Genomic DNA, 55,068 nt, shown 5'->3' on the forward strand with positions numbered 1-55,068 from the left:
TGGGCCTACGCCCGGCCCTACCGGTCAGAACAGGAACGACGCGACGCCTTCCCGAGCTGGCTGCACTCCTACAATCACCACCGCGGACACACCGCGCTCGCAGGCAAACCACCCGCCAGCCGCGTCCCCAACCTCACTGGGCAATACACCTAGGGGTCAGTCGAGGATGACGGCGATGCCCTGGCGGCGCAGTTCGGCCAGCCCTTCCCGCATGGCCCGGATCCTCTGCGGCGAGTGCCCGCACCAGCCCTCCAGCTCGGACAGGACGCGTACGGGCTGACGGGTGCGGTAGGAACGGGTGGGGTTGCCCGGGAACTTCTTGTCGGTGACGTTGGGGTCGTCCTCCAGGTCACCGGTCGGTTCCACCACGTAGATCCGTTCCCGTCCGTCTCCGGCGGCAAGCTCCGCGCCCCAGGCGGCGGCGTCCAGGGTCTCGGAGACGTAGACGTGACGGGACACACGCCCTTCCTCGAAGTTGGACGCGTAACCCGGACTCAACAGGTCGCCCGGCATCAGGCACGCCTTCGTCCCGTGCAGGTAGGTTCCCGCCTCGTACACCTGAAAAGGTACGGGTTCACTGGTCATGGGCCCTCCGGGTGTTTCAGGCAGCCCTCGTGGGGCCGGATGTCACTGGGGGATTTTGCCAGTCCCGGCTCAGGAGAAAAGCGGCTTTCCCCTGCTCGGTCCTCGGGGCAGGCTGTACGCATGAACGAGTTGCGTGGTTCGGTCGTCGTCCTGCGTCCCTCCGGCCCCGGGGACGTTCCGGCCCTGGCGGCCGTCCGCGCCACCCCCGAGGTCCGGGCACGGTGGCGCGGCGGGGACGACATGACGGCGGAGGTGACCTCCGAGCTGGAGGACTCCGCCACCCACTGCCTGACGATCCTTCACCACGGCCGGATCGTCGGAATGATCCAGTGGTACTCCGAGGAGGAACCGGACTACCGGCACGCCGGGATCGACCTCTTCCTCGACCCTTCCGTGCACGGCAAGGGCCTCGGCACCGACGCCGTCCGGACCCTCGCCCGCCACCTGATCGACGACCTCGGCCATCACCGGCTCGTCATCGACCCGGCGGCCGACAACGGCGCGGCGATCCGCTGCTACGAGAAGGTGGGGTTCCGGCGCGTCGGCGTGATGCGGCAGTACGAGCGGGGCGAGGACGGCACCTGGCACGACGGGCTGCTCATGGATCTGCTGGCGTCCGAGCTGGTGGAGTGATCCCCGCCCGTACGCCTCCGTGGCCCGGCCCGGCCCGGTGCCAGGGCCGGGCCGGTCCCCCTCGCGTCAGCGGTCACCCGCCGGACGGGCACGTCCGACCGGCGGCCGCCGGTCGGCGAGCAGCGTCTCCGCCGTCGACACCGGATCCCACTCGGGGTCGAGGCCGGTCAGCCGCTCGGCGACCCTCTGCCAGGCCGCCGGGTCCGTGCCGAGTCCGGAGCGCACCAGGCCGGCGAGGACGGTGCGGGCCTCGGCGGCCCCGGGGGGCGCGTCCGTGCGGCGGGCGGCGGCGCCCAGGTAGGCGAGCAGCCGTGCGGCCGGGGCCGCGAGGCGTACCAGGTCCGCGCCGTCGAGGAGCCCCGCCGCGAGCAGCCCGTCCAGCTGGGTGGTCGGTGCGCAGTGGAACAGGCCTCCCAGACCGTGCCGGGCCCGTTCCCGGGTGAGTCGCGCGCTGCCGGGTATGCCGTCGGGGCCCGGCTCGGGCAGGAGCGCCGCGTGCCGCAGTCGTACGTCCTCCGGGACGCCGTCCAGGCGGACGATGTCCCGCCAGTACGGGAGCGGTTCCTGGGCGTGGGCGGCTTCGAGGGCGGTCCAGTCCACGGGCTCGCCCGGCGGGAGGGAGTCGACGAGGTCACGCGCGTGCGGGGCGTGGGGGGCGCGTCGCAGCTTCCGGACGAGCTTCTCCGGCGCCAGTTCGCGGTCGAGCCGGGCCCGGAGGACGGCGGCGGGATCGGCGGACGCGAGGGCCTTCGCGCACAGGGTCGTGGCGGAGCGCCCCAGCACGTCCCGCCCCGCGAGCCGCGCCAGCCGGTCGGCACCGCCGTGTTCGAACAGCCTGAGGCAGCCGAGCAGTTGGTGGCCGAGGCCGAGCCGCGCGCCGTGCTTCTCCAGCAATTCCTCCACGAGGTCCGGTTCGGCGGAGCACAGCCACGCCATGCCGCCGGCCGGCCAAGCGGAGCCCCTGGTACGCCAGTCGGCCAGCACCCGGGCTCCGAGGGACGGCCGCCCGGTGCCGGAACGCGAACGGGTCACGATCCGGTGGACGACCGGCCGGGGGTTCCAGTGCCGCAGCAGGGTGAGGTCCACCTCGGGGTCTTCGAGGTCGACGAGGCGCTCCACCGCGCCGCTCCGCTCCATCCAGCGGGCCTCGGCGGCGAGGACCCGCAGGGCGGCGGGGTCGCGGTCCGCGAGCAGCCGGTCGAGGACGGCGCGCGGCGTGCGCTCGTGGCGCAGCAGGTACGCGGCGAGCAGCCACGGCCCGTCGGGACCGAGCCGGGGCAGTACGGCGTCGACGACCTGTGCGTCGGCGAGGCAGAGCAGGGTGCCCGTCGGCCAGGCCCACAGATGGTCGCCGTGCGCCAGCAGCCCGATCGCCTCGTCGGGCGTGCCCGGCCCGGCCCTGCCGATGGGCTTCTCGGCACCGGCCGCCGGGGCGGCGCCGGACTGCGCGCGCTCCAGCAACTCCGCCCAGGTCAGCCCCTCCGAGGCCGCTTCGGACGCCGTCGCGGTCGCGGCCAGACGGAGCCAGGCGTCCGGGTCGGTGCCGAGTTCGGCGCGCAGGCGGCGGGCGAGCGCGGCCCGCCAGGCGTCGGCGAACGCGAGCCGCTGCCAGTCGTAGGGCAGCAGGAGCAGGCGTCGTGCGGGCAGCAGGGCGAGGAGTTCCTCGGCGGGCAACACGCCCTGCGCGTAGGCCTGTTCGATGTGCTGCGCGCCGGATCCGTACGTCTCGGGTTGCCGTGCGCGCACCTGCCGGGGGCTGGGTGCCTCATACGCGAAGCCGCTCTCGGAGGCGGGGATGCCGTGGGCCGCGCAGGCGGCGGTGAACCACTGCGGGGTGGCGAGCCCGGGGGCGGTCGCCTGCTCGTGGACGGCCAGCGCCCGCAGCACCTCGGGATCCTTCGGGCGGGGCGCGTCGTCCGGGGCGAGGGAGTACAGCAGGTCGAGCGCGGCGAGTGCGTGCAGGCGCTCGCTCCGGGGGAGGGTGTGCCGGGGTGCGGGTTCCGCGGCCGACGGCTGGGGGTCGGTGTGCTGTTCGGGGTCGGTGTGCGGTTCGGGCCGGGCAGCGCCCTCCTTCGGCGATTCGGGCCGAGCAGGGGGATCGGTCGACGGTCCGGGCTCCGCGGTGTCCTCGTCCGGGGTCTTACCCGCCTCGACGATCAGCTCCGCGAGCGTGCCTCCGTGTTCGGGCAGGAGGGCGTCGAGCGCCTCCCAGGCTCGCCACCGCTCCCCCAGGTTCGTCTCCGTCGACGCGCGCAGCCGGGCGACCGCCGCCGGGCCCAGCAGGCCCCGTTCGGCGAGGCGGGCGAGCGCCGCCAGGGCGTGGACGGCGGGGCGCGCGGTGCCGATCAGGTCGACCGGGTCGAGGAGCCCCGCCACCGCCATGTTCTCCGCCCAGACGGCGGCGCCGTCGTCCAGTTCCTCCTCCGCGAGGCGCCGCGCGGGCGGGGTGGTGTTCCCCGCGCGACGGCCCCCGGCGCGCCACGGCTCGTTGAGGACGCTCAGCCGGAAGGCGTGGCGCTGCGCATCGCTCGCCGCCTCGTGGCGGGCCAGTTCTTCGCAGGCCTTGGGCATGAACGGGGTCGCGGCATGGGCCGCCGCGAGGGCGTCGAGGTCATGGGCGTACGGCTCGGACAGCAGGTCGCGCAGGGTGCTGGTGCCCCGGGCCTCGGCGAGCAGCGCGGGCAGCCGGGTCGGGTCCTCGTACGCCTCGCCCTGTGCGCGCAGTCGGCGCGGGCCCTCGCCGTCCGGGGCGGCCAGGGCCTCGGTGACCGTGTCCACGACGGCTCGGTGCAGCCAGGCGGCCGCGGCGGGGTCGGCGAGCAGGCTGCGCACGGCGTCCGGACCGGTCCGCTCCCAGACCCTCACCAGCGCGTACTGCTGGGCGACCTGGCGCACGCCCCACCGGAGCGCCGGCACCACGAGCTGCGGATCGCCCGTGGCGAGCAGCGGGGCGAGCCAGGTGCGGGGGACCCGGCCGTGCGGGCCCGTCAGCTCGGCGCGTAGGCCGTCGTCGAGCGGAACGGTGTCGAACCGCTCCGCGACGGTGCGGCGCAGGGACTGGGTGGTGCGCGGGTTGCGGTAGACGGCCGCGGCGACCCGGGCGTCGCCGACCGCGACCAGCCGGGCCAGGATCCGCGTGTCGAGGCGGGGATGACGGGCCAGGGCCGTCCGGGTGCGGGCGTCTCCGTGGTCGACGACCGCGGCGACGAGGGCGGGCGCCGGCGGAGTCCCGCCGGCGAGCAGCTCCGTCGTCACCCGCTCCGGCAGGGCGGCGAGCGCGGCCGCGGCGTGCTGCGGCTCCGCGTGTTCGAGGAGCAGGCCGAGCGTGCGGTGGACGCTGCGGGGCACGGGCGGGCGGAGCGTGTCGTCGGACACCGACGGAACCGGCAGCGCGGCGACCAGCTCGGGCAGACCGCCGCGGTAGTCGGCCAGCGTGTCGTGCAGTCCGCGCCAACGGGCCACGTCCGCACCGAGGTGGCGTGCCGTCAACTCCGTGAGGAAGGCAGCCGCCTCGTCGTCGGTTCCCCCCGCGGCGGCGACCTTGGACGCCACCGAGCGCGCGGGCCGCGCTCGCTCCACCGCCCGCAGCGCGCCGCCATGCGGCGCGCCCGCGTCCTCCGCGTTCCGACCGTCCCCGATCACCTCGCGCAGCAGCCGCCCGACCGCTCCCACCTGCGTCTTCATCATGAGTCGCCATGCTAGAGGCGGCCACTGACACTCGCGGTCGGCGACGGTCGAAGGCGTGCGGCGCTTCTGCGCTTCTGCGTTTTCTCCCGCCCAGCGAAGACCGCGCTCGCCCAGCGAAGGCCGCGCTCGCCCAGCGAAGGCCGCGCTCGCTCAGCGAAGGCCGCGCTCGCTCAGCGAAGGCCGCGCTTCTCGCGTTCGGCTTCGATCAGTTCCTCCATGAGTTCCTCGGGGTCCACCCCGTACGCGGTGTCGTCAAGGGCGTCGTACTCCTGGGTGCCGAGGGGCAGGCCGAGCTCGGCGAGGTCGGCGGCCAGTCGCGTGAACGCGGTTCGCTCGTCGGACTCGTCCTGGCGCCTTGCCTGCTCGGCGGCGACCCCCTCGGTCAGGGTGCGGCCGAGCAGGGTCCAGAAGGTGAACTCGGTGTCCAGCTCCATGGGGCGCCAGGCGCGGTCCGCGGGTTCGTCGGGGTGCAGCCAGTATCCGATCCACCCCTTTCCGCCCTTGGCCACGAGCTTGACGTACTCGGCCATCTCCGCGGCTCCGGCGTTGACGGCCTGCATCTCCGGGTCCGCGAGTTCCTCTTCGCTCAGATAGCTGGTGTCCAGGAGCGGGTGGACCTCTCCCGGCTCGAAGAAGACGAGGTCGAGGAGACGGGTGAAGTCGGTGCGGCCCTCCCACTGCGCCACCAGCAGCACGCGCAGGTCGTCGGGCACCGGACGGCCGTCCAGTCGCTCGCGGGAGAACGCGGCGAGCCGCTCGTCGTACATACGCCCTCTCCAGAGGTCGGAACCCGGTGTCGGAACCAGGTGCAGAAACCAGGTGCAGGAACCAGCGATCGAAGCAAGATCCTCGCGTCAACGTAACAGCGGGGTCCGACAAGAGGTCAGGCCGTGCCGGCGGCTCCCGACCACTTCCGTGATCCGGCCTCAGAGCCGGCCCCGGACCTCCTGGTCGACCGCCGTGCGGATCACCGCCGCCACGTCGGCGGCGGTGGTGGCGGCGGGACCGCCGGTCAGGAGACTGTGGGTGAAGGCGAAGGACAGGCCGCGGCGGTGGTCGGCGAAGGCGATGCTGCCGCCGCTGCCGTTGTGGCCGAAGGCCGGCTCGCCGCCCATCGCCGGCAGGTCGAGGAAGTAGCCCATGCCCTTGGCGACCGGCGCGCCGAGGACGCGGTCCGGCTCCGACGTCTGGAGCTCGTACAGGCGGGGCAGCGCCTCCGCCGGAAGCAGTCGTACGCCGTCCACCTCGCCGAGCAGGGCCGCGTACATCCGGGCCGCCGCCCGGGCGGACACGGTCGCGGCGGCGGGGAGGTCCGCGCGCAGGTAGTCGGGGCGGTTGGCGTTGTCGGCGGCGGGCCACACACCTCGGTTGGGCAGGGCCAGGAAGAAGGGCGCCTCGGCCGGGATCTTGGCGAGGCCCCTCTCCCAGGAGCCCGCCACCAGCGGGACCACGCGGTCCGCGTGCTCCTCGGGGACGCCGTAGAGGAGCGAGTCGGCGATCCCCAGCGGCTCGGCGACGTGGGTCCGCAGGGCCTGCGCGACGGAGAGGCCGGTGACGCGGCGCACGAGCTCGCCGAGGATCCAGCCGAAGGTCCAGCCGTGGTAGCCGGTGGCGGTTCCGGGCTCCCACAGCGGCTCCTGACCGGCGACGAGCGCGGCCATGCCGTCGAAGTCGCACAGCTCCTCGATGGTGATGGCGGGCGGCAGGTGCGGCACGCCCGTGCGGTGCGCCAGCGCGTCGCGGACGGTGGCGCGGTCCTTGCCGTGGACGCCGAACTCGGGCCAGTACGCGGCGATCGGGGCGTCGTGGTCGAGCAGGCCGCGCTCCACGAGGACGTGGACGAGGGTCGCCGTCACCCCCTTGCCCGTGGAGAAGCTGTGGAAGAGGGAGTCGGGGCCGACGCCGTCGCCCGCGTGGGCGTCGACGATCAGCTCTCCGTGCAGGTACGCGGCGACCTGCGCGCCCGCCTCGCGGCCGGAGTCGACCAGCGACCGGAGGATGTTCTCGACCTGTGCCTGTATGTCCGCCACCGGGGCTCCCCTTCATCCGTAAGCCGTTGCCCGTGAGCCGTCCCGAACACCGCTCAGGTCGAACAGCGCTCAAGCCAATCTGAGCACTGTTCAAGCGTCAAGCGCTCAGGGAAGCGGAGAGGCGGACCCTGCCGGTACGCCGGGCCGACGTGATCGACGCGGTCATGGAACTGCTCGCCGGACTCGCGGACAGGGTCGTCGGCTCCCGCCTGGACGGGGTCCCCGTCCCGGACGGAAGAGCGGAGCCGCCCGCAAGCCCGGCCGCACGGCTGGCGGCCGCTGCCCACGCCGTACGGGACGCGGTGCCCGCCCACCCGGACGGCGCCGTCCTCGTCGCCGGAGTCGACCTCCTCGCCACCGCCGTCACGAGCCGGGCCCGGTCCCGTCGGTCCCCCCGATGACGACACACAGTCCCCGGGGCTTGTCCACCCGCAGGGTTGTCGACACGGCCGCCGCCACCCCACGGGCCGATGCGGAGGACAGGTCCGGGCTAGGGCGTCCCGAACACCGGAGCGAGGGCCGCCAGGAGACGGGCTCCGAGCTCCCGTCGGATCGCCACGGTGTCCGGGTGGGCGTGGTCGAAGCCCGTCCAGTCGACCTCGCGGACGGCGTTCTCGAACATTCGGAGGTTCAGCGGCTCGTCCGGCCTGCCCGGCCACTCGTCCGCCTCGCGCAGCACCGACTCCAGGAGGGCGAGCGGCAGGTCGCAGCTCTCGGCGAGGAGCACCGCGTCGTACAGGTCCTTGGCCTGGGGGTACATGTCGCAGCTCAGCCACATGAGCTTCCAGGCCAGGGACGACTCCCGGTCCGCCGCCATCAGGTGCGCGCCCGCGACCCGGGCCGGGCGGGGCGGGGTCGGGAGGCGTTCCTGGAAGACGAAGTCGAGCTGGACCTGGCCGCCGGGCAGTCCGGGGGCCGTCCAGGGCAGGACCAGACGGTGACCGGGCACCCGCTCGTACGTCCAGATGTACTCGGAGACGGCGCCCGCCGCCGAGATCGACAGGTCCGTGCCCCCCTTCTCCCCGGCAAGCCGCTCCGCGGCCCCGGCGATGCCGTCGAGCATGGCGCGGGTACGCGGCTCCTCGATGTGCCAGGTCTCGGGGACGACCACGAAGTCGATGTCCTTGGGGGCGCGGGCGGCCTCCCCGAACCAGGCGGACATCAGCATGCTGCCGCGCAGCACGAGGGAGTCGGCCCACGGCGAGGCGGCGACGGCCGCGAGGACGAGCTCCAGGGCCGCGCGCCGGGCCGTCTGCCAGCGGGCCCGCAGCTCCGGGTCCTCGACGACGCCGTCACCGGCCCGGTAGGCCCCGTCGAAGTGCTTGAGGGCCGGGTCGAAGACCCGGTGCCGGACGGCCGCGTCACCGATGCCGGCGGTCAGCGTGCGCGGAAGCTCGGCCTTGCGGCGCACGTGGTCGGCGCGGGGCTCCGTGCCGGTCCCCGGGCCGTCCGGGATCTGCGGGGTCCACGGCTTGTCGTTCATACGGCCTCCTCCAGCCAGCCCTCGTCCAGCGACAGGTCGCTGTCGGAGAGGACGAACTCCCTTTCCTGCGCGACCGGTTCGTGACCGGCGGCGAGCAGCGCGGCGACGAGCGCGTCGCAGGCGCGTCCCGCCGCGTCCGCGGGCCCCGGGTGCCGCTGGGTCACGAAACGTTCGTGCCGGCCGCCCGGACCCGGCAGGACCCGGCGGGCGTTCCACGAGACGTGGGCGCCGTGCGGCACGACGAGGGCCTCCAGCGCGGCCCGGTCGTACGCGGCGGGCAGCGCCAGCTTGAGGTGGTGCTCGTAGTAGCCCCCACCGGGACCCGCGGGCTCGGCGCTCCACGGCACCGTCTCGACCTTGACCCGCACCGGCTCGAAACCGGCCTCCCGCAGCCCGGCCACGACCGCCGGGTGACCGGTCCGGTCGGGCAGGGTCAGCATCGGCTGGACCGGCGTCCGGCCCCGGGCGAGGACGATGGTGGTGACCTTCAACCCCCGCTCCGCCGCCCAGACGTCGAGTCGGGCCCGTTCCCCCTCGGTCCGGCACCGGACCGTCACATGCGTCTCGTAGACGGCGTCGACCTCGTACATCTCAAACCCTTCGTACACTGCGGCGAGTCTGGCAGACAGGAGGTCGGGGGCTCATCCGGGTTTCGGACCGGGCGCCCGTAGGCTCGCAGCCGACGACGACGGGAGATCGGCATGTGGAAGCGGGCCCTCGACCGGGCCGGGGTCAGGGAGCCACGGCTGCGGCGGGACTACACGGAGCAGCAGCGGGCGGCGCGGAGGTACCGGACGGCCGAGTACGCGGCCGCGCGGCTGCTGCTCCCCGCCGCGCTGCTGCCGCACGTCGTGGCCGCCGTCGCGTTCATGCACGACACCGACGACCGGATCGACCGCGGGACCCCGGACGAGCGTGCGGCCGCGCTCGCGGAGTGGGACCGGCTCGTACGGAAGGCCTTCGCCGAAGGCGACTCCGGACTGCCCGTGCTGCGTTGTCTGGTGCGCACCTCCGAGCGCCACCCGGACGTGCGCACCTACGTGGAGGAGTTCCTGCGGGGCTGCGCACGCGAGGTCGCGTGGCGGACCATCGCGGACGACGAGGAGCTGGAGCGGTACGTACGGGAGTACTCCCTGCCCGCCCTGATGCTCACGGCCTGCCTGTTCGCCCCCGACGACGGTGCGGCGCGGGCGGCGTTCACGGACGGCTGCCACCGGCTCATCCGTGCCATGCAGCGCATCGACTTCCTGGAGGACCTGCCCGAGGACGTGCGCGCGGGCCGGGCGGGCGTCCCCGCCGACGCGGTGGCACGCCACGGGGCGGACCTCACCCGGCCCGGCCCGGCGCTGGGCCGGCTCGTGGAGGAACAGGCGGACCGGGCCGCCGCCGACCTGGCCTCCGTCTCCCTCACGGGCCTGGTGGCTCCTTCGTACCGGCCCTTCGTGCGGGCCCTCGTCGGTGTCCAGCACCTCCGTCTCGGCGCGGTGCGCCGCGCGGGCGCGTCCCTGGCGACGCGGACCTCCGGTCCGCCGGCGCCGGCGGCCGCCGCACTGCTGCTGCGGGAGACGGCGGCACGGGTCCGGCGGGCCCCAGGGGTCGGCCCCTGGAGGGTGTCCGGAAAGTAGCGGCGTCAGCCGGGCGGAGACGCTTCGAGGGGGCGGGTTTCAGGGGCCCTGGGGCCGGGGCGTGGCTGAGGGGACGGATCCGCTTGCGGGGTTCCTGCGCGGTACAGGCTGCGCGGCGGGGGATGCGCGGTACGGGGTGGGTAGTACGGGCCGCGTGTTACGGGGCAGTCGGGCGGGGTTCGTCCGCCCCGCTCGTGCCGCTCCGGGTTCAGTCGGCGACCTCGATCGCGAAGGCGTCCCGCATCCCGTTCCTGCCCGCGTCGGTGAGATGGACGACGCGCGGCGAGACGCCGTGCCGCAGCCAGTCCAGGCCGAAGAACCTGGCGGCCAGTGCGGCGCCCAGCGCACCGGCGAGGTGATGGCTCCGCTCGCTCCAGTCGACGCAGTAGCGCACCACGGGGCGCCGCCCTCGGAGCAGTACGTCCACGTCGACGCCGAACCCGGTGAAGCGCTCGGTGCCTTGAGGAGTGAGGCGGTACGCCGCCTGCCTGCCGTAGGAGGCGGGCCGGTCGAGGGGCCGGGCGGACGCGGGGTCGTCCTCCTCCCGCCGCAGCAGCCCCTGGTCGAGGAAGCCTTCCATGAGCGCCACGCCCAGGGACCCCGCGAGGTGGTCGTAACAGGTGCGCGACCGCCGCAGCGCGTTGTGCCGGCTGTGGGCGCGCAGTGTGGTCACCGGGGTGGGGTCGGGCGGCGCGATGACCGCCAGCGCCTCCAGGGCGGTGACGACGTCGGGGCCGGCCAGGCGGAAGTACCGGTGGCGCCCCGAGTGTTCGGCCCGTACGAACCCCGCCTCGGCCAACTGCGTCAGGTGCACGCTCGCCGTCGGCACGCTCACCCCGGCCTCGGCCGCCAGGACCGTGACGGTCAGCGGCCGGCCGTCGCACAGCGCCTTGAGCATCCGGGCCCGGGAAGCGCCGGCCAGCAGGCGAGCGGCACGCGCCAGCTCCGGCTCCGGCTCCGACTTCCTTCTGTCCGTGGCCCGGTCCGCTGCCCGGTCCGCGGCTTCGTCCATGGGCGCCGTACAAGCACAGTTTGACGAACGGCTAAGTGTCGGGAGTCGAGGATCACCGGTATGAGCACGACGACCGGAACAGCGGCAGCGAACGAGACACCTGTCTCCACCACCGGGCGGGTGTCGTGGCCCCCGCTCATCGCCCTAAGCCTGGGCTACTTCCTGGTGATGCTGGACGTCACCGTCGTCACCGTGGCCGTCCCCGTCATCCGTGACTCGGTCGGTGCCGGTGCCTCGGCGACGGCCTGGATCGTCGACGGCTACAGCGCCGTCTTCGGCGGCCTGCTGCTCATGGGCGGTGGCTTCGGCGACCGGCTCGGGCACCGGAAGGTGTTCCTCACCGGTCTCGGCGTCTTCGCCCTCGCCTCGGCGGGCTGCGCCCTGGCCACCACCCCGGCGGCGCTCATCGCCGGGCGCCTCGCGCAGGGCGCCGGCGCCGCCCTGCTGGTGCCCACCTCCCTGGCCCTGCTGACCACGGCCCACCCGACGGCGGCCGTGCGGGCCAAGGCGCTCGGCGTCTGGGCGGGCGTCTCCGGCGTCGCATTCGCGGCGGGCCCTCTCGTGGGCGGCCTGCTGGTGGCGGGCCTGAGCTGGCGTGCCGCCTTCTGGATCAACGTTCCCGTCGCGCTGCTGGCCGTCTGGCTGACCCGCGGCCACGTCCCCTCGCCCGCCGGGCGGGGCGGGGCACGCGGCCTGGACCCGCTCGGCCAGGTCCTGGGCGTCGTCGGCGTGCTGGCGCCGGCCGGCATGCTCAACGAGGCCGGCACGCAGGGCTGGACCTCGCCGGTGGTACTGGGCACCGGTGCCCTCGGTGCGGCCGCGCTCATCCTCTTCGTCCTGGTCGAGCGACGGACGGAGGCACGCGGCCTCGCCGAGAAGCCGCCGCTGCTGCCCCTGTCGCTCTTCCGGACCCCCGGCTTCTCCCCCACCATCGCGGTGGGCGTCCTGCTCAACCTCGGCTACTACGGCATGCTCTACCTCTCCACGCTCTATCTGCAGAACGAGCGCGGTTACGGCGCGCTGGGCACCGGCCTCGCCCTGCTCCCGACGGTGTGCATGGCCGTCGTCGCAGCCCCGCTCACCGGCCGTCTGACCGCCCGCCACGGCCCGTACCCACCCATGACGGGGGCCCTGCTGCTCGGCGCGGCCGGGTTCACCGGCTGGCTGCTCGTCGGTCCCGACACCCCGTACTGGGCGCTGCTGCCCGCCTTCGTCGCGACCGGTCTCGCCACTCCGAGCACGGTTCTGGCGGCCACCGCCGCCATCGTGCAGACCGCCCCGGCCGAGAACGCCGGTGTGGCGTCAGCGGTGTTCAACGTGGCCCGTCAGATCGGCAACTCGCTCGGCGTCGCTCTCTTCGCGTCCCTCGTCGCGGGCCGGGACCTGGTCTCGGGCCTGCACATCTCGGCCCTCGTCGCGTCGGCGTCCTTCTTCACCGCGGCACTGCTCGCCCTGTCCTGCCGGCGCAGGGCAGAGGCGCACACCGCGTCCTGATCTCCGCACCGGCCACGGGCATCGGCCTCCTGCCGTCCGGCTGCGCGCCCCGCGCCGCGATGAACTCCGCCGACGCGCAGGGAGGCGGCGTGACGGCTCGGGCAGTCGGCGCGGCGACCCGTGCACGTGCGTGCGAATCCGGATGCGCCGAGCCGCGGAGCAGTCGCATACTCACCGCATGGCTTCACCCACCGACCGGTTCCGGGATCCGCGCAGCACCGAGTACGACTTCATCAGCTCGATCATGGTGCGTTGCCCCGGCTGCGCGAAGGCCGCTCGCGTCGTTCCGGCGCCCGGGGAAGGCTCCGCGCCCGGGGGCCGGGTGCTGTTCAGGCCGCGGCGGCTGGTCTGCCGTGGCTGCGGACTGTCACGGGCGTGGAGCGGCCGTCCTGTCACGCTCCCCCGCGGTACGGCCCGCCCCGCGACGGATCCGTACTTCGGCCTGCCGCTGTGGCTCCAGGTGGAGACCCGGCACGGCTGGCTGTGGGCGTACAACCTCGAACACCTCGGCCTGATCCGCCGTTTCGTCCAGGCGTCGCTGCGGGAGCGAGCGCCCTGGTACGACACCGGAGGGAGGATGACTCTGGTGGCCCGCCTTCCGCTCTGGGTCAAGCGAGCGAAGAACCGGGACGAGATCCTGCGTGCCGTCAGCCGGATCCACGCTTCGACGGCTGCCGCCTGAGCCGTTCACCGGCGCTTGAACGGGCCGGCGCTTGAACGGCGGCGGACCGCCCCGATCCGCGTGGTGGGGCGGATGGGGCCGCTCATGGCGGACCGGGGGTGCCTCCGGCCGATCCCGTCCGCCGGGCAGAGCGAGAGTGCCGACCGACTTGCGCGGCGTGCGGGCCTTGACCGACGGCCTGGAGGGCTGATCCCGCGATCACCCGAATGCCGCATTCCCTTTTTCGGCGCAGATCGTTGGTCGGGGTGCGACAGGAATGGACCTGTTTCATTTTGAATTTGACGACTTTCTGAGACCCCATCCGAGCACCCGACCCGGTGCGGCCCGGGGCAGGGCGACGTACGGAACGAGGAGAAGATGTACGAAGGAAGCATTCCGCTCAAGGACTTCCTCCACACCATGGACGCACTGCAGGCCGATTTCGAGCAGCGCCTCAAGGGGATCGAACGCACGGCTCCCCTGAAGTACTCGGTGGAGCAGAAACGTTCCAGCTCTCCCGCCGCGCAAGTGCACGAGGAAACGTATCCTCCCCTCGAGCTCGAAGCGATCTGGACCGCTCCTCGTCGATCCTCGGATCAGCGGATGCGCGATGACGATGAGCCGTTCTCCTTCCACCGTCAAAGCACCTTCAGTGAAACCATCGAAGAAGAAACGTTCATTTCAAGCCGCTCGGGCATGTTGGGGACGTGAGTTCGTTCCCTCGTCCCGCGCCGGGATGATCCCGGCGCGGGACGAGGGGCCTTTATGGCGAGCAGGGCGAGCAGTGGGCCGCGTCGGAGCCGTCGCCGGCCGCGTGACGGAATCCGGCCCGGACTGCCGACCGGCCGGATGGTGTCAACGTGGCGCCGTGCGTGGCCATGGGGCGAGCGTGACGAGGCGTACGGACAGGCGGCCCCCGTGGGGCCGGGCGGCCCGCTCGCCTCCCACCCGTCCGATAATCGGTTGTTTCGCCGGGGGCCCTGCCAGAAGGTGAGGCAGTGATCAAGACCGACGACAGGCCACCGATCGACGCGGCCCGCTGGCTGCACCTCTACGAGAACGACTGCCCCGCCCCGGCGGCGGCCGAACTCCCGGCCCTCGCCACCGAACTGGCCGAGGCCCTCCGCCACCCCGACCCGGACATCCGCGACGGTGCTCCCCACGTGGTGCTGCGGACGTGGATCCGGCGGGACGTCATCGACAAGCCGCTGCGCGCCCGGCTGGGTACCGTGATGGCCGACCGGTTCGACGACCCGGAGATCCAGGCGCGCACCTTCGCCCCGCTCGTGCTCGACATGATCGTCGGTCGCGGCGACTTCGACCCGGCCTGGCTCGCCGCCTTCCGACGCTGGTTCCCGGCCGAGACGGACCTGCGCGGGTACGACCCCGAGCTCGGCTGGCTCCACGCCGTCGCGCACGGCGCCGACCTGCTGGGCGCCTTCGGGCTCCACCCGGAGGTCGACCCGAAGGACATGCTGGCGCTGGCCGCGGAGCGGCTCGTGGTTCCGACCGACGAGGTCTTCGCCCAGCAGGAGGACGACCGGCTCGCCCAGGGCGTCGCCCGCACGCTCACCCGGCCGGAACTGTCCGAGGCCGAGGCCGTCGGCTGGCTGGACGCGATCGAGGCGGACTTCGCCGCCGGTCGGCGCGGCGCCCCCACCGTGGCCGCGCACACCTCCAACGCCATGCGCACGCTGCGGATGCTGTACCTCCTCGCCGACACGGGGGTCCGGATCGACGGCGCCCCCGCGCGCCCGCCGCACGCGGAGACGCTGAAGCGGCGCCTGACGGAGGTGCTGGCCCCGACCTTCCAGGGGGCGTGACGGGCCGGTGCCACCGCGTGGTGCGTGAGGTGGCCGTCGGTCGATCGCCAGGAGCATCGACGGCCGGTCCGTTGCCAGGTCTCGTCGGCGGTGATCGCCTGTGTGATCCATCCGTGGAGCGGCGGAAGGGCCTGCGGTCGAAGGACAGCTCGGGTGGCGGCACGATCCGTGGCATCGACCGGGTGGACCTCCCCACGGAAGCCGACCGTGTCGGGGTGGACACCGCGGCCGTGGTCACGGGGGTGCGGAGCGACCCACACCGTTCCCAGAACGATCGTTCCGCTGTCGTGCCCCGTGAGGAGCCGCAGGTCCGTGACTCGGCTCAGGGGGACCCGAGGCACTCGTCGGTGTCGGTGGTGGTCGGGGACCGCGGGGGGGGGCGGGCGCGCTTGAACATGGACCTGCTGGAAGCGGGCGGGGCGCGCGACCCGTACGCCCACTCCCCTGCCCCCGCAGGGTGCCCGAGGGGCGGGAGCGGCGCCCGCGCGGGGTTCTGGCGCACACTGGAGGGGTGCTCTGGACCCCACCGCGTCTCGGTGAGCTGCGGGAGCGGGCCGGTGAGGCGCTGCTGCACCGGGTCGCGGGCCCGACCGCGCACGAGAAGCGGGCCCGCATCCACGGGACGCCGGGACCGCGCTGGTTCGGTCCCGACCGTCCGGTGCGCCTCGTGCACACGGACGCGGCGATGTACGTCGGCGGGCTCGCCGCACTGCTCCTCCAGTCGCTGCACCCCGTCGCGATGGCGGCGGTCGCCGCGCACTCCGGGTTCGAGAGCGACCCCTGGGGGCGGCTCCAGCGCACCAGCACCTTCCTGGCGACCACGACGTTCGGTACGGCGCAGGACGCGGAGCGCGCGGTGCTCCGCGTGCGCCGGGTGCACGACTCGGTGCGGGGGCGGACGCCGGAGGGCGTGCCGTACCAGGCCTCCGATCCGCATCTGCTCGCCTGGGTGCACGCGGCCGAGACCGCCTGTTTCCTCAGGGCCCACCAGCGGTACGGAAGGCGTCCGCTGGAGCCCCGGGCGGCGGACGGCTACGTCGCCGACATGGCACGGGTCGCGCGCCGGCTGGGGGTCGTGGACCCGCCGGAGAGCACCACGGAACTGACGGCGCGGCTCGCGGAGTACCGCCCGGAGCTGCGCGCCACCGCGCAGTCGCGTGCCGCGGCGCGCTATCTGCTCTCCCGGCCCCCGCTGCCGTGGCCCGCGCGGCTGCCCTACGCGTTCCTGGCGGCCGCGGCGGTCGAGCTGCTGCCCCCGTGGGTCCGGGCCCGCCTCGACCTGCCGTACGCCACGCGCCTGATGCTGCCGCTCGCCCGTCCCGGCGGGCGAGCCGTCGTCGCGGCGATCCGGTGGATCATGCCCTCGGCGCCCCGACGGGCGCCTGCTCCCGGGGCCGGATCCCGAGAGCACGAGCCGTCTTCGTCCGGTCCTCAGGGGTGATCCGGAAGGACACCCCGGCGGCCCTGGTCCGCTTCCCTCACATGCGCCGCCTCGGCTGATCCCGGGGGAAGCCTTCGGTGCCCGGGCTTCCCGGGCATAGCCCTGCCCCGCCCCGCCCTGCCCTGCCCCGAGCCCCTTGCCGTCGTCGGCGACGTCCGGGGCGGTGCGGAGCTTCTTTCAGGTGTGTTGCGGGTGGTTGTGACACCTGTGTCTGCGTGTATCGGGCTCTTGTTCTTCCGATGAAAGGACGGCCCGCATTTCGGGCGTGAGCTTCTCAATCCCCTTTTATGACGCGTGACATGTGCGCGGCGGGCTGGGAGTGTCCCTGGCCATCGAGGCAGTCCCCCTTGACCGGGTGGGCGGCGGCGATCCCGTCCAACTCCCCACGATTTCCTGGAGACACCACATGTCCACGTTTTCCTCCGCCGGCAGCAGGGCGCGCCGTCTCGCGCTCACCTCGGGTGCGGTCGTCCTCACCGGCGGTCTGCTGACCGTCGGTGCCACCACCGCCTCGGCGGGCTCCGCTCCGGTCCACGAGGGCGCGCCCGTCGCGGTCACCGCTCAGTCCCTCGGCCTCGGCGCCAAGGAGAAGCTGGTCGTCAAGGACGTGATCAGGGACGCCGACGGCACGGTCCACACCCGCTACGACCGTACGTACGCCGGCCTTCCGGTCCTGGGCGGGGACCTGATCGTCCATCGCGCCGCCGACGGGGCCGTCAAGGACGTCACCAAAGCCGTCCGGGCCGCCATCGAGGTCGACTCGCTCACCCCGAAGCTCACCGCGACCGCCGCCGGGTCCGCCGCCGTCAAGGCGGCACGGGTCGCGAAGACCGCGGGAGCCGCCACCGGCGAAGCACCCCGCAAGGTCATCTGGGCCGCCACCGGCAAGCCCGTCCTCGCCTACGAGACCGTCGTCACCGGCACCCAGCAGGACGGCGTCACCCCGAGCCTGCTGCGTGTCGTCACCGACGCCGACACCGGCCAGAAGCTGTACGAGAAGCAGCTGATCGACGGCATAGCCGACGGCGTCACCGGTGTCACCGGTAAGAGCGGCAGCTCCGCCGCCGGCAAGCCGGGCAGCCCCCGGACCGGCGCGGTCGGCACCGGCGTCAGCCAGTACAGCGGCGCCGTCAGTGTCAACACCACCGTGTCGTCGAAGGGTTACGACCTCGTCGACAACGAGCGCGGCGGCTCCAGCACCGTCGACCTCCAGCACCGCACGGGCGGCAAGGGAACCCTGTTCAGCGACGCCGACAACGCATGGGGCGACGGCACCCCGGCCCACAACCAGACCGCCGCCGTGGACGCCGCCTACGGCGCCGCCCAGACCTGGGACTTCTACAAGAACGTCCTGCACCGCAACGGCATCAAGAACGACGGCCGGGCCCCGGTCTCCAAGGTCCACTACGGCAACGCCTACCGGAACGCCTTCTGGGACGACCGTTCCTTCACCATCACCTACGGCGACGGCGCGAACAACCAGCACCCGCTGACCCAGCTCGACGTGGCCGGCCACGAGTTCAGCCACGGCGTCACCTCCGCCACCGCCAACCTGCAGTACTCCGGCGAGTCCGGCGGCCTGAACGAGGCCACCTCGGACATCTTCGGCACCGCGGTGGAGTGGAACGCGAACAACGCGCAGGACCCGGGCGACTACCTCCTCGGCGAGAAGATCGACATCTTCGGCAACGGCAAGCCGCTGCGCCACCAGGACCGGCCCAGCAAGGACGGCCGCGGCTCGGCCGACTACTGGAGCGCCGGCGTCGGCAACCTCGACGTGCACTACTCCTCCGGTGTCGCCAACCACTTCTTCTACCTGCTGTCCGAAGGCAGCGGCGCGAAGGACATCAACGGCGTGCACTACGACAGCCCGACCGTGGACGGCTCGACGGTCACCGGCATCGGCCGCGACAAGGCCGTGCAGATCTGGTACAAGGCGCTGACCGCCTACTTCACCTCCACCACCGACTACCACGGCGCCCGCGAGGGCAGCCTGAAGGCGGCCACCGACCTCTACGGCGCCGACAGCGCCGAGGTCAAGGCCGTGGACGCCGCCTGGGCGGCGGTGAACGTCAAGGCCTGACCCGTACGGCGGTGAACGAGGGTGCTCAAGGGGCGGTGTCCGGGTTGCCGGGCACCGCCCCGCCCTTTACGCGGACGGTGTGATCGGCGCGATCGACGGGCGGCCCTCCTGTGGTTCGCGGTCACGGCCTTCAACGCGCCGGGCCGGCGGGACGACCCGGGCGTCACCGTCATCGGACGCACCGGCACTTCGGCTCCAGGCCGGCGGCCTGGAGCCGAAGTGTCCCGAAGCCGGCTGACCGGTACTCAGCCCCTCGCGCTGTCGTCAGGAGCGCGCGAGCCGGGCCGCCAGATAGGGCGCGGTGGCGCTGCGGCGGGCCCTCGCCACCTTGGCCGGCGGACCCGCCGCGACCACCCGGCCGCCCGCGTCGCCGCCGCCCGGACCGAGGTCGATGACCCAGTCGGCGGTGGCGATCGTGTCCAGGTCGTGCTCGACGAGGACGACCGTGTTGCCGGCGTCGACGAGCCGGTGCAGCTGTCGCAGCAGGAGCGCGATGTCCGAGGGGTGCAGCCCCGCCGTCGGCTCGTCGAGCAGGTAGAGCGCGTGCCCGCGGCGGGCTCGCTGCAGTTCGGTCGCCAGTTTGATGCGTTGCGCCTCACCGCCGCTGAGTTCCGTCGCGGGCTGGCCCAGCCGGAGGTACCCCAGTCCCACCTCGCGCAACGTCTCCAGGCTGCGGGAGGCGGCCGGGACGGCGGACAGGAACTCGGCGGCGGCGTCGACGGACAGCGCCAGCACTTCCGCGATGTTCTTGCCGCGGTAGGCGACTTCCAGCGTTTCGGCGTTGTACCGGGCGCCTTCGCAGGTGGGGCACGGCGCGTAGGTGCCGGGCAGGAACAGCAGTTCCACCGCGACGAACCCTTCGCCCTGGCAGGTCTCGCACCGGCCTTCGGGCACGTTGAAGGAGAACCGCCCGGCCGAGTAGCCGCGCGCCCTGGCTTCGTCCGTCGCCGCGTACAGCTTGCGCACCGCGTCGAACATCCCGGTGTACGTGGCCAGGTTGGACCGGGGAGTCCGACCGATGGGCCGTTGGTCGACCCGGACCAGCCGGTCGAACGACTCGACCCCCGACGCGTCCTGGACGTCGACCTCCAGCTGCGCCTCGTCGGGGTCCTCGGGTACGAGTCCGAGGTGGACGCGGACGACCTCGGCGAGCACCTGCGTCACCAGCGTCGACTTTCCGGAACCGGACACGCCCGTCACCGCGGTCAGGACGCGGAGCGGTACGTCGACGGACACGTCGTGCAGATTGTGGCGGGAGACGCCGCGCAGGTGCAGCCAGCCGTGCGGTGTGCGCGGGCGGTGATCGAGCGGCCGGGCGCGCCCGAACAGGTACTGGCCCGTGGCCGACTCCCCGACCCGCTCAAGACCGGCGACCGGACCGCTGTACAGCACGCGTCCGCCGCCCTCGCCCGCACCGGGGCCGATGTCGACCACCCAGTCCGCCCGCCGTACGACGTCCATGTCGTGCTCCACGACGAACAGCGAGTTGCCCGCCGCCTTGAGGCGGTCCAGCACGTCCAGCAGCGGTTCCGCGTCAGCCGGGTGCAGGCCCGCGGAGGGTTCGTCGAGGACGTAGACGACGCCGAACAGCCCCGAGCGCAGCTGGGTGGCGATCCGCAGGCGCTGCGCCTCGCCCGGCGACAGGGTCGTCGAGCGGCGCCCGAGGCCGAGATATCCGAGGCCCAGGTCGAGCAGTACGTCGATCCGCGCGACCAGATCGCCGCAGATCCGGACCGCGACCTCGGTCGTCTCCCCGGATCGGGCGGTCGACGTGGTGGCGTCGGCCTCGGAGCGCCCCGCGACGGGCCGCAGCAGCGCCACGACCTCGGTGAGCGGCATCGCGTTGACCTCGGCGATGGAACGTCCGGCGAAGGTCACGGCGAGCGCCTCGGGCCGCAGTCCGCTGCCGTGGCACTCGGGGCAGGGCACACTCCTGACGAACCGGAGCGCCCGTTCGCGCATCTTCTCGCTCTTGGAGTCGGCGAGGACGTGCATGACGTGCTTGCGGGCGCTCCAGAACCTGCCCTGGTAGCCGTAGTCGACGCGGTCCTCCTCCGGCTCGATGTACACGGAGGGCTGTTCGTCCGTGTACAGCAGCCAGTCCCGGTCCTTCTTCCTGAGCCTGCGCCACGGTCGGTCGATGTCGATCCCCAGGCCGCTCACGACACTGCGCAGGTTGGCGCCCTGCCAGGCGCCCGGCCAGGCGGCGATCGCCCCCTCGCGGATGCTCAGCGAGGGGTCCGGGACGAGCAGGTCCTCGGCGACGTCGTGCACGACGCCCAGGCCGTGGCACTCCGGGCAGGCGCCGGCCGCGGTGTTGGGTGAGAACGACTCGGCCTCCAGCCGTGCGGCCCGGGGCGGATAGGTGCCGGCGCGGGAGTACAGCATGCGCAGCAGATTGGACAGCGTGGTGAGGGTGCCGACCGTCGAGCGCGAGCCGGGCGATCCGCGTCGCTGCTGCAGGGCCACGGCCGGTGGCAGTCCGGTGATCTCCCGCACGTGCGGTGCGCCGACCTGTTGCAACAGCCTTCGGGCGTACGGTGCCACGGACTCGAAGTAGCGCCGCTGGGCCTCCGCGTAGAGCGTGCCGAACGCGAGCGAGGACTTGCCCGAACCGGAGACGCCGGTGAAGGCGACCATCGCGTCCCGGGGAACGTCGACATCGACGTTCCGCAGGTTGTTCTCACCGGCGCCCCGGACATGCACGAAGGGGTCCGTCGCGTCCTTGTTCACCGTTCCTGATTACCCGATCGCGCCGGGAACCGCGCGACAGGCGCCGTCACCGGGTCCCGCCCGCAGGAGCACTCGGAGGCGGTACGGGACGCTCCCGTAAAACGTTCGAGAGCGTCTGACCGTTGAACCGTCCGTGGGCGTGAAGGGAACGGCGTCGCCGGGCCTCGCCCTTCGCCCATGACGAGGATCGTTCGTGCGCGGGGAGCACGGAGCACGAGGAGTTCCGACCGTACCGCCCGCGCCTGCCGGCAGGGGCGAGCGTGTCACGCGGCGTGGGCGTCACCGCGGGGAGGCATCCTGTGGCCACGTGCGATCGCGGGGGAAGCCGACGAGAGGGAGTCATGCGGGTGTCGTCACAGGACGTTACGGTCGTGGCTCTTCTGGCGGATCCGGACGCGCCGACGGAGATCGCGCGGCGCATGGCCCGGACGCTTCCCGATCGGCTGGCCGACAGGTCGGGCCGAGGACGACGGTTCGACGTCGAGGTGATCAGTGAGCCCTTCACCGCGGGGGCCGAGGACCCGCCCACCTTGATGCACCGGATCATGGACCGCGGAAGCGAGGGGAACTGGGACATCGTCGTGGCCCTCACCGACCTTCCGCTGCACTCGCACGGGCGCAAGCTCATGGTGGATCTGAGTCACGAACACGGCGTGGCGCTGCTGTCCCTTCCCACGCTGGGGGGCTTCCGGCTGCAGGCAAGGGCCCGGCAGGCCGTGGAGGAAGCCGTGCTCAGCCTGGCGGGCCCGCAGGCCACCGGGCCTGAGGAGCCTCCGGGAAGCCGGCCGCTGCGGGGGCCCTTCACCGGTCGTCTCGCACCCGTCCATCCGGACCCGGTCGGCGAGGAGGAGATCGCCGACCTGCGGTACGTCGTCAGCGGGCCGCGCGGTTACCTGCGGGTGCTCCTCGGTATGGTCCGCGCCAACCGGCCGTGGCGCTTGGTGCCGGGCTTGTCGAAAGCCCTGGCGGCCGCTCTCGCGACGGGAGCGGTCGCCACCGTGAACTCCACCGTCTGGAGCCTGGCCACCTACCTGAGCACGCCACGCCTGGTGATCGCCATGGTCGGGTCCGTCGCTCTCATGATCGGCTGGCTGATCGTGGACGCGAACCTGTGGCATCGAACGGATGAGGTTTCGCCGGAGGCGAGGAAGAGGGCGGCTCTCTACAACGCCTCGACGGTCGTGACCGTGGGTATCGGGGTGGTCGTCTGCTACGTGGGTCTGGTGCTCATCAACCTGGTGTGGGCGCTGTTCATCCTCAACGGCCACGTGTTCGCTTCCACGACGCAGACCCCGCTGCACGCCACGGAGTACTGGACGCTGTCCTGGTTCGTCGCTTCGGTCGCCACGGTGGGCGGCGCGCTGGGATCGGGCCTGGAGAGCGACGAGGCGATCCGGGCAGCCGCCTACTCCAAGCGCGAGCAGGAGCGTCGGAGCATGTTGCAGGACGACCACGGTGACTAGGAAGTGCCCTCGGTCGGAGACGTGCCGTCGGTCGGAGACGTGCCGTCGCTCGGTGGCCGTCCGGGTCCGGACATTCCGCTGATCGGTCGGTGCGTATTCGTTTCGCCTCGGGGGCCGACGGGCAGCCGCCTGGCACGCCGCCGGAGCGCCGAGGCTCCCTCTGGCGGGCCGGCGACGGACCCACCGTTCCCCCATCCAGGTGAACGGCCCCCGAGGCGTGCCGGAGCTCCGGACCCGTCGCAGCACTTCCGAGGGTCAGGCTCTTCGCGCCCTCTCCATCGCCGCCATGCCGCGGCATCGAGGGAAGCCATCATGAAAGCAGCGATATACGAAGGACCGCGAACGATCACGGTGAAGGACGTACCGGACCCGAAGATCGAGCACCCCTGCGACATCATCGTCAAGATCACCACCACCAACATCTGCGGTTCGGACCTGCACATGTACGAGGGCCGCACCTCGTTCGAGTCCGGCCGCACCCTGGGACACGAGAACATGGGCCAGGTGGTGGAGGTCGGCTCGGCCGTCCGCAAGGTCCAGGTCGGCGAGTACGTGGTCCTGCCCTTCAACATCGCCTGCGGCTTCTGCAAGCAGTGCGAGCGGGGTCTGACCAACTACTGCCTGACCATGCAGCCGGAACCGGCCCTCGCGGGAGCCGCCTACGGATTCGCCGACATGGGCCCCTACCAGGGTGGCCAGGCGGAGCTGCTGCGCGTGCCCTACGGCGACTTCAACGCGCTGCGTCTGGGCGAGGACGCCGCCGAGCGGCAGACCGACTACGTGATGCTCGCCGACATCTTCCCCACCGGCTATCACGCCACCGAGATGGCCCACGTCAAACCCGGTGACCAGACGATCGTCTTCGGCGCCGGTCCGGTCGGGCTGATGGCGACCTATTCCGCCCTCCTCAAGGGCGCCGGCCGCGTCTGGACGGCCGACCACCAGCCCGACCGGCTGCGCAAGGCGGAGGAGCTCGGGGCCATTCCGATCAACACCGCCGAACAGGACCCGGCGGAGGTCGTCAAGGAGGCCACCCTCGGTCTGGGCGCCGACAACGGCTGCGAATGCGTCGGCTACCAGGCACACGACCCCCAAGGGCACGAGGACGCCAGCCTCACGCTCAACGGCCTGATCGACTCGGTCAGGTTCACCGGCGACATCGGCGTGGTGGGCGTGTTCCTGCCCCAGGACCCCGGCGGCGCGGAGGCCCAGGGCGAGCTGGAAGCCCAGGGCAAGGTCCCGCTCGACTTCGGCATGATGTGGTTCAAGGGTCAGCGCATGGGCACGGGGCAGGCGCCGGTGAAGAGGTACAACCGGGCGCTGCGGGACCTGATCGCCGGCGGGAAGGCGAAGCCGAGCTTCGTCGTCTCCCACGAACTCGGCCTGGACGAGGCCCCCGCCGCGTACGAGCACTTCGACGCCCGTGACGAGGGCTGGACCAAGGTGGTCCTCCATCCGAACGGACACGGGAACGGCCACAAGCGGTAAGAGCCCCGGGGCCGCCGTGCTCCCCTGTTTCCCCTGGGCCGGCCGGGGGGCGGGTGGTGACCTGCCCGCCCGCCGGACGGGACCGGGGGCGATCGCCGCGCTCCGGCCGGCCCTGAACCCACAAGGATCGCCCGTGCTCCGGCCCGGAGGAGGAACGGCGTACGCTCAGCGGTGTCCGCGGTGGCAGCACCCTTCAGTTCCCGCCGCGGGAGCGCCTGCGGGTGATCAGCCAGGTGCCGCCGACGATGATCAGGGCGAAGACGGCCAGCACCGCGCCCAGGGCGGTCAGCAGCCACAGCCGCTCGCGCAGCTTCAGGGTGCCGCTGAGGGTGACCTGGAGGGAGCCGACGGCGAAGGCGATCGCCGAGGTGAACACGGCGACGAGTTCGACCGCCCGCACGGAGGAGCTGTGCAGGGTGCGCTCCAGGTCGGCGTTGGCGGCCTCCTGGCGCCGCCAGCGGGCCTCGTGCTCCGCGTCCCGTGCCGCCCGCAGCCGGGCTTCCTGGATGGCGTCCCGCTTGACCAGGTACTGCTCCATCAGCAGCTCGCGGCTGAAGGTGCCGTGGTGGGCGAGGAGGGCCAGCGCGGCATCGACGTGCGACAGGGCCTCGTCGTGGTCGGCGCACAGATGGTGGGCGGTGGCGAGACGGAAGCGGAACATGTGGTTGTCGGGGTGGGCGTCCACGGCCTCCTGCGCGAGCCGGCGCAGGAGCTCGCCCTGGCCGTCGAAGGGGACGGAGAACGCCAGCCCGTTCAGGCACACGTCCATCACGTGCCGCGAACGGTGCGCGGCCTCCCATGCCCGTTCCAGCAGGCCGCGGGCGTGCTCGGTGGTCAGGGCGCGGCTCCCGAACGCCGCGAACGCGCGCAGGGCCAGGATCACCGGCTCCTCGCGGCGGGGGCCCGCCAGGGCGGCGAGGGCGGAGGTGGTGAGGGCGGCGTTCAGGTCGTCGAAGGCGAAGTTCGCGCGGAGTTTTCCCGCGTGGTAGAGCAGGAGGGTGAGGGCCGCGTCGGCGGCCTCGGGGGCTCCGGCGAGGCTTCGGGCCGCTTCGTCGAGTTGTTCGCGGGTCTCCACGTGGGACCGGTTGATGAAGCCGTTGCCGAGGGTCCACTGCTCGCGGACGGCCGAGCGGCATCCGGGGGTGGTGTGCAGGGCGATCCAGCGCGCGCAGGCCAGGGCGGTGTCCGTGGACGGGCTGTCGGCGAAGCGCCGCCGCCAGTAGCGGTCGGCGCAGACGAAGAACGGGTCGGTCGCGAAGTCCGCGGTCCTGACCTCGAAGTCCGGTTCCTGTCCGCTCTCGTGGAGCTGGAGGGCGACCTGCTCGGCGATGCGATCGAGGTCGGCGGCCTCGGCCCCCGCTGCCGCCGCCGCTGCCAGCCGGTCCCGGAATCGTCCTTGCGTCTGTTCCTGCGCGGCCGGCGTGTCCATCGCTTCCCCCTGCGTGATCGTCCTCCCGGAAGACCCTACAGGTGCACGTCAACGTACCTCCGGGGCCTGTCCCACCGCACGCCGAGGGGCACCGCCGTACGCCGGAGGGCGCGTCAGGCGCTGATGCCCACGGAGGAGACGTAGGCGTAGGCGTTGTAGTCGGAGTCGAGGTCGGAGATGACGTCGTCCCAGATCTCGTCGACGAGGTTCGCGTCACGGCTGGCCCAGGCGTCCACGAGGTCGGCCCAGATGTAGCGGACGGTGACGGTACGGGTGTTCAGGTCGCGCCGGTACTTCTCCTCCACCCTGGTCTGGTCGACGGGGTAGATCTCCATCCGGCGGCCGCGGCCCTTGTTGTCGAGGTGCTTGACCAGCCAGCCCGAGCGGATCAGGTTCTCGCGGCGGCGGTGCCAGTACGCGGCGTCGATCCGCTCCCGGCTCGCCGGGGTCGGGGACACCTGGCCCTTCGCCCTCATCCACGTGCGGATCGTACGGAGGGAGACGCCCTGGGCCTTCAGCTCGGCGCGGCCCGCGGGGCTGTCGAGGTAGCGCAGCCGGGCCGCCAGGCCTCGGCGGGAGGTGACGGGCGAGGCGATGCCGGAGGTGTGGACGATGCGGTTCAGCTCCAGGATCAGGGCTTCGCCGCCCTTCATCCCGTTCACGTCCGTCTTCTGCCACTGGCCCCAGCGGGACCACAGGTCCGGTGAACCGGCCATCAGCGCTTGCCTCCCAGGATGTAGGTGTCCTTCTCCTTGACCTCGTTCAGGTCCCGGCCCTCCTGGAAGACGGCGCGCCAGTCGCCGGTGACGTGGAGTTCGTCGGTACCGGAGATCTCCACGACCCCCAGTCCGGCCCTGTGCGCCTTGTGGGCCTTCATCCACAGGTTCGCGAACGCCTTCGACCGGATGATGTGCATCCAGTCCGGCCGGCGGATCTCCCGGTTCGCGCTCGACTCCCCGATCGTGGACACGAACTTGGAGTACATGGCCTTCACATACGCCACCGTCAGCTCGTCGCCCTCGGCGAGAGCGGTCCTACGGGTCTCGGCGAGAGCACGGCGGAGCTTCTCCAGCAGACCCTCGGTGGCACCGGAGACCAGGGAACGGTGGATCGTCGGCGGGTCCGCGAGGCCCTGGCGGGCGCAGTCGACCAGCAGCCTCAGGGTGGACTCCGTCACCCACAGCTCCCCCGGCTCCATGCGGTTGCCCAGGGGGTTGGGCAGGTCGGGGTGGTCCCACTCGGCGGGGGTGATCAGGTGGACGCCGGCCTTCTTCGGGTCGTGGACGCCGCTGGTGTCCTCCCGGAGCTGACCGATCGGCAACCACGCCTTGAGCGCCGACAGGTAGGCGGCGTTCATGTCGAGGGCGGTCACCTCGATCCGCTCGCCCTTCTTCGCCGCCGAGAAGAGAGCCGCGTTGCGCCACTTCGGGCGGCCCTCCCAGATCTCGTCCGCGCCCTTCTGCGACTTCTTCCTGAGGATGTCCTGCGTCGGCGGGAACTCCGAGTGCTCGTACCGGCCGCCCACCCGGGACGCCTTCAGCAGGGCCATCACATCCGGGATCGCCGTCTTGATCAGCGCGGCCCGCGCGGCATCGGCCTCACCCTCGTGCTCGGCGAGGACGTCGTGGACGCGATCGGTGATCTGCTCGATCAGGGTCCCGGAGGCGTACGCGGGAGTGCCACGGCGCGGCGGGTCGGCAGAGGACGGAGCTGCGGGCGCCGGGGACGCCGAGGATGCCGGGGACGCCGGGGCGGTCTCCGTATCGGCGACCGGAGCGGCGGAGGTCTCCGCGATCGGTGGCGATTCGGCCTGTGCTGCCGCGGGGGCCTCGGCGGCCGGGCTCGCGGCGGCGACGGCCTCGGCGCACTCCTCGGCGCTCAAGTGCTGCGGGAAGCCGTCGAGTTCGTCCAGGGCCGGCTGGCCGCACAGCACGCACGGCCCCGTCGGCTCCTGCACGACGGTTTCGGCCGGTGCGGGGGGCGCCGGTACGGGGGCCGGGAGTCCGGGAGACGGGGATACGGGGGCCGGGGCCGGCGCGTCGGGCCGGAGGCTCCGGGCGGCGCCGCGCAGGACGTCGACCGCGTGCGTCGGCCCGGCCAGCAGGTCGAGCACGGCGAGGCCGTAGTGCGCGGCCAGCAGATCGACGTCCTCCAACGACCAGTGCGCGCCGCCGGACTGCTTGCGGGACACCTGCGCCTGGGACAGCCCGAGCCCGGCGGCCAGGTCGCCCTGCCGCTCCCCCGACCGCGACATCAGCGCCGCCACCGTGAGCCTGAGGATCTCTTCCGTACCCGACACGCGTACCACTCTATCCACTCCGTATGCGGGAAACGCATGCGCCATGGCCCAGGCCTGCCTTTCGGGTCACGTCGGGCTCGCACGGTCGAACGGTCGATCCGGCAGTCATGCGCGGGTGGTCATGCGCCGGGCGTGTCGTGAGGGGCCGTCACGGATGGCGTCAGGACGTGGAGTCACCACATCGCACCGCGAGCGTTTGACATCCCCTGAAGGCCATTCAAGAGTTCCTTTCAGATGATGTCGGACAATCTGGACAGGAGTCAGGAATGCGCTTGTGTACCGACCGTGGGCGTCGTGGCCTCGTCTTGCCCGCGCTGGCCGCCGCCTTGGCCATGCCCTTGGCGTTCGCCACCCCGGCCTCGGCATGCTCCACCGGCACGGTCACCCGCTCCGGTGGCGTCGTCACCTTCGAAGCACGGTCGGGCACGGCCAACCAGGTCACCTTCTACGTCGCCACCGCCCCGCTCCTGAGGGTGTCCGACCCGGCCGGGATCACCGCGGGCCCCGGCTGCACCCAGACCAGCCCCCGCACGGCGACCTGCGGCACGGTCGCCGACATCACCGTCATCCACGCCGACGGCGGCGACGGCGACGACCGGCTCGCGGCCGGAGCGGACCTCAACGTCCCCGTCGACTTCAACGGAGGCCCCGGCCGGGACATCCTCGTCGGCGGCACCGCCGACGACCACCTGGAGGACCCCGACGGCTGGCCCACCCGCCCGCTCCAGGCCACCTTCCGCGGCCTCGCCGGCAACGACGTCATCAACAGCCGCAACGGCGGCTACGACCGCGTCGAATGCGAGGGCGGCAACGACGTCGTCACGGCGGACCCCGCCGTCCTGGACCGGGTCACGAACACCTGCGAGACGATCAACCGCGGCTGAGACCCCACCACCACGACAGCCGGAATCCGCCCCGGAACCCGCCCCTGCTCCGGCGGACCCGCACACCCGGACGGGCACGACGACGTCGTGCCCGTCCCGGCCGTACGAGAGCGGACAAGCCCCGGAGCGTCCGGCCTCCCCCGAAGGCCTGAGGCCGCCACTCCTGGCGGTCATCGGCGGCCCGCTCGCCGGGGATGCCGCCGGGGCTGCCCCAAGCTCACGAGTCGGTCACCGTCGGCGACGGCCGTGGTCGAGGGCGGCCACCGCCAGGGCGGCCAGGACGAGGACGTCGACCGCCTCGACCACGAGGGCGGGGCGGACCAGCTCCGCGTCCGCCGATTCCTCGAAGCCGAACAGGCCCGTGGTGAGGCTCAGGAAGAGCGCCCCGAGGGTGCCCGCCGTGAACAGCGCGGTGACCGCGGCGACCGGGGCGAGCCCGCGGGACGGGGCGAGGAGGAGGGCCACGGCGAGAAGGCAGCCGAGGACGCCGTTCAGCAGGAACAGGCCGCCGATGTTGGCCAGGTCGCGGTAGCCGTCGGCCCACAGGGCGAGGTGGATGGCGCCCATCGTCGCGGTCAGTCCCGCTGCGGCCGTCCGCAGCACGAGCACGGCCGCACGGCGGGTCGGGTCAGTAGCCATTGCCGGGTGAGGCGGGCGGGGCGGGCGTGCCGGGAGTCGTCGGCGTGCTCGGCGTGGCCGGGCTGGTGCCGGACTTGTTGACGGGGGCGCCGGCCACCGTGATCTCGGTCTTCATCCCCCGGTCCTTGTGCCCGTCGACCGGGCAGTAGATCTCGTACTTTCCCGCCTTCAGGGTCACCGTCAGGGTCGTGGACCCGCCGGGAGCGACGGTGCTGGAGCGGTTCTCACCGCCCTGCCCCTCGACCTCCAGGGCGTGGTCGTGCTTCCCGGTGTTCGTCGCGACGAAGGCGTACGTGCCGGGTGTGAAGGTCCGCTGGGACAGCGTGATCCTGAAGTCGGCCAGGTCCGCGGTCACCCGGGTCGCGCCTCCGGGTGCCGTGCTCTTCTGGGCGGGGGGTGGCGCGGTGGTGCCGCTGCTCGAACCGCCGCCGCTTCCGCAGGCCGCGAGGACGCCTGTCAGCGCGGCGGCCGACAGGGCGAGCAGTGCGCGGGTACGTGGTTCCGTCATCGTTCCGTCCTCCTGACGGGGCTTCCCTTCTGGTCCGGCCGTCCCGATCGGCCGCCGGTTCGGACGTCCGGATCGGCCGCCGGTTCGGACGTCCGGATCGGCCACTGGTTCGGACGTCCGGATCGGCCCCGGTCCTGACGTGATGCGCCGCCCGGTTCGCTCCCTTCGTTCGCCCCCACAGGGAGTACGGCGCCGGGCCCCTCCGGGATTGCGGGTCCGGGCGGACAATGGGCGCAGGCGATCCCTTCGGGGGCGTCGGACGTATCCATGGGTGTGGGACGCATGGGCCTTCCGCTGGAGCGGGTCTCCGACGAGGCACTGCTCTCCGGTCTCGCCACGGGCGATCCGGAGATCGCGGTGGCGTTCGTACGCCGCTTCCAGCACGTGGTCTACGGCGTGGCCGTCGCCGTGGTCGGCGATCCGCGGCTCGCGGAGGACGTGGCCCAGCAGGCCTTCGAGCGGGCGTGGCGGCACGCCCAGGTGTACGACGGCCGGCGCGGCTCGGTGCGAGCCTGGCTGACGGCCATCGCGCACAACCTGGCGATCGACGCGGTGCGGGCGCGGCGCGCGACCCCGGTGTCGCCGGAGGACCTGGAGGCGCTGGTCGGGATCGTGTCGGAGACCCCGGAGCGGCGCGCGCTCGCCGACGACGCGGCCGAGCGGGTCCGGCGGGCGGTGGCGGCGCTGCCGCGGGAGCAGGCGCGGGCACTGGTGATGGCCGGGATCTACGGGATGACGGCGAGGGAGGTCGCCGCCTTCGAGGGCGTGCCGCTGGGCACGGCGAAGACCCGGATCCGGGCGGGGACGATCAAGGTGCGGGCGCTCCTGGAGAGCGAGGAGACGCGGTGAGCGGCATGGACTGCGAGCGGCTGCGCGAGGAGGGCGCCGAGCTGGCGCTCGGGATCCTTCCCGCGCGCGAGCGGGCCGAGGCGGTGACCCATCTGGACCGCTGCCCGGACTGCCGGGCGTACGTGGAGCGGCTGACGGTGGTCGGTGACGGGCTGCTCGGGCTGCTGCCGGGGGCGGAGCCGCCGGCGGGTTTCGAGAGCCGGGTGGTACGGGGGATGCTCCCCGCGGCCGCCCCCGCGGCCCCCGCGGCCCCTGCGGTGGCCGGGCGCCGGACGGGGGGGCGCCTGCTGCGGGGGCGCCGCTTCCGGATGGCGGCGGCGGGCGTGGCCACGGCCCTGGCCTTCGGTTTCGGCGGCTGGGCGGTGGGGACCGTGGTGGAGAGCGCCCCCCGGGTGGTGGCCCCGGCGTCGCACGTCCTGGAGGCGGCGCTGGTCTCCCCGGACCGGGCGGGGAACGGCCGGGAGGTGGGCCGGATCTACGCGCACCCGGCGGACGCCACGGGCGGGAACGGCTGGGTGTACATGTCGGTCGACCTCGGTGACGGAGCGGCGGCCGACGGCCCGGTGCGGTGCTTCCTGGTGCGCGCCGACGGGTCCGCCGTACCGCTCGGTTCGTTCCACGTGAAGGCCGGTTACGGCTACTGGGGCGCCCCGGCCCCCGTGGACCCGGCCGCCGGCGCCCTGAGCGGCGCCCGCCTGGTGGCCGCGGACGGCACGGTCCTGGCGACGGCCCGTTTCGCCGGAGCAGACGGGACGGGGCCGGCGGTTTCCTCCTTGAGGACGCCTCCCCCGGGGGCCTACTGGCGGGCATCCGCACGGTCGCGGCCGGGGAGTTCCTCCTCGCGCCCCCGGTGACCCGGTGTCTGACCGCCGAGTTCGCACGGCTGCCTGCGGCGCACCACACGCCGGGCCCTCTGCCGTAGGTCCTCTACCGGGGCAGCCGCATGCCGTCGGCGACCGAAATCGCGCATCCTGTCGGTTTTTTCGCGGAGCTGGACGGTGCCGCTGCCGAAGGGCGGCGGCCTGCACGGTCTCGCCCCGGAGCCAGTGGTCACCGCCCTGGTGTGCGGGCATCGAGGCCGCGCTCGCCGCGTTCGCCCCGGCGAACGGTACGGCGCGGTGGATCGTGTCGCTCGACGCCCGGCGCGGTGTGGACGCCGACGCGCCCCTGCGCGTCGGGTCCGCAGATCCGCCGACGGTACGGAGCGCAGGGGCGGAAGGGGGCCTGAGCGCCGTCGGCGACTACGGCCGGGCCCACGACACGATCGTCGAGGAGGGACGGCTCTCCCGCTCGCCGCGACCGGGAGCGGGCAGGGCGGCAACCCCCTTCTCCGTGTACGAACGCTGGTGACGGCCCCCGGGGAAACTCCACCCGAGGGCTCCACAGGGCCCACCAGAGGGACTCCACCGGGGCCCGGGGAGGGCCCTCCACCGGGGGCCGGGGACGCCCGGGTCCGGCCCCCGGAAAGGCACCCCCTAGGCCGCCACCGCGTCGACGAAGACGTCGGGGTTGTCGAACATGACGTTGTGGCCGGCGCCGGGGACGGTCACGACGTCCACGCCTGCGGCCCGGAGCCCGTCCGCGCCGGGCAGGTCGCCGCTGAGTTCGCCCTGCAGGTAGACGCGTGGGATGCGCGCCCGGACGAACATCTCCCGCATCACGGGCTCGGTGCCCCGCACCAGGCGGGCGGCGGAGCGGTGCAGGGCGAGCGGGTCGGCCAGGCGCATGGTGGCCGCCCAGGCCGGCCCGACGTGCTCCAGGACGCGGGCGAAGCCCCCGCCCCGTACGAACTCCTCCTCCGTGTACGACGCGATGCCGCTGCTGCCGGCCGTCGGTGCCGGAAACGGGTCGAGGTTGCCCTCGGTGACGACGAGCCGTCCCACCAGGTCGGGCCTGCGGTGGGCGAGGACGATGGCGACCGCGCCGCCCATGCTGTGTCCGGCGATCACCCCGCCGCGCACCCCGGCCGCGTCGAGCGCGGCGGCCAGGGCCTCCGCGTGGTCCTCCAGCCCGTAGTCGAAGTCGGCGGGCCGGTCGCTGATGCCGTGCCCCGGCAGGTCGACGAAGAGGACCCGTCTGCCGGCGAGTTCGGGTCGGGCCGCGATGTGCGCGTGGTAGACGGTCGACGCGGCGCCGAGGCCGTGCACGAACACCACCGCGGGCCCTTCCCCGGCCGCCTCGGTCCATCGGATGACGCTGCCCCGCTCGTCGAATCGTGCCTCGCGCACGGTCCACTCCCCTCTCGAATACATCGCCACCACAGTACTACGTCAGCGCAGTACTACGACAGCGTCATCCTGAGGGAGAATGCGGGCATGCTGGAACTGTCGATCCTCGGTTTCCTCTACGAGACCCCGCTGCACGGCTACGAGCTGCGCAAACGCATCACCGCCCTCACCGGCCACGTACGTCCGGTGGGCGAGTCCACCCTCTATCCGGCGATCAAGCGCCTGGAGAAGGCCGGCCTGCTGGTACGGGAGACCCGGCCCGGCCCGGCCGCCGCCCCCCGCCAGGTCCTCACCCTCACCCCCGCCGGCCGGGACGAACTCAGGCGCCGTCTCGCCGACGCCGAAGGCCCCGAAGTGACCGACGAGAACCGCTGGTTCACCCTCCTGGCCTTCCTGCGCCACCTCGACGACCCCGCCGCCCAGGCCGTGGTCCTGCGCCGCCGCCTCGCCTTCCTGGAAGAACCCGCCAGCTTCTTCTACGACGGGGACCGCCCCCTGCGCGCCGAGGAACTGGACGACCCGTTCCGCCATGGCATCCTGACCGTCGCCCGCGCCACCACCCAGGCGGAACTCGCCTGGCTCCGCACCACCCTCACCGGCCTGGAGAGCACCTGAGGCCCGCCTTTCGGATCATGCAGGGCTCGCCCGGCGGCTCGGTCAGGGCGCCAGGATGCGCGGTGCGACGCGCCGGGGCGGTCGCCGGCCATCGGGGCGGACGCCTTGGCCGGCGCCCCGAGCGACGACAACGTCCGCGGCCGCCCCGAGGCATCCGGTACCGAGCGGGCAGACGCGGGGAAGGGGGTTGGGTGTGGGCGTCTCGTTCCCCACCCGCCGTTCCACCCGTGGGTCCAGGTGCGGAAGGCGCCGGATCAGCGGGCTGGGAACACGACAAGGACCGACTGGATCACCGACCTCGCCCTCCTCCTCGTCGTCTTCCGCCAGCTGCGGGAAGGCCGACTCACCCCCAAGACCTTCCTCATCCCGCTCGGCATCGTCGCCCTCGGCATCGCCGGGGGCATCCGCACCCACGCCCCCACCCACACCTGACCGTACGGCCTGACCACGGGTCATGGTCAGGCCGTACGAGGTCAGAAGCAGCCGGCGGGTCGAGTCGGTGGAGCGGGTCGGGTCCGTGGGTCAGGGCCCCTTCGAGCCGCCGGTCGACGCGGAGGCTCGCGGCGCTGGGTGGGGATTTTGTTTGCCCGGTCCCGGTGTGCTGGACGATGCTGATCGACATGCCGTCGACGCATGCGCTGACCCACGTGGACAGCCTCTTCATCAACTTCCGGGACTTCGCCTTCCCCGACGGACGGGGGCACGGGTACCGGTGGGTCGACATGAAGCGTTTCCACCTGCCGCCCGACACACCGGACGACGGACACCTGCTGATCGCCCTGCTCGCCCATCCGGAATTCCGGGACACGTACGACGGAGCCGGCCTGTGGCTCGAACCACGCCATGGACAGTGGTGGGCGGACCGCATAAGCCCGGACACCTACCTGCCCGTCGACGAGGTCACCGCCACTGTCGTGATCAGCTCATGGGCCGCCGACGGCGTCGGTGTCCCCGCCGATCTGGACGAGCGACTGCAGGAAGCGGTCTACACGCCGATCCGCCGGGCGACGAGCCGGTACGTCCTGGGGGGCCTCCCCGAGGAGGCGCACCACGACTACGGTCCCATCCACGGCGAGTTCCACGAACTCGTTCTCGTCGACCGTCCCGAGGGTGTCCTCACCCTTCTGGTCGCCGCCGACGACTGACGGATGCGGATACGGCGGCGATCGACAGGTGCGGCCACCGGCCGGGGCATCGACAGGCTCCGTGCCGACATCCGGGCTTACGCCCTCGACCGCCTCGGTCGGCACACCCCAGGAGGGCAGGTGACCGCCGCAGTACCGGACATCCCGAAGAGCTCCTCGCAGCCCGCGAGCCCGCTCACCCTCACGGGTGGACGCTCCTGCGAACGCCAATCCTCGCGGGAGAGACGGAACCGCTGGGACTCGACGACCTTTCCGTGCAGGACGTCACGCGTGATGCCATCGGGGCGGTAGCCGAGTTTCCGCGACACGGACACCGAGGAGATGTTGTCGGTGAAGGACATCGACGTCGCCGACACCGCGCCCAGTCCCTCGAAGGCGAGGTGCAGCATGGCGGCGCGCATTTCGGTCCCGAGGCCCCGACCCTGGTGGTCCAGCCCGATCCACGAGCCCGAAACGATCTCGCGGCGGATGCCGAAATCCACGGCTCGCATGTCCTGAACGCCCACGGGGCGGCCCTCGAAGAAAGCGACGAGTTCCAGCGCCCAGTCCTGCGGCGTCCACCGTCCCAGCCGACTCCAGTGCAGCTGCACCACATGTCGTGCGCGCTCGGCCGGCGGCAGGTCGGTCCAGGGTGTCAGAAAGGGCCTGGCGTTCGGATCGTGAACGCCCCGCGCGGCGACATCGGCGACCTCCGCCAGTTCCTCCTCGGAGGGAAGTCGCAGCTCCAGACGCGGAGACCTCACGCTGAGGCCCTTCATAGGCCAGTGTTCGACAAGCACGCGCGCCATTCTGTGCAGACCGTGACCGGAGCGGACCCCCTTTTCCCGCTCCCCCAGGCCCGGCGATGCCACTCGTACTGCTTCCGCTCCTCCATCAGGTCCGGCAGACACGCACGAGCGATGAGCAGGCCATCAGGGACACCCTTCTCCGGCTCGCGACGCTCGCGCTGAGCGGTCCGTACCCGCTCACCGCCCGGTGCCCCGATCCCCTTGAAACGGCATCGGCAGCCCCTGATGCCGTCTCTCACGCTCGGCGAGCTGTTGCAGCGCTTCCGCATCGGCCATCTGTCGTCGAGAAGGAACGGATCGAAGTGGCCCCGCCTGATCACCGTCTGGTTCTCCTACGGCCGGTACGGCGTGCTGTCACCCGTTGTTGAGCTCAAGGGGGGGAGCGGCTCCCACTCCGGCAGCCAGTCGGTGGCCGTCCCGCCGGTCAGCGCGAGGTGGAACCAGTCGCTGAAGCCGAGGTCGGTGTCGTGCCAGTCCGCCCAGCCGCGGCGGAACGCCGAGACCGTTCAGGCCCCGCCCTCGACATCCATCCGGTCAGCTCCTCGATCCACGCCCCGGTGTGGCCGGCGGCCCCTCACGGGGGACTGACATCGGTGCGAGAGCGCCGGCGGCCTGCTGGCCGGGCGCGTTGATCCTCCGGTCGTGGACGGGTTCGCGAGGTCAGGGCGTGGCAGCGGTGTTGCCGGGCCGCGGGTCGAGACCATTCGTGATCGCCTGAGGACCGGTGTCGATGAGACTGCCGGCCTCGGCACGGCCTGGTGAGCCGATCCGCACGAGCAGGGACTGCCGGGGTGGAGTTCTTCGTCCGCTCCGTCTCCTCCGTCTCCTGGCCGAACACGCCGAGCACACCGAGCACACCGAGCACGCGGTGGTCCGGGCCGGGTGTCGGAGGACCGCCCCCGCACGCTCGGGTCACGGCCTTCGTGGTGTCGGCAGGCCGTCCGCCGTCCTCGCGTCCGCTTGCCCGTCGGATCTCTTGACGGCCCGGGCGCGCCCTCACATACTGGCGGCCAAATCGATTTGGCCAAATCGATTTGGCTCCCCGTCCGGGGCCGGATCGCGGCTGAACCACGACGTATCGAACGCCGAACGGAGCTCGAACGTGACCAGTCCCCGCCCCCGCCCGTCCCTGCCCCCGCCCACCTCCCCCACTCCGCTCCCGAGCCCGGCCGCGTCGCCGGACGAGGCTCCGGACACCCCCCTCACCGACGGACCTCCGCACGCGGCGGCGGTGCACCCCGTCGACGAGCGCCGTCCGCTCGGCCGGATCCTGCTGTTCGGGATCCAGCACGTGCTCGTGATGGCCGCCACGCCCATCTCCGCGATCTTCCTGATGAGCGCCACCCTGCGGCTCGACGCCCAGCTGACCGTCGACCTGCTGTCCGCGGCCTTCGTGCTGTCGGGAGTCGGTTCGCTCATCCAGTCGCTCGGACCCTGGAAGTTCGGGCCCCGGCTGCCCTTCGTGATGCTGCCGGGCGGCGCCCCGCTCGTGCTGTTCCTGGCCATCGCCGGGCAGCACGGCCTGCCGACGGCGTGCGGCGCGGTCGTCCTCACCGCGCTGTTCTCCTTCGTGGTGCTGCCCCTCTTCTCGCGGCTGCTCGCGTTCTTCCCCAGCCTGGTGATCGGCACGATGATCGTCATCGTCGGCGTGAACCTGGTGAAGGTGGGCGCCGTCCTGGTCACCGGCCGACCCGGTGAGCCGGGCTTCGCCCAGCCGCAGAACCTCCTGCTCGGCATCGCGACGATCGGCTTCACCGTCGCGTTCTACCTGCTGTTCTCCGGCGTCGTGCGCCAGCTCGCCGTCATGCTCGGCCTGCTGGCCGGCACCGCGCTCGCCGCCGCGCTCGGCCGCGTCCCCCTCGGCCACGCCGCCGACGGCGGGCTGCTCAGCCTGCCGCACCTGATGCCCTTCGGCACCCCGCGCTTCGACCTGCTCGCCGCGCTGCCCCTGATGCTCTACAGCCTCGCCTCGATGGCCGAGGCCACCGGCCAGACCGTCATCAACGCCCAGGCCGTCGGCAAGGAGATCGACCAGCGCGTCCACGTGCCCAGGACCGTCCGCGGCGATGCCCTCACCTCCCTGTTCGGCGGGTTCTTCGGGCTGCCGCTCATGGTGACCAGCGGCGAGAACATCGGCATCGTCCGGGTCACCGGCGTCCGCAGCCGCTTCGTCACCGCGACCGCCGGCGTCGCCCTCATCGTCATCGGCTTCCTCGCCCCCGTCACCCGGGCGATCAGCGTCATCCCGTCCGCCGTCGTCGGCGGCACCGCGATGGTCGTCTTCGCCGTGATCACCGTGCTCGGCGTCCAGATGCTCGGCCGCTCCGACCTCGACCGGCACACCAGCACCTTCGTCTGCGCCGTCGCCCTCGCCCTCGGCCTGCTGCCGATCCTCGTCCCCGGCGTGTACGGCGGCTTCCCGCCCAACCTCCGCATCCTCCTCGAAAGCGGCGTCGCCGTCGGCGCGTTCGTCGCCGCCGTCCTCAACGTCCTCTTCCACCACGTCCGGCCCGGCGTCGCCGCCCGGCTGACCGGCCTCCGCGCGGAAAGCGACCGATGAACCAGCACACCCCCCTGCGAGACCTGCTCGAATCCCCCGGCCCTCTCCTCCTCGTCCCGGACGCCGTCCTCCTCCCCGAAGGCCCCGCCACCGGCCACGCCGTGGTCGTCACCGGCGGCGTCTTCACCGCGGTGGGGCCGGCCGGGGAACTGATCGGCCGCCATCCGGACACCGCCCCCGTACGCCTCCCCGGCCACCTCCTCATGCCCGGCTTCGTCGACGCCCACCACCACCTCACCCAGAGCTTCGGCGCCGCCCTCGCCTTCGGCGAGCCGTCGGAGATCTTCCGCCGGGTGTGGGTACCGCTGGAGGGCGCACTGGACGAGGAATCGGCCTACGTGGCCGCCAAGTTGGCCGCGCTCGAAGCGCTGCGCGGCGGCTTCACCACCGTCACGGACGCCGGGACCCGCGCGGACGTCGACGTGGACGTGATCGCGACCGCCACCCGTGAAGCCGGCCTCCGCTGCGCCCTGGGCCTCGTCTGCAACGACCAGGACGGCACGGCTCCCGCCGGCCCCGGCGTCCTGGAGCGCGCCGAGAAGCACCTCGTACGGTACGAGGGCGATCCCCTGGTCCACGCCTCCCTCGCCGTCTCCATCCCCGAGGCGGCCACCGAGGAGACGTTGCGCCGGACCGCCGCGCTCGCCGCGGCGGCCGGGGCCGTCGTCCAGATCCACGTCAACGAGCACCTGGCCGCCGTCGAGCGGTCCCTCCTGACCCACGGCCTGCGGCCGCTGGAGCACCTGCACGCGATCGGCGCGCTCGGCCCCCAGCTGCTCGCCGCGCACGCCACCCTGCTCACCCCGCACGAACTCACCCTGCTCGCCACCACCGGGGCCGCCGTGAGCTACAACCCCGTGGCCAGCGCGTGGAAGGGCAACGCCGTCGCGCCCGCCACCGCCATGGCCGAACGCGGCATCCGGTTCGGCCTCGGCACCGACGGCACCCGCGGGGACGGCTTCCGGCTCGCCGAGGCGGCCGAGTTCGCCCAGCGGATCGCCTACGGACTCGCCGGCGGGGACTCCTCGTGCGGCGCGGGCTGGACCTGGCTGGAGCACGCCACCCGTGGCGGCGCCGACGCCGTGGGGCTGGGCGCGCGCACCGGCACGATCGCCCCGGGCCTGGCGGCCGACTTCCTCCTCGTCGACGTCACCACCCCCGAACTCGCGCTCTCCCACGACCTTCCCTGGGAGCTGGTGCGGCGCGGCAACAGGGACCAGATCACCGCCGTGTTCGTCGAGGGACGCCTCAGAATGTGGTGCGGCGGGCCGGTCGGGTGGGACGGGTCGGCACTGGTCCGGCGCGCCGCCGCGCTGGCCGAGGCGACCGTGTCCCGGGCGGCGATCACCCGCGCGCACCCGACGTCCACCCGGGCCCGCGCGGCCGTGGCCGGCCGGGGACGGAGCACGGCGCGATGACCGGCGAGACCCTGACGGTGCTCGCGCTGACCGTGACCGCCGCCTCCTTCGTCCAGGGCAGCAGCGGCCTGGGCTTCGCGCTGATCGTCGCCCCGGTGGCCGGGATCCTGGACCCCGGGCTGCTGCCGGTGTTCGTCCTGGCGTCGATGGTGCCGCTCAACCTGTACGTCGCCTGGCGCGAGCGCGCCTCGCTCGATCTGCGCGGCGCGGGCTGGATCACCGCCGCGCGGCTCGCGGCCACGCCCGCCGGCCTGGCGCTGCTGTGGGTGATCCCGGACCGCCGGCTCGGGCTGTACGTGGGCATCGCGACCGTCCTGGCGGCCGTGGTGAGCCTGGCTGCACCGGCCTTCACGCCGGGCAGGGCCGCCTATGTCGGCGCGGGCGCGGTGACCGGCCTGACGGAGACGGCGACGGGCGTCGGCGGTCCGCCGCTGGCGCTGGTCTACCAGCACCGGCCTCCGGCCGAGCTGCGCTCGACCGTGGCGGCCTGTTTCCTCGTCGGCGAAGTCGCCTCGCTCGCCCTGCTGTTCGCGACGGGCCGGGGCGACACGGCGGACCTCGGGCTCGCCCTGGCGCTGGCGCCGGCGATCGGGGTGGGCGCGTGGCTGAGCCGGCTGGTGCACCACCGGATCGACGCCCGCAGGATGCGCCTGTTCGTGCTGGTCTTCGCGTTGGTGTCGGGGGCGGTGCTCATGGTGGGCGTCTGATCCGGGCCGCCCTCGCGGCTGCCCGGGCCCGGCGGCCGGGTCCGGCCCTGCCGTCCGGCCCCGGCGGCTCGCCCCGGCCCCGCCGTTCCCGCCGTCCCGTTCCCGCCGTCCCGTCCCCGTCCCGCCGCCCCGTCCGCGTCCCGCCGTCCCCGCCTCGCCCCGTTCCCGCCCCGTCCCCGCCTCGTCGGCAGACGGCCGGGCGGTACGGCGGCGGCTCAGCGGGCCGTCGCCGGCGGGGGCGTCCGCAGCGACGACCCGCGCGGGATCACCGTCGGAGGCGGCACCGTCACCACGGCCTCGGCCGGGATGTCCCCCCGCAGCCGTCCGAGCAACAGGTCCACGGCGGCGGCCGCCGCCCGGTCCAGGTGCAGGTCGACGGCGGTCAGCGGCGGCTGCGCGGTGCGGGCGCGCAGCCCGTCGTAACGGGTGACGACCATGACGTCGTCGGGGACGGCGCGCCCGCTGTCCCGGACGGCCCGCAGCGCGCCCACGGCGAAGGCGTCGACCAGGGCGCACACCGCGTCGAGGTCGGGGTGCTCGGCGAGCAGGGCGGCGCACCGCTCGTAGCCGGCCTGCTCGCCGCCGGCCTCCGGGGCGCTCGCCACGATCGGCTGCCAGCCGTGCTCGGCGGCGAGCCGTTCGTAGGCGGCGCGCGCGTCCACCGACGAGTGCCGGTCGCCGGAGCCGACGAGCAGGGCGGGCCGCCTCGCGCCCTGCTCCCGCAGATGGGTCAGGAGCGCCTCGGCGACGGCGGCGCCGTGCAGGTCGACGTACGGGACGGCCTCGTCCGGCGAGACGGGCCGGCCGAGCGCCACGTACGGCAGGCCTCGCTGCCGCAGCCGGGCCGCGGCGGCGTCGTCCACGTCGGGCTCCACGACGATGGCGCCGTCGATGTCGACCGAGTCCAGGGCGGCGCCCGACTGCACGGGCGGTACGAGCACGAGCGCGTAGTCGTGCAGGAGCGCGCTCTCGGCGGCCGCGGCGGCGACCTCCATGTAGAAGCCGAGCCGGGACGGGCCGCCGGCCACCGCGAAGGGCATCGACGAGGCGAGCGCGATCGCCCGGGCCTCGCCGCGCCGCAGCCGCTGGGCCCGCAGGTTGGGGCGGTAACCCAGCTCGGCCGCCACCTGCTTGATGCGTTCACGGGTCCGGGGGTCGACCTTGCCGAGGCCGTTTAGGGCGTGCGAGACGGTGGTCCGCGACACCCCCGCCGTACGGGCGACGTCGGCGATCGTCGGCGGTCGCGGGCTCGCTCCGGACCCGGAAGGGGGCATCTGCCGTCGCTCCTCTGGTCGTGCCGCACGGCACGGGGTGGGGTGGTGGGTCGTCCTATCTTCGCCGACGCTCAGAGCCGGCGGTGCAGGATGTGCAGGCCGACCGGGCCGCGTCGGGGGTGCTCCTACGCCTCCGGCACGGTGCCCGGGATCGTGAAGCCGAGGGACCCCCGCAGGCGCGGGGCGGGGTCGGTCTCCACGACGGCGGGGAACACCGTCGCCGTGTGGCCGTCGCGACGGGCCTCGTCCAGGACGTGTCCGGCCAGGAGGCGCCCGATGCCGCGGCCGGCGTGGGCGGGGCCGGCCATGAAGCCGGCGTGGGCCACGCCCCTGGCCGGGCCGCCGTGGTGGGGGCGCGCGGAGGCGGGGGCGACGATCGCTCCGGCCGCGCCCGCCCTGTCCCCGGCCGTCGGGCCGGCCTCCGGCGCCGGGTCCGCCTCGACGGCGAAGACGCGGGGGTCGGGGGCTGTCCACAGGGCCCGGGCGGCCTGCTCGTCGGTGTCCCGGTCCCGGGCGTACGTCTCGCCCGCGGCGACGGTCTCGTGCCAGAAGGGCAGGCCGGCCGGCCAGCCGTCCGCCGTCGCGTCCCGTACCCGTGGCCTGCCGCCCGTGCGGTCACCCATTTCGCTCTCCCCCACCGTCCGTGATCACCTCCATGATCCGTCGTGCGGCCCGCCCGGCGCCAGACCGCTCTCGGCCCGCTCCCCCGGCCGGTGCGCCCGCCGTGTGGTCCGCCGGCCGCCCGGCCCCGGAGACCCCGGCGCCGGGCGGCGCGTGCCTAAGATCAACGGGACGGGGGCGGCGGACGAGACACGGGAGAGGCGGCGGACATGGCGGACGAGCGCGTGTACCTGGTGACCGGGGGCGGGACGGGAATCGGGGCCGCGACCGCGCGGTCGCTGGCGCAGGCGGGGCACAGGGTGGCGGTGTCCGGGCGCCGCCCCGAGCCGCTGCGGCTGGTCGCCGAGGAGACCGGCGCCCTGCCCGTGCCGTCGGACATCGGGGACCCCGCCGCGGTGGCCTCGCTCGTCGAGACGGTGGTCGGCGCGTACGGGAGGCTCGACGGTCTGGTGCTCAACGCCGGCATCGGGCGGGGCGGCGGGGTGGGCGAGGTGACCCCGGAGGACTGGGACGAGGTCATGCGGACCAACCTCACCGGTCCGTTCCTGCTGCTGCGCGCCGCGCTCCCGCACCTGCTCGACGCCCGCGGCGCGGTGGTCGCGGTGGCCTCGGTGTCCGCCCTGCGCAACGGCGTCGGGAACGCCGCCTACGCCACTTCCAAGGCGGCGCTGCTCCAGCTGTGCCGCTCGCTCGCGGTCGACTACGGGGGCGCGGGGCTGCGCGCCAACACCGTGTGCCCGAGCTGGGTGCGCACCGACATGGCGGACCGCCGGATGAACCGGTTCGCCGACGAGGCGGGCCTGGGCGGGGACGGGGTGGAGGCGGCGTACGAAGAGGTGACCCGGGTCCTGCCCGCCGGGCGGCCCGGCGAGCCGCAGGAGGTCGCGGAGGCCGTCGCCTGGCTGCTGTCGCCCGCGGCCTCGTTCGTGAACGGTGCGGTGCTCACCGTCGACGGCGGCGCGACCGCGCTCGACCCGGGCACCCTCGGCTTCGAGTTCCGGCTGGAGCCGCGCGCCCCGCGTGCCTGACCGGCGGTCACGGCCGGGGGCCGGTCGCGTGCGGCCGACCGGTCGTGATGCGCTGCGCACGGCGGTGGTCCACGTCACAGCCGGCGCCACGGCGCCCCCCTCTGCGGCGCGCACGCCGGGGGGCGGTCCCGCGGGGTCCTGACCAGCGGCGACGACATGCGTGGCAGCTCCCACTACGATGCCAGTGCTTGAATGGAACGTCGTCTTTCGCCCAGCAAGGAGAAACCCTGTGCCCCTCGTGTCCGTCGTGATGCCCGTGTACAACTCGGCAGCGACGCTCGGTGCGGCGGTCCGGTCGGTGCTCTCCCAGACGCACGTGGACCTGGAGCTGCTGGTGACCGACGACAAGTCGTCCGATGACTCCATGGACCTGCTGAGGGAGTTCGCCCGGCAGGACGAGCGCGTCAAGCCGGAGTCGGCGCCGGAGCAGGGCGGTGCCGGCCGTGCCCGCAACCTCGCGATCGAGCGGGCCCGGGGGGATTACGTCGCCTTCCTCGACAGCGACGACATGTGGCTTCCGGAGAAGACCGAGCGTCAGGTCGAGTTCGCCGCTGCGGGCGATGCGCCCCTGACGTTCACCTCCTACTACAAGATGGACGCCGACTACGACGGCGAGAGCACCGACTTCGTCCCCAACGGGCGGGTGGTCCGCGCGCGGGAGCACGTGGACTACCGGGCGATGCTGGTGCGGGACCACATCGGCGCCCTGACCGCCATGTACGACCGCAAGGTCCTCGGCACGCGGCTGATGCCGGAGATGCGCAAGCGGCAGGACTACGCCCTGTGGCTGTCGATCATGCGGGACGGCGCCGACGCCCGGGGCCTGACCGAACCGCTCGCGGTGTACAGGTCCCACCAGGCGGGATCGCTGTCCTCCAACAAGCTGTCTCTGGTCCCGTACAACTGGGAGCTGTACCGCGAGCACGAGGGGCTCTCGGTCCCCCGGTCGACGCGGGCGCTGGCCGGCGCCGTGTGGCAGTCGCTGCGCAACTCGCGGATCTAGAAACCCCTCGGCGGGGCCGGGCGTCCGCCCGTACGGCGAAGGGGTGCGCCTGCGGCCACCCGGGCGGACGGCTCCGGCTCCCCGCGGCATGTCCGCCCGGTGGCCGACGCCGTCGGATCGCTTCGTCACGCCGTGAGCCGGCGGGGACCCGCCGGCTCACCACGACGGGGGTCACCCCCTGGTTCGGGCGTCCGTGGGCCGGTACCGGCTGGCGAGTCCTCCGAGCAGGAAGGCCGCCGGTACGGAGATCAGGCCCGGGGTGTGCAGCGGGTACCAGTCGAAGCTCGCCCCCGGCCTGAGGGCGTACTCCGTGCCGGAGACGATGGGCGAGAACAAGGTGAGCAGGACGCAGAGCGCCAGCCCTCCGTAGACGGCCCACAGCAGCCCTCGCCGATTGAACCCGGGCCAGTGGAAGGAGTAGATCAGCACCGGGAAGACGCACGTCGCCGCGACGCTCATCGAGAAGGTGACCAGGAACTCGACCGGGTAGCCGTGGACGGCCGCGGACAGCGTCATCGACACGACGCACAGGACGATCACAGCCGTCCGCAGCACCCTCAGCTCTCTTCCCTCGTCGTGCCGCGCGCCGCGCGGGAGCCGGGCGAACACATCGCGGGCGAAGGAGACGGCGGCCGCGAAGGTCACGCTGGTGACGGTCGTGAGGACGGCCAGGAAGGCGACGCACGCCATGGCGGTGATGAGCGTGACGCGCAGGTCCGATCCGCCTCCGAGCACCTCGGAGGCGAGCAGGATCGGGGCCGCCTGCCCGTTGGGGTCGACCCCGCCGATGTCCCGGCTGCCCACCACGGCCGCCGCCGAGAAGCCCGTGGCGATCAGCAGGAGGAAGAAGACGCCCGCCAACGCCACGGCGATGCTCGTGGAACGCCGCGCCGAGGTGCCGGAACGGGAGGCGCCGACGCGCAGGATCAGGTGGGGCATCATGGCCGTCCCGAGGATGACGACCATGTGGTCGCTGAGCGTGTTGAGCGGTCCGAGGTCCGCCGTGTGCGCCCACAGCCCGTGCTTCAGGTAGCCCTGGGGCGACATGCTCCGGGCGGCCGCCGCGGAGAGCAGGTCTCCCGGGTCCCAGGAGAACCTCCTCAGGGCGAGCACACCGACCAGGGCGAGCACCGCCAGGGTGACGACGACCTTGACGACCTGGACGAAACTCGTGCCGCGCAGATCCGCCACGGCGGCGAAGCAGGCGACGAGGCAGCCCATCAGGACGGTGCAGCCGATCTGCGCGCCGTCGCTCGACAGCCCGATGAGCAGCGCGGCGGTGATGCCGCCGGCCCTCAACTGGACGATGAGCAGCGGAACCGTGATGACCAGGGTGACCACGGCCGCGGCCGTGCGCGGCCCGGGCCCCTCCGCGCGCAGGGCGAAGAGGTCGCCGAGCGTGAAGCGGCCGGTGTCGCGTATCCGCCGGGCGAGGAGCAGCAGGACGCCGAGGGCGATGACGCTGTCGACGGCGGAGGCGAGGCCGTCGTACCCGAAGAGGGCGACGGCGCCGGTCGTCGCGAACAGCGTGACCACCGAGATCTGTTCTCCCGCCGTGGCGAATCCGTTGAGGACGGGCGACAGGGAGCGGCCGGCGGTGTAGAGCCGTTCGGGGTGGTCCTCCTGGGTGGCGAGGGTGAAGACCCACAGGAGCGCCACGCCGATGAAGACCAGGAACGCGACGATGACCGGTCCCCTGGCTTCCGCGCCGACGGGGTCGACCAGGCCCGTCCCGAAGAGCTCTCGGATCACCGCTTCACCGCCCGGTCTCGTCAGGGGTGCGGGACGTGCCCGCGGCGTGGCCGTCGTACCGCCAGGCGGTGGCCACGAAGACCCCGAGCTGGAGAAGGCCCCACGCGATGCCGAGGGTGAGGTGTCCGTACAGGCGGGCGCCGGACAGCGAAGAGCTCCAGGACAGCAGGATGCCGATCGCCAGGGGGACGGCGTTGGCGACGAGGAAGGCCCGCTGGGCCTCGCGTTCCCGTACGAGGACGGTGGGCGACGGGTGCGGCTCCGGTGTGTGTCCGGGCGGGGGCGGGGTGAACGAAGAAGGCACGGGATCCTCGGGTCGCTGAAGGGGCGCGGTGCGCGCACTCACACAAACTCGAATGCATTCGAGTTTTAGGGCTCCTTGCGCGGCGCCGTCAAGGCCCCGCCGCCGCCCCCATCCGGGACGGAACGGCACCGACAGGGACATCCGACCCCCGCCGAGGGTGGCCCCACCCCCCCTTCCATGCTCGCGGGACCTTGACGGCACGTTGCCGACAGATAAACTCGAATCAATTCGAGTTCTAGTTCCACGCTCTCGGCCCACGCCCTCGGCCCCCACCCCGGCCCTCGGCCCACACGCCGGCCCGCGCCCCCGCCTCTTGGCGACGACGCCCACGAGGCGCATTCCGCGGCGTGGGCACGGAGACCGCCACCCGTGATCGGGGCGACGCTCCGGCCCCCTCGGCGCACGGCGCTCGCCTTCTGGAGCACGGTCCTGGCCGGCGGCATCACGGTCGCGGTCGCGGTGAACATCCGGTCGGCGCCGTGCTCTTCACCGACCGGGACCGGGTCGACGTCGACGCCGTGATCGCCCACCGCCGGGAGCACCTCTCCGACTTCGAGGTACCGCTGCACACGACCGTCGCCACCAAGACGCTGCCCCGCAACCCGAGCGGCACGCTCCTGAAGAACCGCCCGCGCGAGCAGGCCCGTCGGGGCGCCCCGCCGCGCCGAGACGTGCCCTGCGGCCGCGTGGAACCCCTCCTCCCTCCCCCACACACATCCCAGCAAGGAGAAGAGCAGCCGTGACAGAGACACGACAGCATGACAGGGGCGGCATCTCACGTCGCGTGGTCCTGGCGGGCGGCGGGGCCGTGGCCGCGGGCAGCGGCTTCGCCCTCGGACGCGTCTCGCCCGCCTCCGCGACGGTCCCGGGGCCGGGGCCGGTCCAGGAGGCCGACGTGGACGTCGTGGTCGTCGGGGCCGGTGTCTCCGGCCTCACCGCGGCCCGCCGCCTGGTGCAGGCCGGCCGATCGGTGCTCGTCCTGGAGGCCGACGACCGCGTGGGCGGCCGGACCCTCAACCTCAGCGTCGGCAAGGGCGTCATCACCGAGGGTGGCGGGCAGTGGGCCGGTCCCGGTCAGGACCGCCTCTTCGCGCTCCTCGACGAGCTCGGTCTGAAGACCTTCAAGACCCATGTCGACGGCACGTCGCTCCTTCACCACAAGGGCGTACGGCGGGAGTTCACCGGGTCGATCCCCCCGCTGCCGGGGAAGGCCCTGGAGGACTTCGGCCGACTGGCGGCGACGCTGGAGAAGATGGCCGCGACCGTTCCCGTGGACGCCCCGTGGAACGCGAAGAACGCCGTCGCGTTGGACAGCACGACCTTCGGGCACTGGCTGGACGCCAACGCCGGCACGGAAGAGTCCAAGTGGCTGTTCACGCTGGCGTTCACCGTCATCCAGGGCGAGGACCCGCACAACACCTCGCTCCTCATGCTCCTCTTCCACATCGCGGGCGCCGCCGGGATCGAGCACATGATCTCCACGACCGGGGGCGCCCAGGAGTCGCGCGTGGTCGGCGGCACCCAGCGGATCTGCCTGGAGATGGCCGAGCAGTTGGGCAAGCGCGTGGTGCTCGGCTCGCCGGTCGGCGAGATCCGCCGACGGGGCGGGGACGTCCTCGTCCGGTCGGCGAAGGCCGACGTGCGCTGCAAGCGGGTGATCGTCGCCATGTCGCCGGCGGACGCCGAGCGCATCCGCTTCACCCCCCGCCTCCCCACCCGTCGCACCTCGCTCCAGCGCAAGTGGCACAACGGCACGGAGAGCAAGCTGTTCGCGGTCTATGAGAAGCCGTTCTGGCGGGCCGAGGGACTCAACGGGTCGGCGATGACCGATCTGCCGTTCGCGCGCTTCGTCGTCGACAACTCGCCGCCCGACGGCAGCGTGGGCATCCTCCTGACGTTCATGGGCACCGCGGGCTCCGGGCCCGGTCACACCTGGAGCGACGAGGTCCTCGACGACCCCGCCGAGCGCCGGGCCGCGTTCCTCGCCGACCTGGTGACGCTGTTCGGTCCCGAGGCGGCCCGTCCGATCCGCTTCCTGGAGCAGGACTGGGCCCACGAGCCCTGGATCGACGGCTGCGTGAGCACGACGCCGCCGGGTCTGCTCACCCAGTACACGGACGCCGTACGCGCGCCGGTGGGCCGCGTCCACTGGGCGGGCACCGAGACGGCGACCGCGTACCAGGGCTACATCGAGGGAGCGGTCCAGGCCGGCGAGCGCGCCGCGAAGGAGGTCGGCGCCGTGCTGAGACTCCCGTGAGGAGTGGGCCTCGCCCCCGACGAAACCTTGACGGCGCTTCGCCGACGACTAAACTCGAATCAATTCGAGTTTAGTCTCGCGCCCTCCACCCCGGACGTCGGCCCCCGCACCCCGCACCTCGCCGCACGGTCCTGCGGCAGCCCCCACCCCACGCATCCGCCGCAGCACAGCGGCAGCCATCAGACACACCTGTGGAGCCGCACGATCCAGCGGCAGCCATGAGAACGGAGAGGCCATGACGCAGCGAGTCGTCTTCATCGGAGCCGCGGATGAGATGCGCCGACCGGCCACCGTCCGCCGCCTCGACCTGTACGGCCGCGAGAACCTGCCCGAGGTGATCAGCGGAGCCGCCCCGGTCGTCCTGGACGCGGGCCCCTCCGTCCGCACCTCGGAGCCGGTGATCGAGGCGTGTCTCGAGGCCCGCGTGCCCCACCTCGGCTTCGACGCCGCGAGTGAGCTCGACACCGTCGAGGACATCGAACTCGGCCGGCTGTTCGGCGACGAGCGCCCCGACGTCGGCCGCGCCGTCCTCGAACGCGTCGGCACCCCCGCGAGGAGATCGTCGCGTCGGTCTGACGAGCGGCGGAGCGTCAGTCGTGGGCACCCTGCCGCACGGCGTACGTCTCGAGGTAGGCGGTGATGAAGCGCCGCGCCTCGTCGATGGTCACGTCGTCACCGGTCGGAACGGTGCGGAACGCGACGTCGAAGAGCCGGTTGCCGGCCTCGAAGGCGAGCTGCAGCACGAGCGGCGGGGTGTCCGCGACGAGGAACCGATGCTCCACGAGGAAGGTGCGCATCCGCTCCCCCTGCGCCCGGTCGAAGGCCTGCACCAGTTCGTCGATCCGCTCGCTGCGTCCGGAGAACCACACCTCGGCGCAGTCGCGGTGGGCGCGGAAGTACTCCAGGAACACGTCGACGACGGCGTCGACGGCCGCGCGCAGCGTAGGCGGTCCGGGCTCGTCGAGCATCGCCGCGATGAGCGCGTCGAGCTCGCCGATGTGCCGCTGCAGGAGGGCGGCGTCGACCTGATGGCGATCGGAGAAGTAGTGGTACACGGAGGTGATCGGGATGCCGACCCGCTCGCTGACCGCCTTGAGGGTCGCCCCCTCGTAGCCCTGCTCGACGAGCAGCGTCTCGGCCGCGTCGAGGATCGCCCGCCGGCGCTCCATCCCACGGCGCTGCGCCGGACGGCTCGACGCCTGAGTTGTCGGATTTCGCTCGAACACGATGACAGATCGTAGCAGTTGCCACGCCGCACCCCCCTTTGTCGCTTCCCGCCGCCTCCTCGCCGGCTTCGTCGCGGCGCCCCCCCCTGGCCCGCCCTGCCGGGGATCTTCGCCTCCGCCTGACGCGGCTGACCCCGCTCCCGGTGGGACCGGCGGTCCCACCAGCCACACCACACCAGCCCCCACCAGAACGCTTTCGACAGAACGTTTTCGACAGAAGAACGGAGAGGCCCCGACCGGGCCGCACACCCATGATTTCCACTTCCTTCACCGAACTGTTCGGCGTGGACCACCCGGTCGCCTGCGGCGGGATGACCGGCGTCGGCACGGCGGAGCTCATCTCCGCGGTGGCCGACGCCGGGGCGCTCGGCTTCCTGACGGCGCTGACCCAGCCCACCCCCGAGGCGCTGGCGGCGGAGATCGCCCGCTGCCGCGAGATGACCGACCGGCCCTTCGGCGTCAACCTCACCATCCTGCCCACCATCCAGCCGGTGCCCTACGCGGAGTACCGCGCGGCCATCATCGAAAGCGGCGTCACGGTGGTGGAGACCGCGGGCAGCAACCCGGCCGAGCACGTGGCGGACTTCAAGGCCCACGGCGTCAAGGTGATCCACAAGGCGGTGGCCGTGCGGCACGCCGTCAAGGCCCAGAAGCTCGGCGTCGACGCGGTCAGCATCGACGGCTTCGAGTGCGCCGGCCACCCCGGCGAGGAGGACATCCCCGGCCTCGTCCTCATCCCGGCCGCCGCCCGGCAGCTGGACATCCCCATCATCGCCAGCGGCGGTTTCGCCACCGGCAGCGGACTGGCGGCCGCCCTCGCGCTGGGGGCCTGCGCCATCAACATGGGCACCCGCTTCGTCGCCAGCGCCGAGGCCCCGGTGCACCGGAACGTCAAGGACCAGATCGTCGCCAACGACGAACGGGCCACCCAGCTGGTCTTCCGCGAGTTCGGCAACACCGGCCGGGTGGCGCGCAACGCGATCTCCGAGGAGATCGTCACCCGCTCGAAGCGCCCCGGAGCGGTCTTCGCCGACGTCGCCGACCTGGCCTCCGGCGTCCGCGGCCGCACCCGCGTGCTCCAAGAGGGGCGGATGGACGACGGCCTGTGGTGGGCCGGGCAGGCCCAGGGCCTGATCGAGTCCGTCGCCACCTGCGAGGAGATCGTCAGCGGCATCGTGACCGACGCCGAGAAGATCATCGGCCGGCTCGCCGACCTGCGCGGATGACCCCGGCGCCGACCGCACCACAGAGACAGGAACCCGCTCCCATGACCTGGACCACCCTCCACCACCACGTCGACGACGGCATCCTCACCGTCACCCTCGACCGCCCCGGCCGCCTCAACGCCTTCACCCCCACCATGGCCGCAGAACTCGCACGCACCTTCACCGAGGTCAACGACAACGACGACGTGCGCGCCGTCATCGTCACCGGCGCGGGCCAGGCCTTCTGCGCCGGCATGGACCTCGGCACCGAGGGCAACGCCTTCGGACTCGACGAGTCGCGCACCCCCACCCTGGCCGACCTGCGCGACCTGAACGACCCCGCCGTCAGCCGGGTCCGGGACACCGGCGGCCGGGTCACCCTCGCCATCCACGCCTGCCGCAAGCCCGTGATCGCCGCGATCAACGGCGCCGCCGTCGGCATCGGCGCCACCATGACCCTGGCCATGGACGCCCGGCTGATGTCCACCGACGCACGCTTCGGCCTGGTCTTCGGCCGCCTGGGCATCACCCCCGAGGCCGTCTCCACCTGGTTCCTCCCGCGCCTGGTCGGCCTGCCCAGGGCCCTGGACCTGCTCTACTGCGCCGACATCCTCGGCGCCCGGGCCACCGCGGACGCCGGCCTCGCCACCGAGGTCCACCACCCCGACCAGCTCCTCAAGCGCGCCGTCGAACTGGCGGACCGCTGGACGCGCGGCCGCTCCCGGGTCTCCACCGCGCTGATCCGCCAGATGACCTACCGCAACGCCTTCCTGGACGACCCGCAGGAGGCACACCGGGTGGAGTCCCTGGCCATGTTCTACTCCAGCACCGGCGACGGCGCGGAGGGCGTGGCGGCCTTCCGCGAGAAGCGCACCCCGGTCTTCACCCGACGGGCCTCCGCGATGCCGCCGTTCTACGACGAGTGGCTCGCGCGCTGAGCGCACGGGCCTCCGTCCAGGAAGGCCAGCAGCCGGTCGTCGAACTCCTTCGGCGCGGCGACCGGCAGGGAGTGGTGGGTGGCTCCGGGAAGCAGGGCCACCTCGGCGTGCGGGAGCAGCCGACGGGCCCGGTCGGCGACCGCGGCGGCGCGGTGGGTGCGGCTGTCTTCCGCGAGCAGGACCAGGACCGGCATGCCGAGACCGGCGGCGCGAGGGCGGGAGCCGGTGACCAGCTTGCGGCCGGGGACGGTGGTGGCGAGCGCGTAGAGACGCTGCCAGGTCTCGTCCGGGCGGGTTCCCGCCGTCTCCCAGGCCAGGAAGGCGCGGGCCCGGGCCTCGCTCGGGCGGACCAGGGTGGGCAGCGCGCGCAGCAGGTAGCCGGGGCGGAAGCCGGCGAAGACCTGGGTGGGGTCCACGAGGGCGAGACGGTCCACCCGTGACGGTGCGTGCGTCGCGTACCTGGCGGCCAGCCAGGCGCCGTACGAGTGGCCGCACAGGTGCGTGCGGGCGAGCCCGAGGCCGTCCAGGAGTGCGTCCAGCCAGGCCGTGAGGTCGTCGGCGTTCCTCAGCGGTGCGCCCCGGCGTTCGGTGCGGCCGGCGTCGCCCATCAGGTCCACCGCGTGGACCCGGTACCGCTCCCCCAGTGCTGGTGCGTTGGCGAACCAGACGAGGCCGGTCGCGGAGCCGCCGGGCAGCAGGAGCAGCGGGCTGCCGCCCGGTGCGCCGTACACATGGACCCGGGTGGGTCCGTACGGGGTGGCGACGTCACGCTCCTCGGTGGACTCGGGCCAGCGGGCCCGCAGTTCGTCGTACGCGCGGTCGAACTCGGACGGGGACACGACCTCGGACGGGGACACGACGATTCCTCTCGCTGGGCGATAATCTCGCTCAGCGAGATATTAGTCGTGGGACCGAGGAGTGTGCATGGACGATCGGAGTCCGGCGATGGGACTGGTGCACCTGCTGCGCGCGGTCACCGTGGAGTTCGACGTGCTCGGCGCCGAGTTCGCGGCGCGCCACGGGCTGCATCCCACCGATGTGCGCGCGCTGATCCACCTGCTGGACGCGGAGCGCGCCGGCATCCGGGCCACGCCCGGATGGCTCGGCGGGCAGCTGCGGCTGAACTCCGCCGGGACCACCTCCCTGGTGGACCGGCTGGAGCGGCTCGGTCTGGTCTCGCGCGGCAGGGATACGGCCGACCGGCGGCGCGTGCTGCTGAAGGTGGAGGAGAAGGCCACGGAGCTCGGGTGGGCCTTCTTCGGGCCGGTGATCGGCGAAGTGGTGGCGGTGGCGGAGGATTTCGGGGCGGACGAGCTGGAGACGGTACGCCGTTTCCTCACCGCCGTACGGGAGTCCGTCGGGCGGGTGCGTCCGGTCTGACGGGGCTTCGGCCGGCGAGGGCGCCCGGCCTCGTGGCCGCCGATGATGCCCGGTCCCGGTGCCCGTCACCTCGCCCGGTCCCGGTGCCCGTCACCTCGCCCGGCCCCGGTGGCCGCCGCCCCGTCCGGTCCGGTGGCCGCCGCCTCGCCCCCGTGCATGGCATGGAGCGGGGTGGGGCGGACAGTCGCGCGTCGGTCGTGTCCGCCCCGGGCACACGTGTCGTGCGCTATGCGGCGGGGGCGAGTTCGGCGCGGCCGAACAGCAGCGCGTAGCCCGCGGGGAGCTGGTGGAGGATGCGGGTCATGAGTTCGGGGCCGGCGTGGGCCGCGACGGCGGAGAAGACCGATCCGGTGTCCCAGCGGGTGGTGGCCAGGGAGGCGCCGGCGCGGGCGGCGAGTTCCTTGACGAACGCCCAGCCCCCCAGCGGCCGGGGGTCGGGGATCTGGGCGGTGAGGATGCACGCGGCCTCGAACGGCAGGCGGGCGGCCAGTTCGACGCGTTCGTCACCGGTCAGCTGGCGCCCCAGTCCCCCGAGGACGAGGCGGACGGCTTCCTCGGCCCTCTCGCGGTCGGGGTAGGCGCCGTCGTGGCGGACCTTCTCCAGCATCTGCTCGTACGCCCTTCCGTAGGGCTGCCGGAACGGTGCGCTCTGGTCGGACATCACTGCGGTGGTTGCCTTTCTGTCACCGGGTCGTGGTGGCCGGCGCGCGGCCACCGGAGGTGGAGTGGTCAGGTGGGCCGTGGGCGGCCGAAGAGGAGGTCGTAGCCCGCGGGCAGCTGGAGCAGGACCTCCTGGAGGAGGTCGTCGCCGGCGGCGTCGGCGACCGTGGAGAGGACGGCGCCGACGTCCCAGGCCGCGGTCCGTTCCGTCGCGCCCTCGATCCAGGCCGCCGTCGCCCGTACGAACCGCTCGGGCGAGAGCGGCTCGGCGCTCTGCAGCGGGTTGAGCAGGATCAGGGCGAAGCCTTCCGGCAGGCGCGCGGCCAACCGGGCGCGCACCTCGCCCACCAGGTGTGCGCCCAGCAGGGCGAGCACCACGCGGGCCGCGCGTTCGGCCTCCTGCACGGTGTCGTACGTGCCGCGTTCCCTCACCTGATCGAGAAACACTTCGCGTCGTACGGTCACGTCGACCGCCGTCCTTCCTCGGTCCAGGGGTGCGGAGGACGGGTGAGGGGGAGATCAGGTGCCCGTCCTCCGCCGTCGTTCAGCCCTTGTGCGTCCGGCTCAGCCGGAGATCTCCTTGCGGCCCGCGCCGACGCCGATGGCGATCTTGCGGGGCTTGGCGCGCTCGGCGATCGGGATGCGCAGGGTGAGCACGCCTGCCTCGTAGTCGGCCTGGATGCGCTCGGTGTCCAGCGTGTCGGCCAGCACGATCTGGCGCGAGAAGACTCCCAGCGGACGCTCCGACAGTTCCATCTGCACGTCGTCGGCCTTCGCCACGGGCCGGCGCTCGGCCTTGACGGTGAGCATGTTCCGTTCGACGTCGATGTCGATCGCGTCGGGAGCGACGCCGGGAACGTCGAAGGCCACCACGTACTCGTCACCCTCGCGGTAGGCGTCCATGGGCATCGGGGACGGTCGCGTCCAGGTTCCCGGACCCATCACCTGCTGTGCCAGCCGGTCGAGCTCGCGGAAGGGGTCAGTGCGCATCAACATCGAAGAACACCTCCAGAGGTTCGGGCAGTTGCTGCCAATGCGCCTCACTGAAACCGTTGTAACATGTCATCCAATGGATGACAAGTGAGGAAGTCATCCAGAGGATGACCACCG

53 protein-coding genes and 2 pseudogenes are annotated in these 55,068 nt (G+C 73.1%); 31 read left to right on the forward strand and 24 right to left on the reverse strand.

Annotated elements, in window-relative coordinates:
- Nucleotides 1–153 (forward strand): annotated as a pseudogene (locus tag ACFYUZ_RS24865) (IS481 family transposase); the annotation flags it as partial.
- Nucleotides 154–156: 3 nt separating this feature from the next.
- Here ACFYUZ_RS24865 and arr read toward each other — a convergent pair.
- On the reverse strand, nt 157–585 hold the full coding sequence (gene arr / locus ACFYUZ_RS24870; protein ID WP_389312662.1) for an NAD(+)--rifampin ADP-ribosyltransferase: 429 nt from the start codon (nt 583–585) through the stop codon (nt 157–159).
- Nucleotides 586–705: 120 nt separating this feature from the next.
- On the opposite strand from arr, the gene ACFYUZ_RS24875 reads away from it, so the two are divergent.
- Nucleotides 706–1,218, forward strand: coding sequence for a GNAT family N-acetyltransferase (locus tag ACFYUZ_RS24875; RefSeq protein ID WP_389312664.1), 513 nt, complete (start codon nt 706–708; stop codon nt 1,216–1,218).
- 66 nt (nt 1,219–1,284) lie between these two features.
- Here the strand turns inward: ACFYUZ_RS24875 and ACFYUZ_RS24880 are convergent, their stop codons facing one another.
- The 3 genes from ACFYUZ_RS24880 to ACFYUZ_RS24890 all read right to left on the reverse strand — a co-directional run bounded on the left by ACFYUZ_RS24880 (nt 1,285) and on the right by ACFYUZ_RS24890 (nt 6,935).
- Nucleotides 1,285–4,905 carry a hypothetical protein gene (locus ACFYUZ_RS24880; RefSeq protein WP_389312666.1) on the reverse strand — a complete coding sequence of 1,207 codons (3,621 nt, stop codon included), beginning with the start codon at nt 4,903–4,905 and terminating at the stop codon, nt 1,285–1,287.
- A gap of 170 nt (nt 4,906–5,075) precedes the next feature.
- On the reverse strand, nt 5,076–5,672 hold the full coding sequence (locus tag ACFYUZ_RS24885; protein ID WP_389312668.1) for a hypothetical protein: 597 nt from the start codon (nt 5,670–5,672) through the stop codon (nt 5,076–5,078).
- A 159-nt stretch (nt 5,673–5,831) separates the two neighbouring features.
- Nucleotides 5,832–6,935, reverse strand: a complete 1,104-nt coding sequence (locus tag ACFYUZ_RS24890) for a serine hydrolase domain-containing protein (protein WP_389312670.1) — start codon at nt 6,933–6,935, stop codon at nt 5,832–5,834.
- 149 nt (nt 6,936–7,084) lie between these two features.
- On the opposite strand from ACFYUZ_RS24890, the gene ACFYUZ_RS24895 reads away from it, so the two are divergent.
- Complete coding sequence (locus tag ACFYUZ_RS24895) at nt 7,085–7,336, forward strand: hypothetical protein (RefSeq protein ID WP_389312672.1); 252 nt, start codon at nt 7,085–7,087, stop codon at nt 7,334–7,336.
- 89 nt (nt 7,337–7,425) lie between these two features.
- Here ACFYUZ_RS24895 and ACFYUZ_RS24900 read toward each other — a convergent pair whose 3' ends face one another.
- Nucleotides 7,426–8,418 carry a nucleotidyl transferase AbiEii/AbiGii toxin family protein gene (locus tag ACFYUZ_RS24900; RefSeq protein WP_389312674.1) on the reverse strand — a complete coding sequence of 331 codons (993 nt, stop codon included), beginning with the start codon at nt 8,416–8,418 and terminating at the stop codon, nt 7,426–7,428.
- A complete protein-coding gene (locus ACFYUZ_RS24905) occupies nt 8,415–9,026 on the reverse strand; it encodes a hypothetical protein (RefSeq protein WP_389312676.1) in 612 nt (203 codons plus the stop codon). The genes ACFYUZ_RS24900 and ACFYUZ_RS24905 overlap by 4 nt, the downstream gene beginning before the upstream one ends.
- 93 nt (nt 9,027–9,119) lie before the next feature.
- Here ACFYUZ_RS24905 and ACFYUZ_RS24910 point away from each other — a divergent pair, with 93 nt between their 5' ends.
- Entirely contained in the window at nt 9,120–10,043 is a 924-nt protein-coding gene (locus tag ACFYUZ_RS24910) for a phytoene/squalene synthase family protein (protein ID WP_389312678.1), read from the forward strand.
- Between the two features lie 208 nt (nt 10,044–10,251).
- On the opposite strand, the gene ACFYUZ_RS24915 is transcribed toward ACFYUZ_RS24910, so the two are convergent.
- The gene (locus ACFYUZ_RS24915) at nt 10,252–11,055 is read right to left on the reverse strand and encodes an ArsR/SmtB family transcription factor (protein ID WP_389312680.1); all 804 of its coding nucleotides are present in this window, start codon (nt 11,053–11,055) and stop codon (nt 10,252–10,254) included.
- A gap of 60 nt (nt 11,056–11,115) precedes the next feature.
- Here ACFYUZ_RS24915 and ACFYUZ_RS24920 point away from each other — a divergent pair, with 60 nt between their 5' ends.
- The 7 genes and pseudogenes from ACFYUZ_RS24920 to ACFYUZ_RS24950 form a co-directional block, all read left to right on the forward strand.
- Entirely contained in the window at nt 11,116–12,549 is a 1,434-nt protein-coding gene (locus ACFYUZ_RS24920; RefSeq protein ID WP_389312682.1) for an MFS transporter, read from the forward strand.
- Nucleotides 12,550–12,727: 178 nt separating this feature from the next.
- Nucleotides 12,728–13,231, forward strand: a complete 504-nt coding sequence (locus ACFYUZ_RS24925) for a hypothetical protein (protein WP_389312684.1) — start codon at nt 12,728–12,730, stop codon at nt 13,229–13,231.
- A gap of 357 nt (nt 13,232–13,588) precedes the next feature.
- Nucleotides 13,589–13,921 (forward strand): hypothetical protein, encoded by a 333-nt coding sequence (locus ACFYUZ_RS24930; RefSeq protein WP_389312685.1) that lies wholly within the window; start codon nt 13,589–13,591, stop codon nt 13,919–13,921.
- 287 nt (nt 13,922–14,208) lie between these two features.
- A complete protein-coding gene (locus ACFYUZ_RS24935) occupies nt 14,209–15,033 on the forward strand; it encodes a DUF2785 domain-containing protein (protein ID WP_389312687.1) in 825 nt (274 codons plus the stop codon).
- Between the two features lie 511 nt (nt 15,034–15,544).
- Nucleotides 15,545–16,474, forward strand: coding sequence for an oxygenase MpaB family protein (locus ACFYUZ_RS24940; RefSeq protein WP_389312688.1), 930 nt, complete (start codon nt 15,545–15,547; stop codon nt 16,472–16,474).
- A 406-nt stretch (nt 16,475–16,880) separates the two neighbouring features.
- Complete coding sequence (locus ACFYUZ_RS24945; protein WP_389312690.1) at nt 16,881–18,557, forward strand: M4 family metallopeptidase; 1,677 nt, start codon at nt 16,881–16,883, stop codon at nt 18,555–18,557.
- A gap of 67 nt (nt 18,558–18,624) precedes the next feature.
- Nucleotides 18,625–18,731, forward strand: a pseudogene (locus ACFYUZ_RS24950) (DUF2975 domain-containing protein); the annotation flags it as partial.
- A 90-nt stretch (nt 18,732–18,821) separates the two neighbouring features.
- Here the strand turns inward: ACFYUZ_RS24950 and uvrA are convergent.
- Entirely contained in the window at nt 18,822–21,290 is a 2,469-nt protein-coding gene (gene uvrA, locus ACFYUZ_RS24955) for an excinuclease ABC subunit UvrA (protein WP_389312691.1), read from the reverse strand.
- A gap of 341 nt (nt 21,291–21,631) precedes the next feature.
- On the opposite strand from uvrA, the gene ACFYUZ_RS24960 reads away from it, so the two are divergent.
- A complete protein-coding gene (locus ACFYUZ_RS24960) occupies nt 21,632–22,753 on the forward strand; it encodes a hypothetical protein (RefSeq protein WP_389312693.1) in 1,122 nt (373 codons plus the stop codon).
- Between the two features lie 312 nt (nt 22,754–23,065).
- Complete coding sequence (locus tag ACFYUZ_RS24965; RefSeq protein ID WP_389312695.1) at nt 23,066–24,241, forward strand: glutathione-independent formaldehyde dehydrogenase; 1,176 nt, start codon at nt 23,066–23,068, stop codon at nt 24,239–24,241.
- A 193-nt stretch (nt 24,242–24,434) separates the two neighbouring features.
- Here ACFYUZ_RS24965 and ACFYUZ_RS24970 read toward each other — a convergent pair whose 3' ends face one another.
- From ACFYUZ_RS24970 to ACFYUZ_RS24980, 3 genes are all read right to left on the reverse strand, one after another.
- A complete protein-coding gene (locus ACFYUZ_RS24970; RefSeq protein ID WP_389312697.1) occupies nt 24,435–25,670 on the reverse strand; it encodes a hypothetical protein in 1,236 nt (411 codons plus the stop codon).
- Between the two features lie 113 nt (nt 25,671–25,783).
- On the reverse strand, nt 25,784–26,386 hold the full coding sequence (locus ACFYUZ_RS24975) for a hypothetical protein (RefSeq protein WP_389312699.1): 603 nt from the start codon (nt 26,384–26,386) through the stop codon (nt 25,784–25,786).
- A complete protein-coding gene (locus ACFYUZ_RS24980) occupies nt 26,386–27,969 on the reverse strand; it encodes an acyltransferase (protein ID WP_389312701.1) in 1,584 nt (527 codons plus the stop codon). The genes ACFYUZ_RS24975 and ACFYUZ_RS24980 overlap by 1 nt, the downstream gene beginning before the upstream one ends.
- A gap of 272 nt (nt 27,970–28,241) precedes the next feature.
- Between ACFYUZ_RS24980 and ACFYUZ_RS24985 the strand changes: the two genes are divergently transcribed.
- On the forward strand, nt 28,242–28,853 hold the full coding sequence (locus ACFYUZ_RS24985) for a hypothetical protein (protein WP_389312703.1): 612 nt from the start codon (nt 28,242–28,244) through the stop codon (nt 28,851–28,853).
- Nucleotides 28,854–29,081: 228 nt separating this feature from the next.
- Here the strand turns inward: ACFYUZ_RS24985 and ACFYUZ_RS24990 are convergent, their stop codons facing one another.
- Both ACFYUZ_RS24990 and ACFYUZ_RS24995 read right to left on the reverse strand, forming a co-directional pair.
- Nucleotides 29,082–29,492 carry a hypothetical protein gene (locus ACFYUZ_RS24990; protein WP_389312705.1) on the reverse strand — a complete coding sequence of 137 codons (411 nt, stop codon included), beginning with the start codon at nt 29,490–29,492 and terminating at the stop codon, nt 29,082–29,084.
- A complete protein-coding gene (locus ACFYUZ_RS24995) occupies nt 29,482–30,000 on the reverse strand; it encodes a copper-binding protein (protein WP_389312706.1) in 519 nt (172 codons plus the stop codon). Before ACFYUZ_RS24995 ends, ACFYUZ_RS24990 begins: the two co-directional genes overlap by 11 nt.
- Before the next feature lie 267 nt (nt 30,001–30,267).
- On the opposite strand from ACFYUZ_RS24995, the gene ACFYUZ_RS25000 reads away from it, so the two are divergent.
- From ACFYUZ_RS25000 to ACFYUZ_RS25010, 3 genes are all read left to right on the forward strand, one after another.
- Entirely contained in the window at nt 30,268–30,849 is a 582-nt protein-coding gene (locus ACFYUZ_RS25000; protein ID WP_389312708.1) for an RNA polymerase sigma factor, read from the forward strand.
- A gap of 5 nt (nt 30,850–30,854) precedes the next feature.
- Complete coding sequence (locus ACFYUZ_RS25005) at nt 30,855–31,703, forward strand: anti-sigma factor family protein (RefSeq protein WP_389313172.1); 849 nt, start codon at nt 30,855–30,857, stop codon at nt 31,701–31,703.
- 271 nt (nt 31,704–31,974) lie between these two features.
- A complete protein-coding gene (locus tag ACFYUZ_RS25010; RefSeq protein ID WP_389312710.1) occupies nt 31,975–32,199 on the forward strand; it encodes a hypothetical protein in 225 nt (74 codons plus the stop codon).
- A gap of 125 nt (nt 32,200–32,324) precedes the next feature.
- On the opposite strand, the gene ACFYUZ_RS25015 is transcribed toward ACFYUZ_RS25010, so the two are convergent.
- Entirely contained in the window at nt 32,325–33,077 is a 753-nt protein-coding gene (locus tag ACFYUZ_RS25015) for an alpha/beta fold hydrolase (RefSeq protein ID WP_389312712.1), read from the reverse strand.
- An 87-nt stretch (nt 33,078–33,164) separates the two neighbouring features.
- Between ACFYUZ_RS25015 and ACFYUZ_RS25020 the strand changes: the two genes are divergently transcribed.
- The 3 genes from ACFYUZ_RS25020 to ACFYUZ_RS25030 all read left to right on the forward strand — a co-directional run bounded on the left by ACFYUZ_RS25020 (nt 33,165) and on the right by ACFYUZ_RS25030 (nt 34,837).
- Nucleotides 33,165–33,692, forward strand: coding sequence for a PadR family transcriptional regulator (locus ACFYUZ_RS25020; protein ID WP_389312714.1), 528 nt, complete (start codon nt 33,165–33,167; stop codon nt 33,690–33,692).
- Between the two features lie 237 nt (nt 33,693–33,929).
- Nucleotides 33,930–34,124 (forward strand): hypothetical protein, encoded by a 195-nt coding sequence (locus ACFYUZ_RS25025; protein ID WP_389313193.1) that lies wholly within the window; start codon nt 33,930–33,932, stop codon nt 34,122–34,124.
- A 188-nt stretch (nt 34,125–34,312) separates the two neighbouring features.
- Nucleotides 34,313–34,837 (forward strand): hypothetical protein, encoded by a 525-nt coding sequence (locus ACFYUZ_RS25030; RefSeq protein WP_389312716.1) that lies wholly within the window; start codon nt 34,313–34,315, stop codon nt 34,835–34,837.
- Between the two features lie 77 nt (nt 34,838–34,914).
- Here the strand turns inward: ACFYUZ_RS25030 and ACFYUZ_RS25035 are convergent, their stop codons facing one another.
- Complete coding sequence (locus ACFYUZ_RS25035; RefSeq protein WP_389312718.1) at nt 34,915–35,616, reverse strand: GNAT family N-acetyltransferase; 702 nt, start codon at nt 35,614–35,616, stop codon at nt 34,915–34,917.
- Between the two features lie 1,240 nt (nt 35,617–36,856).
- On the opposite strand from ACFYUZ_RS25035, the gene ACFYUZ_RS25040 reads away from it, so the two are divergent.
- Genes ACFYUZ_RS25040 through ACFYUZ_RS25050 form a run of 3 tightly spaced genes read left to right on the forward strand, consistent with a single transcriptional unit; the run spans nt 36,857 to nt 40,310 of the window.
- Nucleotides 36,857–38,185, forward strand: a complete 1,329-nt coding sequence (locus ACFYUZ_RS25040; protein ID WP_389313174.1) for a uracil-xanthine permease family protein — start codon at nt 36,857–36,859, stop codon at nt 38,183–38,185.
- A complete protein-coding gene (locus ACFYUZ_RS25045; RefSeq protein ID WP_389312720.1) occupies nt 38,182–39,603 on the forward strand; it encodes an amidohydrolase family protein in 1,422 nt (473 codons plus the stop codon). The genes ACFYUZ_RS25040 and ACFYUZ_RS25045 overlap by 4 nt, the downstream gene beginning before the upstream one ends.
- The gene (locus ACFYUZ_RS25050; RefSeq protein WP_389312722.1) at nt 39,600–40,310 is read left to right on the forward strand and encodes a sulfite exporter TauE/SafE family protein; all 711 of its coding nucleotides are present in this window, start codon (nt 39,600–39,602) and stop codon (nt 40,308–40,310) included. Before ACFYUZ_RS25045 ends, ACFYUZ_RS25050 begins: the two co-directional genes overlap by 4 nt.
- A 215-nt stretch (nt 40,311–40,525) precedes the next feature.
- Here the strand turns inward: ACFYUZ_RS25050 and ACFYUZ_RS25055 are convergent, their stop codons facing one another.
- Nucleotides 40,526–41,584 (reverse strand): LacI family DNA-binding transcriptional regulator, encoded by a 1,059-nt coding sequence (locus ACFYUZ_RS25055; RefSeq protein ID WP_389312724.1) that lies wholly within the window; start codon nt 41,582–41,584, stop codon nt 40,526–40,528.
- A 125-nt stretch (nt 41,585–41,709) separates the two neighbouring features.
- Nucleotides 41,710–42,207 carry a GNAT family N-acetyltransferase gene (locus ACFYUZ_RS25060; protein ID WP_389312726.1) on the reverse strand — a complete coding sequence of 166 codons (498 nt, stop codon included), beginning with the start codon at nt 42,205–42,207 and terminating at the stop codon, nt 41,710–41,712.
- A 207-nt stretch (nt 42,208–42,414) separates the two neighbouring features.
- On the opposite strand from ACFYUZ_RS25060, the gene ACFYUZ_RS25065 reads away from it, so the two are divergent.
- Nucleotides 42,415–43,233: an SDR family NAD(P)-dependent oxidoreductase gene (locus ACFYUZ_RS25065; RefSeq protein ID WP_389312728.1), complete on the forward strand. Its 819-nt coding sequence runs from the start codon at nt 42,415–42,417 to the stop codon at nt 43,231–43,233.
- A gap of 229 nt (nt 43,234–43,462) precedes the next feature.
- Nucleotides 43,463–44,236 (forward strand): glycosyltransferase family 2 protein, encoded by a 774-nt coding sequence (locus ACFYUZ_RS25070; RefSeq protein WP_389312730.1) that lies wholly within the window; start codon nt 43,463–43,465, stop codon nt 44,234–44,236.
- A gap of 171 nt (nt 44,237–44,407) precedes the next feature.
- Here the strand turns inward: ACFYUZ_RS25070 and ACFYUZ_RS25075 are convergent, their stop codons facing one another.
- The gene (locus ACFYUZ_RS25075) at nt 44,408–45,988 is read right to left on the reverse strand and encodes a transporter (RefSeq protein ID WP_389312732.1); all 1,581 of its coding nucleotides are present in this window, start codon (nt 45,986–45,988) and stop codon (nt 44,408–44,410) included.
- A 4-nt stretch (nt 45,989–45,992) separates the two neighbouring features.
- Entirely contained in the window at nt 45,993–46,292 is a 300-nt protein-coding gene (locus ACFYUZ_RS25080; RefSeq protein WP_389312734.1) for a hypothetical protein, read from the reverse strand.
- A gap of 479 nt (nt 46,293–46,771) precedes the next feature.
- On the opposite strand from ACFYUZ_RS25080, the gene ACFYUZ_RS25085 reads away from it, so the two are divergent.
- The 3 genes from ACFYUZ_RS25085 (at nt 46,772) to ACFYUZ_RS25095 (ending at nt 49,189) form a co-directional block, all read left to right on the forward strand.
- Complete coding sequence (locus ACFYUZ_RS25085) at nt 46,772–47,035, forward strand: hypothetical protein (protein ID WP_389312736.1); 264 nt, start codon at nt 46,772–46,774, stop codon at nt 47,033–47,035.
- Nucleotides 47,032–48,549 (forward strand): flavin monoamine oxidase family protein, encoded by a 1,518-nt coding sequence (locus ACFYUZ_RS25090; RefSeq protein ID WP_389312738.1) that lies wholly within the window; start codon nt 47,032–47,034, stop codon nt 48,547–48,549. Before ACFYUZ_RS25085 ends, ACFYUZ_RS25090 begins: the two co-directional genes overlap by 4 nt.
- Before the next feature lie 235 nt (nt 48,550–48,784).
- On the forward strand, nt 48,785–49,189 hold the full coding sequence (locus tag ACFYUZ_RS25095; protein WP_389312740.1) for a hypothetical protein: 405 nt from the start codon (nt 48,785–48,787) through the stop codon (nt 49,187–49,189).
- On the opposite strand, the gene ACFYUZ_RS25100 is transcribed toward ACFYUZ_RS25095, so the two are convergent.
- Entirely contained in the window at nt 49,140–49,718 is a 579-nt protein-coding gene (locus ACFYUZ_RS25100) for a TetR/AcrR family transcriptional regulator (protein ID WP_389312742.1), read from the reverse strand. The genes ACFYUZ_RS25095 and ACFYUZ_RS25100 overlap by 50 nt on opposite strands.
- Nucleotides 49,719–50,026: 308 nt before the next feature.
- Here ACFYUZ_RS25100 and ACFYUZ_RS25105 point away from each other — a divergent pair, with 308 nt between their 5' ends.
- Both ACFYUZ_RS25105 and ACFYUZ_RS25110 read left to right on the forward strand, forming a co-directional pair.
- Nucleotides 50,027–51,001, forward strand: a complete 975-nt coding sequence (locus tag ACFYUZ_RS25105; protein ID WP_389312744.1) for an NAD(P)H-dependent flavin oxidoreductase — start codon at nt 50,027–50,029, stop codon at nt 50,999–51,001.
- Between the two features lie 41 nt (nt 51,002–51,042).
- Nucleotides 51,043–51,918, forward strand: a complete 876-nt coding sequence (locus ACFYUZ_RS25110) for a crotonase/enoyl-CoA hydratase family protein (protein ID WP_389312746.1) — start codon at nt 51,043–51,045, stop codon at nt 51,916–51,918.
- On the opposite strand, the gene ACFYUZ_RS25115 is transcribed toward ACFYUZ_RS25110, so the two are convergent.
- Nucleotides 51,894–52,775 carry an alpha/beta fold hydrolase gene (locus ACFYUZ_RS25115; protein WP_389312748.1) on the reverse strand — a complete coding sequence of 294 codons (882 nt, stop codon included), beginning with the start codon at nt 52,773–52,775 and terminating at the stop codon, nt 51,894–51,896. The two genes, ACFYUZ_RS25110 and ACFYUZ_RS25115, sit on opposite strands and share 25 nt — an antisense overlap.
- A gap of 67 nt (nt 52,776–52,842) precedes the next feature.
- Here ACFYUZ_RS25115 and ACFYUZ_RS25120 point away from each other — a divergent pair, with 67 nt between their 5' ends.
- Nucleotides 52,843–53,298 carry a MarR family winged helix-turn-helix transcriptional regulator gene (locus ACFYUZ_RS25120; protein WP_389312750.1) on the forward strand — a complete coding sequence of 152 codons (456 nt, stop codon included), beginning with the start codon at nt 52,843–52,845 and terminating at the stop codon, nt 53,296–53,298.
- A gap of 226 nt (nt 53,299–53,524) precedes the next feature.
- Here the strand turns inward: ACFYUZ_RS25120 and ACFYUZ_RS25125 are convergent, their stop codons facing one another.
- The 3 genes from ACFYUZ_RS25125 to ACFYUZ_RS25135 form a co-directional block, all read right to left on the reverse strand.
- Nucleotides 53,525–53,959, reverse strand: a complete 435-nt coding sequence (locus tag ACFYUZ_RS25125; RefSeq protein ID WP_389312752.1) for a DUF2267 domain-containing protein — start codon at nt 53,957–53,959, stop codon at nt 53,525–53,527.
- Between the two features lie 68 nt (nt 53,960–54,027).
- The gene (locus tag ACFYUZ_RS25130) at nt 54,028–54,423 is read right to left on the reverse strand and encodes a DUF2267 domain-containing protein (protein WP_389312754.1); all 396 of its coding nucleotides are present in this window, start codon (nt 54,421–54,423) and stop codon (nt 54,028–54,030) included.
- Between the two features lie 99 nt (nt 54,424–54,522).
- Nucleotides 54,523–54,954: an Hsp20/alpha crystallin family protein gene (locus tag ACFYUZ_RS25135; RefSeq protein WP_389312756.1), complete on the reverse strand. Its 432-nt coding sequence runs from the start codon at nt 54,952–54,954 to the stop codon at nt 54,523–54,525.
- Nucleotides 54,955–55,068 lie beyond the last annotated feature (114 nt).

The organism is Streptomyces sp. NPDC004266 (assembly GCF_042874095.1).
Taxonomy (GTDB): domain Bacteria; phylum Actinomycetota; class Actinomycetes; order Streptomycetales; family Streptomycetaceae; genus Streptomyces.

Coding starts and splice junctions, on each gene's coding strand:
- ACFYUZ_RS25110 (WP_389312746.1), top strand. CDS start 51,043: ATGACCTGGACCACCCTCCACCACCACGTCGACGACGGCATCCTCACC.
- ACFYUZ_RS25045 (WP_389312720.1), top strand. CDS start 38,182: ATGAACCAGCACACCCCCCTGCGAGACCTGCTCGAATCCCCCGGCCCT.
- ACFYUZ_RS24885 (WP_389312668.1), bottom strand. CDS start 5,672: ATGTACGACGAGCGGCTCGCCGCGTTCTCCCGCGAGCGACTGGACGGC.
- ACFYUZ_RS24970 (WP_389312697.1), bottom strand. CDS start 25,670: ATGGACACGCCGGCCGCGCAGGAACAGACGCAAGGACGATTCCGGGAC.
- ACFYUZ_RS24910 (WP_389312678.1), top strand. CDS start 9,120: ATGTGGAAGCGGGCCCTCGACCGGGCCGGGGTCAGGGAGCCACGGCTG.
- arr (WP_389312662.1), bottom strand. CDS start 585: ATGACCAGTGAACCCGTACCTTTTCAGGTGTACGAGGCGGGAACCTAC.
- ACFYUZ_RS24960 (WP_389312693.1), top strand. CDS start 21,632: ATGCGGGTGTCGTCACAGGACGTTACGGTCGTGGCTCTTCTGGCGGAT.
- ACFYUZ_RS25020 (WP_389312714.1), top strand. CDS start 33,165: ATGCTGGAACTGTCGATCCTCGGTTTCCTCTACGAGACCCCGCTGCAC.
- ACFYUZ_RS24990 (WP_389312705.1), bottom strand. CDS start 29,492: ATGGCTACTGACCCGACCCGCCGTGCGGCCGTGCTCGTGCTGCGGACG.
- ACFYUZ_RS25005 (WP_389313172.1), top strand. CDS start 30,855: ATGGACTGCGAGCGGCTGCGCGAGGAGGGCGCCGAGCTGGCGCTCGGG.
- ACFYUZ_RS25050 (WP_389312722.1), top strand. CDS start 39,600: ATGACCGGCGAGACCCTGACGGTGCTCGCGCTGACCGTGACCGCCGCC.
- ACFYUZ_RS25095 (WP_389312740.1), top strand. CDS start 48,785: ATGACGCAGCGAGTCGTCTTCATCGGAGCCGCGGATGAGATGCGCCGA.
- ACFYUZ_RS24915 (WP_389312680.1), bottom strand. CDS start 11,055: ATGGACGAAGCCGCGGACCGGGCAGCGGACCGGGCCACGGACAGAAGG.
- ACFYUZ_RS24930 (WP_389312685.1), top strand. CDS start 13,589: ATGTACGAAGGAAGCATTCCGCTCAAGGACTTCCTCCACACCATGGAC.
- ACFYUZ_RS24925 (WP_389312684.1), top strand. CDS start 12,728: ATGGCTTCACCCACCGACCGGTTCCGGGATCCGCGCAGCACCGAGTAC.
- ACFYUZ_RS24875 (WP_389312664.1), top strand. CDS start 706: ATGAACGAGTTGCGTGGTTCGGTCGTCGTCCTGCGTCCCTCCGGCCCC.
- ACFYUZ_RS24880 (WP_389312666.1), bottom strand. CDS start 4,905: ATGATGAAGACGCAGGTGGGAGCGGTCGGGCGGCTGCTGCGCGAGGTG.
- ACFYUZ_RS25100 (WP_389312742.1), bottom strand. CDS start 49,718: ATGGAGCGCCGGCGGGCGATCCTCGACGCGGCCGAGACGCTGCTCGTC.
- ACFYUZ_RS24965 (WP_389312695.1), top strand. CDS start 23,066: ATGAAAGCAGCGATATACGAAGGACCGCGAACGATCACGGTGAAGGAC.
- ACFYUZ_RS24900 (WP_389312674.1), bottom strand. CDS start 8,418: ATGAACGACAAGCCGTGGACCCCGCAGATCCCGGACGGCCCGGGGACC.
- ACFYUZ_RS25060 (WP_389312726.1), bottom strand. CDS start 42,207: ATGGGTGACCGCACGGGCGGCAGGCCACGGGTACGGGACGCGACGGCG.
- ACFYUZ_RS24945 (WP_389312690.1), top strand. CDS start 16,881: ATGTCCACGTTTTCCTCCGCCGGCAGCAGGGCGCGCCGTCTCGCGCTC.
- ACFYUZ_RS24920 (WP_389312682.1), top strand. CDS start 11,116: ATGAGCACGACGACCGGAACAGCGGCAGCGAACGAGACACCTGTCTCC.
- ACFYUZ_RS25030 (WP_389312716.1), top strand. CDS start 34,313: ATGCCGTCGACGCATGCGCTGACCCACGTGGACAGCCTCTTCATCAAC.
- ACFYUZ_RS25105 (WP_389312744.1), top strand. CDS start 50,027: ATGATTTCCACTTCCTTCACCGAACTGTTCGGCGTGGACCACCCGGTC.
- ACFYUZ_RS25065 (WP_389312728.1), top strand. CDS start 42,415: ATGGCGGACGAGCGCGTGTACCTGGTGACCGGGGGCGGGACGGGAATC.
- ACFYUZ_RS24995 (WP_389312706.1), bottom strand. CDS start 30,000: ATGACGGAACCACGTACCCGCGCACTGCTCGCCCTGTCGGCCGCCGCG.
- ACFYUZ_RS25135 (WP_389312756.1), bottom strand. CDS start 54,954: ATGTTGATGCGCACTGACCCCTTCCGCGAGCTCGACCGGCTGGCACAG.
- ACFYUZ_RS24975 (WP_389312699.1), bottom strand. CDS start 26,386: ATGGCCGGTTCACCGGACCTGTGGTCCCGCTGGGGCCAGTGGCAGAAG.
- ACFYUZ_RS25125 (WP_389312752.1), bottom strand. CDS start 53,959: ATGTCCGACCAGAGCGCACCGTTCCGGCAGCCCTACGGAAGGGCGTAC.
- ACFYUZ_RS25120 (WP_389312750.1), top strand. CDS start 52,843: ATGGACGATCGGAGTCCGGCGATGGGACTGGTGCACCTGCTGCGCGCG.
- ACFYUZ_RS25055 (WP_389312724.1), bottom strand. CDS start 41,584: ATGCCCCCTTCCGGGTCCGGAGCGAGCCCGCGACCGCCGACGATCGCC.
- ACFYUZ_RS25000 (WP_389312708.1), top strand. CDS start 30,268: ATGGGTGTGGGACGCATGGGCCTTCCGCTGGAGCGGGTCTCCGACGAG.